The 54,655-nt window shown below is 68.7% G+C and carries 57 protein-coding genes, 1 tRNA gene and 1 pseudogene (2 of these 59 cut by a window edge); 30 read left to right on the top strand and 29 right to left on the bottom strand.

What is annotated here, in order from left to right; genetic code table 11:
* From KBY95_RS02615 to KBY95_RS02590, 6 genes are all read right to left on the bottom strand, one after another.
* Positions 1-433: the 5' portion of a hypothetical protein gene (locus KBY95_RS02615; protein ID WP_254963116.1), read on the bottom strand. The gene continues 104 nt to the left of window position 1, outside the view; the window shows 433 of its 537 coding nt (coding positions 1-433); its start codon is at positions 431-433; its stop codon lies off the left edge, out of view.
* Between the two features lie 29 nt (positions 434-462).
* The gene (locus KBY95_RS02610; protein ID WP_254963279.1) at positions 463-1,128 is read right to left on the bottom strand and encodes a PHP domain-containing protein; all 666 of its coding nucleotides are present in this window, start codon (positions 1,126-1,128) and stop codon (positions 463-465) included.
* Positions 1,115-1,732, bottom strand: a complete 618-nt coding sequence (gene hemJ / locus KBY95_RS02605) for a protoporphyrinogen oxidase HemJ (RefSeq protein WP_254963115.1) — start codon at positions 1,730-1,732, stop codon at positions 1,115-1,117. The genes KBY95_RS02610 and hemJ overlap by 14 nt, the downstream gene beginning before the upstream one ends.
* A 1-nt stretch (position 1,733) precedes the next feature.
* Entirely contained in the window at positions 1,734-2,015 is a 282-nt protein-coding gene (locus KBY95_RS02600; RefSeq protein ID WP_254963114.1) for a hypothetical protein, read from the bottom strand.
* A gap of 74 nt (positions 2,016-2,089) precedes the next feature.
* Positions 2,090-4,090, bottom strand: coding sequence for an excinuclease ABC subunit UvrC (uvrC, locus tag KBY95_RS02595; protein ID WP_254963113.1), 2,001 nt, complete (start codon positions 4,088-4,090; stop codon positions 2,090-2,092).
* Positions 4,091-4,099: 9 nt separating this feature from the next.
* On the bottom strand, positions 4,100-4,591 hold the full coding sequence (locus tag KBY95_RS02590; protein ID WP_254963112.1) for a flavin reductase family protein: 492 nt from the start codon (positions 4,589-4,591) through the stop codon (positions 4,100-4,102).
* 67 nt (positions 4,592-4,658) lie between these two features.
* Here KBY95_RS02590 and coaD point away from each other — a divergent pair, with 67 nt between their 5' ends.
* Complete coding sequence (gene coaD / locus KBY95_RS02585) at positions 4,659-5,162, top strand: pantetheine-phosphate adenylyltransferase (RefSeq protein WP_254963111.1); 504 nt, start codon at positions 4,659-4,661, stop codon at positions 5,160-5,162.
* A complete protein-coding gene (locus KBY95_RS02580) occupies positions 5,155-6,102 on the top strand; it encodes a hypothetical protein (RefSeq protein ID WP_254963110.1) in 948 nt (315 codons plus the stop codon). Before coaD ends, KBY95_RS02580 begins: the two co-directional genes overlap by 8 nt.
* Before the next feature lie 37 nt (positions 6,103-6,139).
* Here the strand turns inward: KBY95_RS02580 and KBY95_RS02575 are convergent, their stop codons facing one another.
* The 5 genes from KBY95_RS02575 to dapF form a co-directional block, all read right to left on the bottom strand.
* Positions 6,140-7,393, bottom strand: a complete 1,254-nt coding sequence (locus KBY95_RS02575; RefSeq protein WP_254963109.1) for a D-alanyl-D-alanine carboxypeptidase/D-alanyl-D-alanine-endopeptidase — start codon at positions 7,391-7,393, stop codon at positions 6,140-6,142.
* 76 nt (positions 7,394-7,469) lie between these two features.
* Positions 7,470-7,994, bottom strand: coding sequence for a DUF4330 domain-containing protein (locus tag KBY95_RS02570; protein WP_254963108.1), 525 nt, complete (start codon positions 7,992-7,994; stop codon positions 7,470-7,472).
* Positions 7,995-8,057: 63 nt separating this feature from the next.
* Positions 8,058-8,747: a DUF1995 family protein gene (locus tag KBY95_RS02565; protein ID WP_254963107.1), complete on the bottom strand. Its 690-nt coding sequence runs from the start codon at positions 8,745-8,747 to the stop codon at positions 8,058-8,060.
* A gap of 26 nt (positions 8,748-8,773) precedes the next feature.
* The gene (locus KBY95_RS02560; protein WP_254963106.1) at positions 8,774-9,988 is read right to left on the bottom strand and encodes a cysteine desulfurase family protein; all 1,215 of its coding nucleotides are present in this window, start codon (positions 9,986-9,988) and stop codon (positions 8,774-8,776) included.
* Positions 9,969-11,042, bottom strand: coding sequence for a diaminopimelate epimerase (dapF, locus tag KBY95_RS02555; protein ID WP_254963277.1), 1,074 nt, complete (start codon positions 11,040-11,042; stop codon positions 9,969-9,971). Before dapF ends, KBY95_RS02560 begins: the two co-directional genes overlap by 20 nt.
* Positions 11,043-11,085: 43 nt before the next feature.
* On the opposite strand from dapF, the gene KBY95_RS02550 reads away from it, so the two are divergent.
* Complete coding sequence (locus tag KBY95_RS02550) at positions 11,086-11,325, top strand: Hfq-related RNA-binding protein (RefSeq protein ID WP_254963105.1); 240 nt, start codon at positions 11,086-11,088, stop codon at positions 11,323-11,325.
* A 45-nt stretch (positions 11,326-11,370) separates the two neighbouring features.
* On the top strand, positions 11,371-13,995 hold the full coding sequence (leuS, locus tag KBY95_RS02545) for a leucine--tRNA ligase (RefSeq protein WP_254963104.1): 2,625 nt from the start codon (positions 11,371-11,373) through the stop codon (positions 13,993-13,995).
* On the opposite strand, the pseudogene fghA reads toward leuS, so the two are convergent.
* The 3 genes and pseudogenes from fghA to KBY95_RS02530 form a co-directional block, all read right to left on the bottom strand.
* Positions 13,979-14,826: pseudogene (fghA, locus tag KBY95_RS02540) on the bottom strand (S-formylglutathione hydrolase). The gene leuS and the pseudogene fghA sit on opposite strands and share 17 nt — an antisense overlap.
* A gap of 24 nt (positions 14,827-14,850) precedes the next feature.
* Entirely contained in the window at positions 14,851-15,963 is a 1,113-nt protein-coding gene (locus KBY95_RS02535; RefSeq protein ID WP_254963103.1) for an S-(hydroxymethyl)glutathione dehydrogenase/class III alcohol dehydrogenase, read from the bottom strand.
* A 19-nt stretch (positions 15,964-15,982) separates the two neighbouring features.
* A complete protein-coding gene (locus KBY95_RS02530) occupies positions 15,983-17,584 on the bottom strand; it encodes a glucose-6-phosphate isomerase (RefSeq protein ID WP_254963102.1) in 1,602 nt (533 codons plus the stop codon).
* Between the two features lie 352 nt (positions 17,585-17,936).
* Between KBY95_RS02530 and KBY95_RS02525 the strand changes: the two genes are divergently transcribed.
* Positions 17,937-18,629: a helicase DnaB gene (locus KBY95_RS02525; protein WP_254963275.1), complete on the top strand. Its 693-nt coding sequence runs from the start codon at positions 17,937-17,939 to the stop codon at positions 18,627-18,629.
* 6 nt (positions 18,630-18,635) lie between these two features.
* Here KBY95_RS02525 and KBY95_RS02520 read toward each other — a convergent pair whose 3' ends face one another.
* The 3 genes from KBY95_RS02520 to KBY95_RS02510 are packed head-to-tail and all read right to left on the bottom strand — an operon-like array spanning position 18,636 to position 21,596.
* Positions 18,636-19,514, bottom strand: coding sequence for an N-acetylmuramoyl-L-alanine amidase (locus KBY95_RS02520; RefSeq protein WP_254963101.1), 879 nt, complete (start codon positions 19,512-19,514; stop codon positions 18,636-18,638).
* Entirely contained in the window at positions 19,511-21,259 is a 1,749-nt protein-coding gene (locus KBY95_RS02515; protein ID WP_254963100.1) for a M61 family metallopeptidase, read from the bottom strand. Before KBY95_RS02515 ends, KBY95_RS02520 begins: the two co-directional genes overlap by 4 nt.
* A complete protein-coding gene (locus tag KBY95_RS02510; protein ID WP_254963099.1) occupies positions 21,252-21,596 on the bottom strand; it encodes a DUF1257 domain-containing protein in 345 nt (114 codons plus the stop codon). Before KBY95_RS02510 ends, KBY95_RS02515 begins: the two co-directional genes overlap by 8 nt.
* Positions 21,597-21,603: 7 nt before the next feature.
* Between KBY95_RS02510 and purN the strand changes: the two genes are divergently transcribed.
* Complete coding sequence (gene purN / locus KBY95_RS02505; RefSeq protein WP_254963098.1) at positions 21,604-22,263, top strand: phosphoribosylglycinamide formyltransferase; 660 nt, start codon at positions 21,604-21,606, stop codon at positions 22,261-22,263.
* Here purN and argC read toward each other — a convergent pair.
* Positions 22,254-23,318: an N-acetyl-gamma-glutamyl-phosphate reductase gene (gene argC / locus KBY95_RS02500; protein ID WP_254963097.1), complete on the bottom strand. Its 1,065-nt coding sequence runs from the start codon at positions 23,316-23,318 to the stop codon at positions 22,254-22,256. The genes purN and argC overlap by 10 nt on opposite strands.
* A 91-nt stretch (positions 23,319-23,409) precedes the next feature.
* On the opposite strand from argC, the gene ribBA reads away from it, so the two are divergent.
* Positions 23,410-25,107: a bifunctional 3,4-dihydroxy-2-butanone-4-phosphate synthase/GTP cyclohydrolase II gene (ribBA, locus tag KBY95_RS02495; RefSeq protein WP_254963096.1), complete on the top strand. Its 1,698-nt coding sequence runs from the start codon at positions 23,410-23,412 to the stop codon at positions 25,105-25,107.
* Here ribBA and KBY95_RS02490 read toward each other — a convergent pair.
* The gene (locus tag KBY95_RS02490) at positions 25,104-25,544 is read right to left on the bottom strand and encodes a peptidylprolyl isomerase (protein WP_254963095.1); all 441 of its coding nucleotides are present in this window, start codon (positions 25,542-25,544) and stop codon (positions 25,104-25,106) included. The genes ribBA and KBY95_RS02490 overlap by 4 nt on opposite strands.
* A 49-nt stretch (positions 25,545-25,593) precedes the next feature.
* On the opposite strand from KBY95_RS02490, the gene mtnP reads away from it, so the two are divergent.
* A complete protein-coding gene (mtnP, locus tag KBY95_RS02485; RefSeq protein WP_254963094.1) occupies positions 25,594-26,568 on the top strand; it encodes an S-methyl-5'-thioadenosine phosphorylase in 975 nt (324 codons plus the stop codon).
* On the opposite strand, the gene murQ is transcribed toward mtnP, so the two are convergent.
* The 4 genes from murQ to dnaK form a co-directional block, all read right to left on the bottom strand.
* The gene (murQ, locus tag KBY95_RS02480) at positions 26,531-27,481 is read right to left on the bottom strand and encodes an N-acetylmuramic acid 6-phosphate etherase (RefSeq protein ID WP_254963093.1); all 951 of its coding nucleotides are present in this window, start codon (positions 27,479-27,481) and stop codon (positions 26,531-26,533) included. The genes mtnP and murQ overlap by 38 nt on opposite strands.
* Positions 27,478-27,888 (bottom strand): DUF3110 domain-containing protein, encoded by a 411-nt coding sequence (locus KBY95_RS02475; RefSeq protein ID WP_254963092.1) that lies wholly within the window; start codon positions 27,886-27,888, stop codon positions 27,478-27,480. The genes murQ and KBY95_RS02475 overlap by 4 nt, the downstream gene beginning before the upstream one ends.
* An 86-nt stretch (positions 27,889-27,974) precedes the next feature.
* Entirely contained in the window at positions 27,975-28,919 is a 945-nt protein-coding gene (locus KBY95_RS02470; RefSeq protein WP_254963091.1) for a DnaJ domain-containing protein, read from the bottom strand.
* 5 nt (positions 28,920-28,924) lie between these two features.
* A complete protein-coding gene (dnaK, locus tag KBY95_RS02465) occupies positions 28,925-31,072 on the bottom strand; it encodes a molecular chaperone DnaK (protein ID WP_254963090.1) in 2,148 nt (715 codons plus the stop codon).
* 124 nt (positions 31,073-31,196) lie between these two features.
* On the opposite strand from dnaK, the gene pstC reads away from it, so the two are divergent.
* The 3 genes from pstC to pstB are packed head-to-tail and all read left to right on the top strand — an operon-like array spanning position 31,197 to position 33,976.
* Positions 31,197-32,150, top strand: coding sequence for a phosphate ABC transporter permease subunit PstC (gene pstC, locus KBY95_RS02460; RefSeq protein ID WP_254963089.1), 954 nt, complete (start codon positions 31,197-31,199; stop codon positions 32,148-32,150).
* 52 nt (positions 32,151-32,202) lie between these two features.
* The gene (pstA, locus tag KBY95_RS02455) at positions 32,203-33,111 is read left to right on the top strand and encodes a phosphate ABC transporter permease PstA (protein ID WP_254963088.1); all 909 of its coding nucleotides are present in this window, start codon (positions 32,203-32,205) and stop codon (positions 33,109-33,111) included.
* A gap of 49 nt (positions 33,112-33,160) precedes the next feature.
* Positions 33,161-33,976 carry a phosphate ABC transporter ATP-binding protein PstB gene (gene pstB / locus KBY95_RS02450; RefSeq protein WP_254963087.1) on the top strand — a complete coding sequence of 272 codons (816 nt, stop codon included), beginning with the start codon at positions 33,161-33,163 and terminating at the stop codon, positions 33,974-33,976.
* Positions 33,977-34,099: 123 nt separating this feature from the next.
* On the opposite strand, the gene KBY95_RS02445 is transcribed toward pstB, so the two are convergent.
* Positions 34,100-34,186, bottom strand: a tRNA-Ser gene (locus tag KBY95_RS02445).
* An 88-nt stretch (positions 34,187-34,274) separates the two neighbouring features.
* Here KBY95_RS02445 and KBY95_RS02440 point away from each other — a divergent pair.
* The 12 genes from KBY95_RS02440 to KBY95_RS02385 all read left to right on the top strand — a co-directional run bounded on the left by KBY95_RS02440 (position 34,275) and on the right by KBY95_RS02385 (position 44,870).
* Positions 34,275-34,643, top strand: coding sequence for a 2Fe-2S iron-sulfur cluster-binding protein (locus tag KBY95_RS02440; protein ID WP_254963086.1), 369 nt, complete (start codon positions 34,275-34,277; stop codon positions 34,641-34,643).
* On the top strand, positions 34,640-35,542 hold the full coding sequence (locus tag KBY95_RS02435; RefSeq protein WP_254963085.1) for an inositol monophosphatase family protein: 903 nt from the start codon (positions 34,640-34,642) through the stop codon (positions 35,540-35,542). The genes KBY95_RS02440 and KBY95_RS02435 overlap by 4 nt, the downstream gene beginning before the upstream one ends.
* Before the next feature lie 41 nt (positions 35,543-35,583).
* Entirely contained in the window at positions 35,584-36,774 is a 1,191-nt protein-coding gene (locus KBY95_RS02430; RefSeq protein ID WP_254963084.1) for an ATP phosphoribosyltransferase regulatory subunit, read from the top strand.
* A gap of 26 nt (positions 36,775-36,800) precedes the next feature.
* Entirely contained in the window at positions 36,801-37,028 is a 228-nt protein-coding gene (locus KBY95_RS02425) for a ferredoxin family protein (protein WP_254963083.1), read from the top strand.
* Between the two features lie 88 nt (positions 37,029-37,116).
* Positions 37,117-39,039, top strand: coding sequence for a molecular chaperone HtpG (gene htpG, locus KBY95_RS02420; protein WP_254963082.1), 1,923 nt, complete (start codon positions 37,117-37,119; stop codon positions 39,037-39,039).
* Positions 39,040-39,061: 22 nt separating this feature from the next.
* Positions 39,062-40,387 carry an extracellular solute-binding protein gene (locus tag KBY95_RS02415; protein WP_254963081.1) on the top strand — a complete coding sequence of 442 codons (1,326 nt, stop codon included), beginning with the start codon at positions 39,062-39,064 and terminating at the stop codon, positions 40,385-40,387.
* A complete protein-coding gene (locus tag KBY95_RS02410; protein ID WP_254963080.1) occupies positions 40,384-41,271 on the top strand; it encodes a carbohydrate ABC transporter permease in 888 nt (295 codons plus the stop codon). Before KBY95_RS02415 ends, KBY95_RS02410 begins: the two co-directional genes overlap by 4 nt.
* Positions 41,268-42,062 (top strand): carbohydrate ABC transporter permease, encoded by a 795-nt coding sequence (locus KBY95_RS02405; RefSeq protein ID WP_254963079.1) that lies wholly within the window; start codon positions 41,268-41,270, stop codon positions 42,060-42,062. The genes KBY95_RS02410 and KBY95_RS02405 overlap by 4 nt, the downstream gene beginning before the upstream one ends.
* A complete protein-coding gene (locus KBY95_RS02400) occupies positions 42,059-43,054 on the top strand; it encodes an ABC transporter ATP-binding protein (RefSeq protein ID WP_254963078.1) in 996 nt (331 codons plus the stop codon). Before KBY95_RS02405 ends, KBY95_RS02400 begins: the two co-directional genes overlap by 4 nt.
* A gap of 83 nt (positions 43,055-43,137) precedes the next feature.
* Positions 43,138-43,374 carry a 50S ribosomal protein L28 gene (rpmB, locus tag KBY95_RS02395; protein ID WP_254963077.1) on the top strand — a complete coding sequence of 79 codons (237 nt, stop codon included), beginning with the start codon at positions 43,138-43,140 and terminating at the stop codon, positions 43,372-43,374.
* A gap of 72 nt (positions 43,375-43,446) precedes the next feature.
* Positions 43,447-44,016: a peroxiredoxin gene (locus tag KBY95_RS02390; protein ID WP_254963076.1), complete on the top strand. Its 570-nt coding sequence runs from the start codon at positions 43,447-43,449 to the stop codon at positions 44,014-44,016.
* Positions 44,013-44,870 (top strand): metallophosphoesterase, encoded by an 858-nt coding sequence (locus tag KBY95_RS02385; RefSeq protein WP_254963075.1) that lies wholly within the window; start codon positions 44,013-44,015, stop codon positions 44,868-44,870. Before KBY95_RS02390 ends, KBY95_RS02385 begins: the two co-directional genes overlap by 4 nt.
* A gap of 17 nt (positions 44,871-44,887) precedes the next feature.
* Here the strand turns inward: KBY95_RS02385 and csaB are convergent, their stop codons facing one another.
* Positions 44,888-45,919: a polysaccharide pyruvyl transferase CsaB gene (gene csaB / locus KBY95_RS02380; protein WP_254963074.1), complete on the bottom strand. Its 1,032-nt coding sequence runs from the start codon at positions 45,917-45,919 to the stop codon at positions 44,888-44,890.
* 55 nt (positions 45,920-45,974) lie between these two features.
* On the opposite strand from csaB, the gene KBY95_RS02375 reads away from it, so the two are divergent.
* The 3 genes from KBY95_RS02375 to psaK all read left to right on the top strand — a co-directional run bounded on the left by KBY95_RS02375 (position 45,975) and on the right by psaK (position 46,957).
* The gene (locus tag KBY95_RS02375) at positions 45,975-46,292 is read left to right on the top strand and encodes a DUF2499 domain-containing protein (protein ID WP_254963073.1); all 318 of its coding nucleotides are present in this window, start codon (positions 45,975-45,977) and stop codon (positions 46,290-46,292) included.
* The gene (locus KBY95_RS02370; protein ID WP_254963072.1) at positions 46,289-46,633 is read left to right on the top strand and encodes a DUF3593 domain-containing protein; all 345 of its coding nucleotides are present in this window, start codon (positions 46,289-46,291) and stop codon (positions 46,631-46,633) included. The genes KBY95_RS02375 and KBY95_RS02370 overlap by 4 nt, the downstream gene beginning before the upstream one ends.
* Positions 46,634-46,699: 66 nt before the next feature.
* Positions 46,700-46,957, top strand: coding sequence for a photosystem I reaction center subunit PsaK (gene psaK / locus KBY95_RS02365; protein WP_216908757.1), 258 nt, complete (start codon positions 46,700-46,702; stop codon positions 46,955-46,957).
* Positions 46,958-46,961: 4 nt separating this feature from the next.
* Here the strand turns inward: psaK and KBY95_RS02360 are convergent, their stop codons facing one another.
* On the bottom strand, positions 46,962-48,203 hold the full coding sequence (locus tag KBY95_RS02360; protein WP_254963071.1) for an NAD(P)/FAD-dependent oxidoreductase: 1,242 nt from the start codon (positions 48,201-48,203) through the stop codon (positions 46,962-46,964).
* Complete coding sequence (dxs, locus tag KBY95_RS02355) at positions 48,193-50,112, bottom strand: 1-deoxy-D-xylulose-5-phosphate synthase (protein WP_254963070.1); 1,920 nt, start codon at positions 50,110-50,112, stop codon at positions 48,193-48,195. The genes KBY95_RS02360 and dxs overlap by 11 nt, the downstream gene beginning before the upstream one ends.
* 96 nt (positions 50,113-50,208) lie before the next feature.
* Here dxs and ilvA point away from each other — a divergent pair, with 96 nt between their 5' ends.
* Genes ilvA through KBY95_RS02340 form a run of 3 tightly spaced genes read left to right on the top strand, consistent with a single transcriptional unit; the run spans position 50,209 to position 52,716 of the window.
* Positions 50,209-51,822, top strand: coding sequence for a threonine ammonia-lyase, biosynthetic (gene ilvA / locus KBY95_RS02350; RefSeq protein WP_254963069.1), 1,614 nt, complete (start codon positions 50,209-50,211; stop codon positions 51,820-51,822).
* On the top strand, positions 51,815-52,381 hold the full coding sequence (scpB, locus tag KBY95_RS02345) for an SMC-Scp complex subunit ScpB (protein WP_254963068.1): 567 nt from the start codon (positions 51,815-51,817) through the stop codon (positions 52,379-52,381). Before ilvA ends, scpB begins: the two co-directional genes overlap by 8 nt.
* Before the next feature lie 41 nt (positions 52,382-52,422).
* Complete coding sequence (locus KBY95_RS02340; RefSeq protein ID WP_254963067.1) at positions 52,423-52,716, top strand: YggT family protein; 294 nt, start codon at positions 52,423-52,425, stop codon at positions 52,714-52,716.
* 5 nt (positions 52,717-52,721) lie between these two features.
* Here the strand turns inward: KBY95_RS02340 and KBY95_RS02335 are convergent, their stop codons facing one another.
* Together KBY95_RS02335 and KBY95_RS02330 are read right to left on the bottom strand one after the other, a co-directional pair.
* The gene (locus KBY95_RS02335) at positions 52,722-53,162 is read right to left on the bottom strand and encodes a hypothetical protein (protein ID WP_254963066.1); all 441 of its coding nucleotides are present in this window, start codon (positions 53,160-53,162) and stop codon (positions 52,722-52,724) included.
* A 62-nt stretch (positions 53,163-53,224) separates the two neighbouring features.
* Positions 53,225-53,554: a nucleoside triphosphate pyrophosphohydrolase family protein gene (locus tag KBY95_RS02330; protein WP_254952518.1), complete on the bottom strand. Its 330-nt coding sequence runs from the start codon at positions 53,552-53,554 to the stop codon at positions 53,225-53,227.
* 59 nt (positions 53,555-53,613) lie between these two features.
* On the opposite strand from KBY95_RS02330, the gene pyk reads away from it, so the two are divergent.
* On the top strand, positions 53,614-54,655 hold the 5' portion of the coding sequence (gene pyk, locus KBY95_RS02325; RefSeq protein WP_254963065.1) for a pyruvate kinase. The gene runs 743 nt beyond the window's last position; 1,042 of the gene's 1,785 nt are visible here — the first part of the coding sequence; it begins with the start codon at positions 53,614-53,616; its stop codon lies beyond the right edge, outside the window.

Genomic DNA, 54,655 nt, shown 5'->3' with positions numbered 1-54,655 from the left:
GTTGCTTGGCTGCCGCCGCTGCGCCAGGCACGTTGGTAGGGGTCACGGCAGACCCTTTCATGCGCTGACCGAGCTCAGCGGCGCTCATCGTCTGGGCGAAGGTCTTCTTGACGGGTTTGGGGATGCCACCGGTGAGGTTCACGGATCCCTTTTCGGCGGGCTGAATACCAGCCAGGCCAGGGGTCATCTTCTCGACCCGGGCCTGCATCGAGGCCACTTCCGCCACCATCTCCTTGTCCCCGGGGCTGTCGGCGTTGCCGGGAAAGGTGCGGCGGATCGTGTTCGACCGCTTCATGAACTGGACATCGCCCAGGCTGGTGGAAGCCTCGGGATCGAGGAAGAAAGTCTCGGCCTTGGGTTTGGCCTTGGCCGCAACCTCAGGCTTGGTCACCGAGGCGGCACGGGAACCGAACAGACGATCGAACAGGCCCATCGACGCATGCAGAAACGTGTCAGCAAACCCTAGCGGCCACGGAGCACCAGCCCATGGGTATCTGTACCACAACTCATCAGAAGGCCCCGCCGTTCCAGATCCGCCGCGATCGCCTCGCAAACCAGTTCGGTGGGTTGCCAGCGGGGCTGCATGGCGTAGTCGTACCAGACTTCGGCCCCGTCGAAGCCCAGATCCGCCGCCGCCGCAATCAGGCGCTGGTGGGGCAGGCGGTAGCGGGCGGGATGGGCCAGCAGGGCCAGGCCTCCGGCGGCCCGGATCGCCCCCACCACCGCTTCGGCCAACAGGGCCGGCCCCACCACGGAGGTGCCCTGCAGGTAGGGATGGAGGGAGGGATGCTCAGCGGCGAAACCCAGCCCCAGTACGTGCACCAGGCACCCCTCGAGCAGGCAGCTGATTTCCACCCCGCGCCAGAGGGTGGGCGTCGCCGCGCCCCGCTGGCGGTGGTCGACAAGGGACGCGGCAATGGCCCCATGGGCCGCGAGGGCGTGGTGATCGGTCACCGCCAGGTGCTCCAGGCCAATGGCCACGGCTTCCGCCGCCAGCGCTTCCGGGTGGAGACTGCCGTCGCTGCAGATGGTGTGGCAATGGAAGTTGAGCCGGTCCGGGCAGCTGTCGGCCTGCACCTGCCGCAGCACCGGCGTCAGGGGATGGGCGAGAGCTTCAGGCCGCAGCACCACCACTCTCCTGCTGGGCCAGCCGTTCGCTGCGCAAGCGCCGCCAGCGGGCATAGAACTGAATGGAGGCGGCCATGGCCACCACCAGGGCAACAAGGAACCAGGTGGCAGCGCCGGTGGGGAACTGGTTCTTGAACACCACCAGCATCACCACCAGCACCAGGAGCAGGGTGGGCAGTTCGTTGAGGGCCCGCAGCTGGCGGCCGCTCCAGTGGCACGCACCGCGCTGCAGCTGGCCCATCAGCCGGTAACAGAACCAGTGATAGGCGAGCAGGGCCGCCACGAAGGCCAGCTTGGCGTGCATCCAGGCCTGTTTCAGCCAGAGCGGTTCCACCACCAGCAGACCCACGGCCATGGCCACGGCCACCACCATGCCCGGGGTGGTGATGATGTTGGCCAGGCGTCGCTCCATCAGGCCGTACTGGGCCTCGAAGGCCTGTCGCAGGGGGGGATCCAACTCAGCCGCCTCCCGGTGGTAGATGAACAGCCGCACCAGGTAGAACAGCCCGGCGAACCACACCACCACCCCGACGATGTGGAGCGTCTTGAACCAGAGGTAGGCCTCGGGGGGCCAGCTCAAGGCCAGGGGCAGCGGGAGCGTCATGTCAGGGCCTGGGGGAACCGGAACTCGCATTGGATTGCCAAGTTAGTCGGCAGTAGCGACGGGCTACGGCGGCGGCGTAGGCCCGGTCCACGGGCCCCAACTGCGGACTGATGCCTCCATTGCGGCAATCCACCACGATCCGCTCCCGGTGGCGATCCTGGTCGCTGACCCGCAGCTTCAGCTGCCAGGGGTGTGTGGCACTGCGGCTGATCTCGTCGCCACAGACCGGCCCGACGCAGAGGCCTGGTGCGGCCAGCACGCCCCGGGGGAACCAAGGCAGCAACAGCAGGGCCAGCAGCCATCCAGCCCAAAACCCAACCGAACTCCGACGCACCGAAGGCAGCCTCAAGCCTGACGTCATCCCGCCAGCTCCATCGGGGCGTCCTCCCCTTCGCCGAGGCCTTCGGGTCCGTCCATCGGGGGATGGAAGTGCTCCCACACCTGACGCGCCATCGCCGGTCCGATCCCGGAGACGGCGGCGATCTGCTCGGAAGTGGCCAGCTGGATGGCGTCGATGGAGCGGAAGTGGGCCAGCAGGTCCTTCACCCGCTTCGGACCCAGCCCGGCGATGTCGCTGAGACGGGAACGCTTCATCCGCTCGCCCCGCTGCTGGCGGTGGTAGCTCACGGCGAAGCGGTGGGCCTCGTCCCGCAGCCGCCGCAGCAGCACCACGCCCAGCTGGTCGACCTCGGTGTCGAGGGGCTGGCTGGCGCCGGGCAGGAACACCTCCTCCCGTTGCTTGGCCAGGGAACAGACGGTCAGTTCCTCGTGCAGATCCAGCTCCCGCAGCGCCTCCATCACCGCCGACAGCTGGCCCTTGCCACCATCGATCATCACCACATCCGGCCAATCACTGAGGCCATCGGTGTGGAGGGCCGAGGCACCGGCCCGGCGCAGGGCGGCCAGGTCGGCCCCTTCCGCCTTGGCCTGGGACCAGCGGCGGAAACGCCGCCGCATGATCTCGGCCATGGCCATGAAGTCGTCGGAATGGCCGGCGCGGATGCTGCTGCTGCGGATCCGGTATTTGCGGTAGTGCTGCTTGGCCGGCAGGCCGTCGATGAAGACCACCTGGGAGGCCACCGCGTCGCTGCCCTGGATGTGGCTGATGTCGTAGCCCTCGATCCGCCGGGGCGGCACCGGCAGCTCCAGCAGCTGGGCCAGGTCTTCGGTGGCCAGTTGCTGGTGCTCCGCCCCGCGTTGGGCCCGGGCCAGTTCGAAGCCGGCATTGCGCTCCACCAGTTCAATCAGGTCGGCCTTCTGGCGCCGTTGGGGCACGGCCAGTCGCACCTTGCGGCCCCGCCGCTCCGCCAGCCACTCGCCGATCAACTCCTGGGCCGGCAGCGCATGCTGCAACACCAGTTCCGGAGGAATCTCCACGGGCTCTACCTGGCTGTAGTGCTCCTCGACCACCCGCTGCAGCACCTCGGCCGGTGTGGCGATGGCCGCATCGGCGGTGTAGCCCAGCCTGCCCACCAGCTTTCCGGCACGCATCTGGAAGATCTGCACCGCCGCCACCCGATCATCCGCCGCCAGGGCGATCACATCGCGGCTGACGGAGCTGTCACCCAGGCTCATCTTCTGATCGGCGGTGAGCAGATCAAGGCCCTGCAGCTGGTCGCGCACCCGGGCAGCGGCCTCAAAATCCAGCCGCTCGGCATAGCGGTCCATCTGCTGCCGCAGGAGGGTGAGCAGTTCGTCATTGCGACCCTGGAACACCATCGCCACCTTGCGCAGAATGCGGTGGTAGTCGTCCGAACCGATCTTCTCCTGGCAGACCCCCGGACAGCGGCCGATGTCGAAGTTGAGGCAGGTGCGGTCGCGGTAGAGGGGCTGGGGACGCTGGCGCAGGGGAAAGACCCGCTTGACCACCGCCAGGGTGCGGCGCAACAGCCCCACATCCACATAGGGCCCATAGAAGCGATCCAACGGGCTGCGATGGCGGCGGCGGCGCGTGATGAAGATGCGCGGGTAGGCCTCGCTCCAGGTGATGCAGAGGTAGGGGTATTTCTTGTCGTCCTTCAACAGGACATTGAAATGGGGCTGGTGGTTCTTGATCAGGTTCGATTCCAGCGCCAGCGCCTCCGCCTCGCTGTCGGTGACGATGAACTCGATCTCACAGACCTGCCGCACCATCAGGGCGATGCGGGGGCTGATGTCGTGGGAGTTGCGGAAGTAGCTGCGCACCCGCGCCCGCAGGCTTTTCGACTTGCCGATGTAGAGGATGCGGTCGCTCGCATCCCGCATCAGATAGCAGCCCGGCTCCGCCGGCAGCTCCCGCAATCGGGCCGACAGCCGCTCACGCTGCAGCAGCAGCGGCCCGACGACGTCCCCGCCCGGAGTCCCGACCGGCTCAGCCATGGCGGCGCCTCAACCGCCGTACTGCCAGCCCGTGGCGGACAGTTCCAGGGCGGGGGCATCGCGGTGCAGGGTCGCCGTCTTCACCTCCCCCACGAACACGGTGTGGTCTCCATGGGACACCTGGCCCACCACGGTGCACTCCACGGCGCCAAGGGCGTCGTCCAGAACCGGCAAACCCAGGGGCCCCAGACTGAACGGAGCGGCGTCGAAACGTCCGCCCACCCCCTTCTGGGGCTTGAAGAACACGGCCGCCAGGTCCTTCTGATCGGCGGCCAACACATTGAGGCAGAAGCGCCCGCTGCGCTGGATCATGCCGTTGCTGGTGGAGTCAGCACGCACCGCCATCACCACCAAGGGCGGCTCAAAGGAGCCCTGGGTGACCCAGCTGGCGGTGAAGCCGTTCACCTCCACGCCTTCGGCCACGCCGCAGATGAACACACCATGGGGAATCTTGCGCAGCAACGACTTCTTGGCGGCCGCGTCCAGAACAACGTCAGTCATGGGGGTGGCCGGCAGGGATGGGACGACTCTAGGAACCCGCCTGGGCCCGTCTCCATAGGCTGGGGGCATGCGAGCCCTCTACCCCGGCAGTTTCGATCCCCTCACCCTCGGCCACCTCGACCTGATCGAGAGGGCGGCGCACCTTTTCGATGGTGTTGTGGTGGCGGTGCTGATGAACCCCTCCAAGCAACCCAGTTTCCCCCTCGAGCGCCGGCTGGAGCAGATCCGCACGGCCACGGAAGGGATGGGGGGCATCGAGGTGGGTCATTTCGACGGTCTCACCGTGACCTACGCCCAGACCTGCGGCGCCCAGGTGATCCTGCGGGGGCTGCGGGCCATGAGCGACTTCGAATTTGAGTTGCAGATCGCACACACCAACCGGACCCTGGCCCCCCGCGTCGAGACCCTGTTCATGGCCACCTCAGCGCACCACAGCTTTCTGAGCAGCTCGGTGGTGAAGGAGGTGGCCCGCTTCGGTGGAGATGTCGCCCACATGGTCCCGCCGGGAGTGGCGATCGACCTGGAGAAGCTCTTTAATCGACAGGCAGCGCCGGAAACCCCATATGGCTGAAGTCCGTTTCTCCGTTCTCGACCAGCTGGATCAGCTGGAGGACATCGTCCTCGAAGGCAGCAGGATCCCGTTCAGCGGCGGACGGCTGGTCAACGAGCAGGACGCCATTGAGATGATGGATGCCTTGCGGGAGGCCCTGCCGGGGCAGATCTCCCAGGCCGACGACCTGATCCGCCAGCGGGAAGGCTTCATCGAGAAGGCCAGGCTGCAGGCCGAGGAAATCGTCACCCAGGCGCGGCGGGAGCGGGAGCAGCTGATCAATGCCGCCGCGATCCGCCAGGAGGCCGAGCGCCAGGTGACGGAACAGCGTGAACTGGCCCGCCAGCAATGTGAGCAGATGGTGCTGCAGGCCCGCCAGCAGGTGGCCCAGACCGAACAGGAGCATCAGGCCCGGATGGCCCAGTTCGAGCAGCAGTTCGCTGGCCGCCGTCAGCAGCTGGAGCAGGAAGCCCAGCAGCGTCGCCAGCAGCTGGAGCAGGAGGCAGCAGAACGTAACCGCCAACTGCTGGAGCAGCACGAACGCGGCCGGGCCCAGGCCCTGCAGGATCTTGAAGGTATCCGCCAGGAGGGTCTGCGCCTTCAGCGTGAAAGCCAGACCGAAGCCGAGCGCCTGCATGCCGACGCCCTGCAGTTCCGCCAGCAGACCCAGCAGCAGTGCGATGCCCTGATCGCCCGCAGCCGCCAGGAGGCTGCAGCGATCCAGGAGGGCTCCAACCGCTACGCGGAGCAGGTCTTAGGGGAACTCGAGGTGCGCCTCAAGGAACTCAGCCAGGTGGTCCTGGGTGGTCGGCGCGAACTGGTGCGGCTCCAGGGCCAGGAGACAGCCGCCGCCAGCCGCAGCCCCGAAGCTCCGATCCCGCTGGAGAACGCCACGGTCGACAGGGCCCGACGTGCCGCCGGCCGTCTCAAGCGCGCCGCCAGCCGGGGCCTGGCCAGCTGAGGCTGGAGCGCCCGGAGTCCTGGGGCGCTCCGAAAGCTCAGAACGCGGGTTGACAGGCCCCCGCGGACTGGATCTGGCGCAGCACACGGCCGATGGTGGTGTTAGGAGCCCCCGCCCCGGCGGACACGGCGCTCACGTAGCGGGGGCCATCCGTGGTCTGGAGAACGCCGCTGATCGAGCGCACGCCCGTCAGAGTGCCGGTCTTGGCGAAGAACTGGCCGTCCAGGCTGGTGCCCTTGTAGAGATTGCGCAGCGTGCCCCGCCGACCGGCGATGGCCATGGAACTGAGGTAATCCCTGGAGTAGGGATGGTGATCCATGCGCAGCAGCAGGGCCACCAGGAAACGGCTGGTGAGTCGATTGGCGCGATCCAAGCCGCTGCCGTCGGCGATCCGGACACCCTCCATCGGCAAGCCCTGGTCGTTCAGCCAGAGAAACGTACGGCGACTGGCTTCGGCCAGGTCCCAGGTGCCGGCGGCCTGTCGCAGCAACACTTCGGAGGTGAAGTTGTGGCTTTCGGTGTTGGCCAGGCTGAGCAGGCCGTGCATTGAAGTGGAGGGCTCCTCATGCAGCAGGACGGCGTCGCTGGGGAGCGGCTGCCGCGCCGAGACGAGGGCCAGCTGCACCTGCTGGCCGCCGCTCTGGGTCATGGAGCGGCGCAAAAGGGTCTGCAACCGCGAGGCGGGATTGCTCACCGCCTCATCGATGGCGTTGCTGGTGATGGCCAGCCGGGTGATCGGGGCGCCGTAGGCGTAGACGCGATCCCCTGGATGCCAGCCACTCGGCCACCAGTTCTGGGGAGCTTCCTCCGCCAGCTCCAGCCGCACGGGGCTGCCGGTCGCCAGGGCCAGCTGGGCAAAACGCTTCAACTGGGGCAGGGCCAGATCGGGATCCCCTTGGCCGACCATGCGCAGGGTGCCGTCCTGGAGACGCCACAACTGGGTGGTGAGCCGGTAGTCGGGGCCGAGCCGGTCGAGGGCGAAGGCGGTGCTGATCAGTTTCTGGTTGGAAGCCGGCACCCTGGGCAGGCGCCCGTTGACATCGGCCAGCAGACGTCCACGGCCGTCGGCGACGCTGACGCTCCAGCGGGACTGTTCCGACCCCAGGGCCTGGGCCACCTGACGTTGCAGCAACGGACAGCTGACCTCCCCGGCCAACCGCGGCATCCCCACCGGGGGCGGCGCCTCCGGCAAGGCGGCCATCGGCAGGGGGCGCAGGGCCCTGGGTGAGGGCAGCGCCGGGGCGTTCTGGGCCCAGGCCGCCGTGCCCAGGGGACTGGTGCTCCCGGCCATCAGCAGGATGGCTGCCGCCCTCAGCGGGCGGTGGGGGCGACGGAACCCAGGGGATCGGCGGACAGGCGCAGTCATCTCAGGAGGCTCCGAGTTTCAGATCCGTGACGGTGCCGTTGAAGCGGAAGTTGGTCCCCTCCAGCTCCACCGGGGCACCGATCTTGATCGTTTGGTTGCCGAAGACAACCCCGCCGCCGGTGCGACGGCCCTGGCCTTCAAGGACGAAACGCCCATCAAAGGTGCTGAAGGTCTTCTGGTTGGGATCGGGAGCACTCACCACTTTCCCGTCTGGGGTGAGGGTGGAGATGATCCGGTCAAAGGGAATGATCTGCTTCACAGCCACGCTGCCGTGGGGCTGGTTGCGAATCACGATCGCCACCTTGGCCTCCTGGCGGATCTGTTGCAGGAGCTCAAGGGGGGAGGCGGCTGGGGCACCACGCACATCCACCATCACAGTGACGGGCTCAAGCGCCCCGGTCGCCTGGGCCACGGCCCCGCTCAGACGGGGACTCCAGATCACGCCCCCGATCGCCAGCAGCGCCGCGACGGCAGCACCGAGGTCGATGAGACTCCAGGAACGGGAGCGGGGCGAATCGCTGGGCATGGGCACCTGAAAGCCAGCGAAGTGTACGCAGCCTTTCCGGGATGCACCAGCCGGGCCGGCGGGTCAGTTCTGCAGGTCTTCGATCATCTGGCCAAGGGCCCGCAGGTTGCTCCCCAGGCCAGGCTCCTGCCCGCCGCTGAGGGCCAGCTCCTGCTGCTCGGCATCGGGTTTCTGCTCGAAGCGCCCGGCCAGCCGATAACCGTCGGGGTCAAGCCGGTAGAGCTCCCACTCGGCCGGGTAGGCGCAGCGCAGGGCGCGGTCGGACTGGGGCAGCAGGGCATAGGCGGCCCGCCAGCCGGCCAGGAAACCCTTGCGGCGCTGGCGCGCCACGCTGCCGATGCCGATGGCGGCATCTTCCAGTGATGGATTGATCAGCACCACGCTGTCACCGTGGCCGCCGCACACCGCTTCCACCAAGTCGTATTCCGCCTGGCTGGCCCCCACCAGCAGCAGCACCCCCCGGGAGGGTTCCTGCTGCTGGAGCCGGCGCTGGTCGGAGAAACTGCCGATGCGATCGGCGAGGGCAGCAGCATCACGGCGGGCCAGGGCCGTGGCACCGGCATCCGGGAACAACAGCCGCAACGCGGGCCGCTCCGTCAGCAGCCCTTCCAGCAGGCGCAGCACCACGGGCAGCAGTCGTAAGCCTTCGAAGCTGAACTCCACGGTCCACCGGCCTCCGGATCCGGACGCCAGGGCCGCCTGCAGGGCCTCGCGGGCTTCGGCTTCGGCGGTGCGCAGATCAGCAGGCAGCATCGGCGTGCGACAAAGCTGAGCGGACCCTACCCAGGCGCTGCGGCGACACTGCGGCGTGCTTCCTCCAGGGCCGCCGGGAGGTCGGCCAGATCTGCCGGGGTAAGCCAGGGGCCCAGGCTGAGTCGCAGGCCGCTGGCGGCCTCCTCGGGGTTGTAGCCCATGGCGAGCAGCACGGCACTGGCCGCCGCCGTCCCGCCACTGGTGCAGGCGGATCCACTGCTGACGGCGTAACCCCGCCGGGCCAGCTCCCGCACCAGCCGGCGTCCGCTCAGTGATCGTCCCGCCGGGCCAGCCACCAGCAGGCTGATGTGATGGGGCAGGCGCCCGCAGGGGTCGTCCGGTGTTGGCCCGCTGAGGCCCACCCCCTCGAGTGGCAACAGTGCCTCCAGAAGCCGATCACGCAGGGGCCTTATCGGGTCTTGCCCGCCGTGGGCCGCCAGACGCTGCTCGGCCAGCGCCAGGGCCGCCGCAAACCCCGCCACCAGGGCCACGGGCTCGGTACCGCCGCGGCGGCCCGCTTCCTGAGCTCCGCCGATCAGGGGGTCCAGCCGGAGCCCGCGCCGCACCAGCAGGGCGCCAACACCGCGGGGGCCCTGCAGCTTGTGGGCCGCGCAGCTGAGCAGGTCCACCGGCAGCTGGCTGAAATCGAGGCTTTGGTGACCCACCACCTGAACGCCGTCCACATGCAGCAACACGCCAGCCCGGCGGCAGAGCTCGCCGATGCGGGTGATCGGCTGGAGCGTGCCCACCTCGCTCTGGCCCCAGAGGATCGACACCAGACGGGTCGGCGGCAGCAGAAGCGCCTCGAGGGCCTCCAGGTCCACCACCCCACGGCGATCCACCGGCAGGAGCTGCCGCTGCCAACCTCGTCGCACCATGGCGTCGGCAGCGGCATAGCTGGCGGGATGTTCCACCGCCGAGAGCAGCACCCGGCCGGGCTCCAGGCAGCCGGCGCAACCGATCAGGGCGGCATGGATCGCTTCACTGCCACCCGATACAAGCACCAGCTCGTCGCTGCCGCAGCCCAGGCGTGACGCCAGGGCCTGGCGGTCGCGCTCCAGCCGGTCCGCCGCCGCCAGGCCGAAGCCGTGCAGGCTGGAGGGATTGGCCCAGGCCTCCCGGTGGGCACGGTCCATGGCGTCGAGCACTTCCGGCGCCGGGGGGCTGGTGGCGCAGGCGTCCAGGTACACCGCCCGGGTGGGGCCTGCCGTCCCAGGGATATCAGGGCGCGGCGGGTTCATCACGGCAGAGGCGGCCCCGGGTGCGGGATTCCAGGGACTCGCCAGCCAGGGTCACCAGATCATCGAGGGAGCGGCCCTCCAGCAGGGCCGTGACGCGGGCGCGGGCTTCGGCGCTGGCGCAGGCCTCGGGACGGAGGCAGCCGTTGACGCACACCGTCGCGCAATCAATGGTGGGACGTGCCTCCAGGGCAACCCCGAACATTGAGGGGGCCACCACGCCGTCGAACACCGCCTCGGCCGGGCCGGTCATGAAGACGTGGCCGCTGGCCTCCTCCCAGTCGATCTCCAGGGGCCCCCCGGGCAGATCGAGCCGGGCCTGGCGGTCGGCCAGGCCCAGCAGGTGGCAGGCCACCAGGGTGGCGCAGGCACCGGTGCCACAGGCCAGGGTGGGCCCGGCTCCCCGCTCCCACACCCGCATCACCAGATGGTTGGGGGCGATCACCTCAACGAAATGGACGTTGGTCCGGGCCGGGAAGGCCTCGTGCACCTCCAGGGCGGCGCCCAGGGTCTCCAGATCGATGGCTGCCACGTCATCCACCGGCACCACGGCGTGGGGATTGCCCATGCCGGCAGCCGCCACGGCCATGGGCTCCCCCAGCACTTCCAGCATCCCAACCGGCAGCCCCTCCACCCCCATGGCCAGTCCGGTGGGAATCGTCTCCGGCGTCAGGAACGGGGCGCCCATGTCAACGCGGATGCGCCCGTCCTCGGCCAGGGCCGGCACGATGCGACCGGCCAGGGTCTCGACCTCCCAGCGGCGAGGGGCGACGTCACCGTCGCTGTCGGCCAGGAAGCGGGCCAGACAGCGGATGCCGTTGCCGCACATCTCGGGCTCGGTGCCATCGGCGTTGAAGATCCGCATCCGCAGTTCGCCGCCCTCCCGGGGCGGCAAGGCCAGGATCACGCCATCGCCACCGACCCCGAAGCGCCGGTCACAGAGCCGTTGCACCAGCTCAGGGGTCAAGCCGAACAGGTCCTCAGGATCCTCTAAGCTGCGCCCGTCAAGCAGTAAGAAGTCATTCCCAAGACCCTGATATTTGCTGAATTGGAGCACCTGGAGCACCGTTCCGTAAGTCCTGGAGGTTGGGGTCGATCCTATGCAGAGTTTCTTTGAACGCCGGGGGCCCAGGCTCGATACGACCCTGCCCAGTGTGCGCCATGTTCAGGAGCTGATCCGCATCCGCACTCCCGTGAACGTGGTGCTGCTGACCGGCCAGGAGTGTGATGGCATCATCCGCTGGCAGGACAGCCATTTCCTGGCCATGAGCACCGAACCTGGCACCCCGTTGCTGCTGATCAGCCTGACGGCGATTGCCTCGTTGCGCGCCCTCAGCTGAGCGATCCATGGGCTGTGACACGATCACTCCCACCCCATACGGCCCGTGACAGACCCCTCCCGCTACGAGCCCGAGTTGATCGAGCAGCGCTGGCAGCTGCAGTGGGAGCAGTTGGGACTTCACGCCACACCTGACCTCGCCGACGACGCTGGCGACACCTACTACGCCCTGTCGATGTTCCCCTATCCATCGGGGAGCCTGCACATGGGCCATGTGCGCAATTACGTGATCACCGATGTGATCGCCCGGGCGGCCCGGCTTCGGGGGCGCCAGGTGCTGCACCCCATGGGCTGGGATGCGTTCGGACTGCCGGCGGAGAACGCCGCCATCGAACGGGGCGTCGACCCGGGTGCCTGGACCGACCACAACATCGCCCAGATGCGCGAGCAGCTCAAGCGCCTGGGCCTTTCCATCGACTGGGACCGAGAGGTGGCCACCTGCCACAGCGATTACTACCGCTGGACCCAGTGGCTGTTCCTCCAGTTTCTCGATGCCGGCCTGGCCTACCGCAAGGAGGCGACTGTCAACTGGGACCCGATCGACCAGACGGTGCTGGCCAATGAACAGGTGGATGCCGAGGGGCGTTCCTGGCGCTCCGGCGCCCAGGTGGAGAAGCGCCGGCTGCGGCAGTGGTTTCTGAAGATCACCGCCTACGCCGATGCCCTGCTCGACGATCTCCCCTGCCTGCAGGGCTGGCCGGAGCGGGTGCGCACGATGCAAGCCAACTGGATCGGCCGCTCCCTCGGGGCCGAGCTGACCTTCATGGCCGAATCCGGAGCCGGCATCACCGTCTTCACCACCAGGCCCGACACCATTTTCGGAGCCACCTATGTCGTGCTGGCTCCAGACCATCCCCTGGTGGCTGAGCTGACCACCGACGACTGCCGCCTCTCCGTGGCCGCCTTCTGCGATCTGGTCAGCCGCCAGAGCGAGCAGGAGCGCACGGCCGAGGACCGGCCCAAGCGCGGTGTGCCGATCGGTGCCTGGGTGCGCAACCCCGCCAGCGGCGAGCGGATTCCCGTCTGGATCGCCGACTACGTGCTGGCCGACTACGGCACCGGTGCCGTGATGGGGGTACCGGCCCACGACCAGCGCGACTTCAGCTTTGCGCGCCAATACGCATTGCCGGTGCGGCGCGTGGTGATCCCCGAGGGGTCCGACCCCCACGCCTACGAGGGCCAGGCCTGGACCGAAGCCGGTGTGCTGATCGCCTCCGGTCCCTTCGACGGTCTGACCACAGCCGAAGCCAAAACGAGCATCGTCGCCAGTGCCGAAGCCCTGGGCTGGGGACAGGGACGGGTGCAGTACCGCCTGCGCGACTGGCTGATCTCGCGTCAGCGGTACTGGGGTTGCCCCATCCCCGTGATCCACTGCGACAGCTGCGGCGTTGTGCCGGTCCCCGAGGAGCAGCTGCCGGTGGAACTGCCCCGGGACATCCCCCTGAGCGGCAAAGGGGGTACCCCCCTGGCCAAGCTGGACTCCTGGGTGAACGTGCCCTGCCCCCGCTGCGGCGCCCCCGCCCAGCGGGAGACCGACACCATGGACACCTTCATGTGTTCGTCCTGGTACTACCTGCGCTACAGCGACCCCCACAACGACCAGCGGCCGTTCGGGCGCGGCGCCGTCGACCGCTGGCTGCCCGTGGACCAGTACGTGGGCGGGATAGAGCACGCCATCCTGCACCTGCTCTATTCCCGCTTCTTCACCAAGGTGCTGCGGGACCGGGGCCTGCTGGGCTTCTCCGAACCCTTCGCCCGCCTGCTCACCCAGGGCATGGTGCAGGGCATCACCTATCGCAATCCCCACACCGGCCAGTACGTGGCGCCGGCCCAGGTCACCGACGCCAGCGACCCCCGCGATCCGATCAACGGCGAGGTGCTGGAGGTGTTCTACGAAAAGATGTCCAAGTCGAAGCACAACGGCGTCGATCCAGCGGTGGTGATCGACCGCTACGGCGCCGACACGGCCCGCATGTTCATCCTGTTCAAGGCGCCCCCGGAGAAGGATCTGGAGTGGGACGACGCCGATGTGGAAGGCCAGTACCGCTTCCTGCAGCGCCTCTGGCGCCTGGTGGACGCGGCCCATGGCCGAGGCCTGCGCCTTTCAGGACCAGGAGCGCAGCCCATGCAGGAGCCCGGTCCCCCCTGCTTCAGCGATGGCGACAGAGAGCTGCGGCGGGCCGTGCACACGGCCATCGCCGCCATCAGTGAAGACCTGGAGGGCGAGCTCCAGCTCAACACCGCCGTCTCGGAGCTGATGAAGCTCAGCAATGCCCTGACCGCCCATCTGGAGGGGGCCAGCCCAGCGGCTGGCCGCGAGGCGCTGTCCACCCTGCTGATCCTGCTGGCCCCCTTCGCGCCCCACCTGGCCGAGGAGCTCTGGCAGAAGCTCAGCGGCGTCGGGAATGGGGCGACCGTCGCGGCGGAGGCCAGTGTCCATCGCCAGCACTGGCCTGTTGTGGATCCAACCGCCCTGGTGCGCGACACCATCCCCCTGGTGATCCAGGTGAAGGGCAAGATGCGCGGCAGCCTGGAGGTGCCCGCCGACGCCGATGCGGCCACCCTGGAGCGCCTGGCGCTCGAGAGCGAGGTGGCCCAGCGCTGGCTGGAGGGTCAGCCGCCCCGACGGGTGATTGTGGTTCCGGGCAAGTTGGTCAATCTGGTGCCCTGAGGGCGGCCGCATGGTGACGCAGATGGTCGTCGATGAAGCTGGCGATGAAGAAGTAGCTGTGGTCGTAGCCCTCCTGGTAGCGCAGCTCCAAAGGATGGTTGGCCGCTGCCGCCGCCGCCGCCAGGTCGGCGGGCCGCAGTTGGCTCTCGAGGAACGGATCGGCGAGGCCCTGGTCCACCAGCAAGGGCAGCCGCTGCGCCGCTGAAGCCAGCAGCAGCGAGGCATCCCAGTCGGCCCACGCCCGCTGATCCGGACCCAGGTAGGCGCCAAAGGCCTTCTGCCCCCACGGACAAGCCGTGGGGTGGCAGATCGGGGCGAAGGCGGACACCGACCGGTAACGGCCCGGGTGCCGCAGGGCCGCGACCAGGGCACCATGGCCCCCCATCGAATGGCCGCTGATGCTGCGGGCCTGGCCCAGGGGCAGCTGGGCTTCCAACAGGGCGGGCAGTTCCTCCACCACGTAGCTGTGCATCCGGTAGTGCCGGTCCCAGGGTGGGGCGGTGGCATCCACGTAGAAGCCCGCCCCAGGGCCCAGATCCCAGCCACCCTGCGGATCCGTGGGCACCTCGGGGCCCCTGGGGCTCGTGTCCGGTGCCACCAGGGCCAGGCCGAGGTCGGCGGCGAGGCGATGGGCCCCGCCCTTCTGCATCACGTTCTCATCGGTGCAGGTGAGGCCCGACAGCCAGTAGAGGGCCGGCACCCGGACCCCCTCGAGGGCCTGGGGGGGCAGGAACACTGCCAGGGTGGCCGCCCGTTCAGTTGGGTGGAACGGTGCCGGTAACGGCGGTGCAGACCGCCGAAGCTGCGGTTTTCGCTGAGCAGCTCAAGCATGGGTGGGGGAGCCGCCTGAGGCACTCAGAAGTGGATCACGGAGCGGATGCTCTCGCCGGCGTGCATCAGGTCGAAGGCCCGGTTGATGTCCTCCAGCCCCATCGTGTGGGTAATGAAGCGATCGAGGGGGATCTCCCCCTGCTGGAAGCGCTCAACGTAGACGGGCAGCTCCGTGCGGCCCCGCACCCCACCAAAGGCGGAGCCGCGCCACACCCGCCCGGTCACGAGCTGGAACGGCCGGGTGGCGATCTCCTGGCCCGCTCCGGCCACGCCGATGATCGTGGATTCGCCCCAGCCCTTGTGGCAGCACTCGAGGGCAGCGCGCATCACCTGAACATTGCCAATGCATTCGAACGAGTAATCGACCCCACCATCGGTGCAATCGATCACCACTTCCTGGATCGGGGCGTCGAAGGCCTTCGGATCGAGGCACTCGGTGGCGCCGAGCAGGCCGGCAATGGCGAACTTATCGGGGTTGGTGTCGATGCCGATGATCCGCTCCGCCCCGGCCATCACCGCTCCGATGATCACCGCCAGGCCGATGCCGCCGAGGCCGAACACGGCCACGCTGCTGCCGGGTTCCACCTTGGCGGTGTTGAGCACGGCGCCGATGCCGGTGGTGACGCCGCAGCCCAGCAGGCACACCTTCTCGAGCGGCGCCTCAGGGGCAATCCTGGCCACGGCGATTTCAGGCACCACCGTGTATTCGGAGAAGGTGGAGGTGCCCATGTAGTGGAAGATCCGCTCGCCGTTCCGGGAGAAGCGGCTGCTGCCGTCGGGCATCAGGCCCCGGCCCTGGGTGCCGCGGATCGCCTGACAGAGGTTGGTCTTGCCGGAGAGGCAGAAGCGGCAGACGCGGCATTCGGGCGTGTAGAGCGGGATCACGTGGTCCCCCACCGCCACCGAGGTCACGCCCGGGCCGATCTCCTCCACCACAGCACCACCTTCATGGCCGAGCACCGCCGGGAAGATCCCCTCAGGGTCGGCACCGGAAAGGGTGAAGGCATCGGTGTGACACACCCCCGTGGCCACCACCCGCAGCAGCACCTCGCCAGCTCGGGGCCCTTCCACGTCGATCTCGGTGACCTCCAGCGGCTGGCCGGCGGCCCAGGCGACCGCGGCACGGGATCGAACCATGGGAAAGATCCGAAACCTATCAGGTGTGGTGGAATGTCAGGCTGTCGGGCCTACCCCAGTCGCCAACGGCTCCATAGCCGCGGGCATTGGCACAAAGGTGGCGCAGCATCCAGAACACCGGCTCCACCGCTTCGAGCTCCAGTTCCGTCTGGATCACGGCCAGGCTTCGGGGCCGGCCATCGGCCAACAGACCCTCCACCTGGCTCTGCAACGCCAGGATCCCCGCGGCCGCCAGCTTGCCGGCTTCCACCCCGGGCTGGTGATAAGCGTTGACGTTGACCAGCTCTCCGTAGAGCCCGACGGCGCGCTCGAACAGGCCGATCAGGGCGCCGAGGCCCCGGGCATCGAAGCGGCGCAGGGTGATGGTGATGCTCTGGCGATCCTGTTCGGCGAGGGCCGCCCGGGTGCCCTGCAGGAAGCCCTCGAGAAAGTCGGCCGGGCACTCGCCATCGATCGTGGGGATCTCCTGGGGATCCTCCAGCACTTCGATGAAGGTCACGAAGAAGTTGTCGAGCCCATCGCGCAGCTGCTGCACGTAGGCGTGCTGATCGGTGGAGCCCTTGTTGCCATACACCGCCAGGCCCTGGTGCACCACCTCGCCCTCCCGGTCGAGCCGCTTGCCCAGGGACTCCATCACCAGCTGCTGCAGATAGCGGCTGAACACCTCCAGTCGGTCGCGGTAGGGCAAGACCACCATGTCGCGGCGACCCCGGCCACCACCGGCCACGTGCCAGGAGGCGGCCAGAAGGGCGGCCGGATTGGCGCGCAGGCTGGGCACCCGGGTGAGGCGATCCATGGCGGCGGCCCCCTCCAGGAAGCCGCGCAGGTCGGCGCCGATCAGGGCGGCGGGCAACAGGCCAACGGCACTGGTGATGCTGGTGCGGCCGCCCACCCAGTCGAACATGTCGAAACGCCGCAGCCATCCCGCCGCCTTCGCCTCCTGATCCAGGTGGCTGCCCTTCATGGTGATGGCCACGGCCTGGGCAGGCCAATCGCCCCCGGCTGCCACCACCCGGGCCCGGGCCTGCACCATGCCGAGATGCGGTTCGGGGGTACCGCCCGACTTGCTCACCACGATCACCAGCGTGGTGGTGAGGCGCTCGTCCAGGCCGGCCAGGGTGCGGGCCATGCCGTCGGGGTCGACGTTGTCGAAGAAGTGGAACGGCAGCCCCTTGCCTTGGCGTTGCAGGGCCCGGAGCATCAGCAGAGGCCCCAGGCCCGAGCCGCCGATGCCGATCCAGAGAACGTCGGTGAAAGGTCCGCCGCCGGGCGCCATGATCGTGCCCGCCAGCACCTCCCGCCCGAAGGCTTCGAGTCGATCCACTTCGTCAGCGATGGCCACCGCCACAGCCGGATCGGGAGCCAGCTCCGGGGCCCGCAACCAGTAGTGACCCACCTGACGCCCTTCGTCGGCGTTGGCGATGGCCCCGGCCTCCAGGGCCTCCAGGGCCGCGAAGGCACGGGCGAAGGTGGCCTGGAAGGAGGCCAGATCCTCCTCCCCAAGAGCCATCCGGCTCACATCCAGCCAGAGGGAGAGATCGGGATCGTGCCAGAGCAGCTGGCGGAAACGCTCCCAGAGGGCAGCGGAATCGTGGCCGTTCAACGGCGGCAGCGGGGACATGGCTCCTGGGACGCCGTGACGGGCCCCCGAACCGTATCCATCCGCCTCCATATTCGGCAAGCGGATCGGCGGATGCGGGGCTTCCCCCACAGGGTCCAGCGGCGAGAGCGCCCTACCAGGAGGGCAAATCCGGAAGTGTTCGTTACGATTGATCTAAAGAGCACGTTTTTGCTTGCTGTCCCGCTTCGCAAGAACTAAGCCTCCGAGCTTTTCTCGCCTTCGAGGGGGGGGGGCAGCCGTTTTTCGCGCCACGCTGCTGCTTGGGGCGATCGGACTGTGTGTCGTTCCCTTCAGCCGCGAACCCCAGCGCCAAGGCCGCACCCCCTTCCTGCTCACCGAAGCGGAGCGGGGCATCGAGGCCTTTCCCCTGATCAGTCCCTCCACCAGCGAAGGTCTGCGTCCTGACCCGGTCGATTTCAGTCCCGAAGAGCTACGCGAGCTGAACCGCCGCTTCGGCGTCCACGGCCCCCAGCCTCGCCTCGCCCAGCTGTTCACCGAGGGCATCGACCAGCTCCAACCCCTGCGCACCCATACCCTCGGTCGGCTTGAGGAGCTCAGGCCGGTGATTCTCAGCGAGAGCCGCCGTCACGGCATCAACCCGATGCTGGTGACCGCTGTGCTGTTCGATGAACTGCAACATGCCAAGCCCGGTGAGGATCACCCTCTGGCCGCCCGCAGCGGCTTGTTCAGCACCCTTGGGCCCGCCCAGCTCAGCCTCGGTGAGCTCGTCAAGCAGGGCCTGCTGCCGGCCGATGCCACCCAGGAGCAGATTGATGAGGCCCGCATGCAGCTGCTCGACCCTGATCGCAACGTGCGGCTGCTGGTCGGCAAGTTCGTGCGCCTCAAGCAGGCCTTGGGCCTCTCCGGCCAGACCCTGATGAACGCCAGCACCAACCCGGCCGACGCCAAGGCCATGGCCACCCTGGCCTATCTGCACAACGGCAAGCTCGATTACCCGGCGCGGGTGCTCCGCTACATGCAGGATCCGGAACTTCACGCCTTCCTTTACGGCAGCCGCAAGCCGATCACCAGCCCGCTCATCTGAGCCCGATCAGCAGAGGACGCCGATGGAGGCGAGCCGAAGCTGCAGCTCGCGCCAGTCAAAACTGCGGGGATCCATCCGTTCTCCACCCAGATCCACGTGCTGGTGGGTGGTGATGTTGCTGGCCGGAATGCCGTAGCGGCGCATCCAGCGGCCCAGGACGATCGCCAGCGCGTCGTACTGGGCCGCGGTGTACCCGCTGTGGGCGCTGTCCTGGTCCTCCCCATCAAGTGGGGTTTCCAGGCTCAGGTGCAGTGAGAAGTTGTTGATCGAGCCTCCCACCTCCGGGTTGGTCACCACCCAGCGGCCGTTGAAGGCGGAATTGCCGGACCCGAAGGCCCGTTTGGATGGATCGAGCACCTCCACCACCCGGCCGTCGAGGCCGATCAGGGTGTGGTAACTCACCTGGTCCTCGTCCCTGGGGTGGGGCGTCATGAAGGTGTTGATCGCCGAGTTGATGCCGTAGACGGTCTCATGCAGCACGACGACCTGGGGCGTGGGGTCCAGCGGCTGGCCGAAGACATCCTGGCGAAAGCGCTCGCCGTAGTTGCTCGGATCAATGCGCAGCCGGATGGTCTCATAACGGAGGCGTTCCGCCAGGGCGAGCAGGCGGTTGCGCAGCAGCGGGTCGGCCTGGCAGGCGCCACCCAGCGGAGCTCGCCAGGCCGCATGGGGCGGTGGCAGGGTCTGGGCTGGTGGAGGTGGCTGCAGCTGCCCGCCAGCACCTGGGGACTGGCGCACCTCGTCAAGCAGGTCGAGCAGGGAGGCACGGCCGCCGGCATTGCCCGGGGCGCCGAACAGGTCGCGTCCCAGCCAGGTGAGACCACCGAGGCTCAGCACACCCGCGCCGGCCACCGCCAGTACCAGGGGACGCAGGGACGAACTCATGGCTGGAGAGACAGCCAACGCTGCCGGTTCAGGCCCGTCTGGTCATTGTTCAGCAGGGGGTCGATCACCAACTGCCAACTGGCCACCGCAGGGGGGTCGGGCCACAGCCCGGTGCTGCGCACCAGGCCATCACGGCAGTAGAGCAACACTCGTTCCGCCGGCACCGTGGTGGGGCCGATGGCCAGGGAAAGGTCCTCTGGACGCCGCAGGCGCCGTCCGTCAAGGGCCAGCAGCTCATCCCCTGGCTGCAGGCGGGACCGTTCAGCCGGGCCGTCCCTGTGCACCCGCTTCAGCTGCATCGGCCTGTCTGCAGCGTCCTCGAGCTGCCAGCCGAAGAACGGCTCTGTCGCAGGCTTCGGCACCAGGGCCAGGCCCACGTCAGCCAGGTAGCTGGCCAGGTCGGGGTCGTCGGTGCTCTCGAGCCAGTGGGGCAGAAGCTCGGCCAGGTCGGCGGCCTGCTCGGCAAAAGCAGCGATCAGGTCGTCGTTCCGGTAGCCCCGGCCCCAGGCCCCATGACTGCGCCAGAGGGCCCGCAGCACCATGGCCAGGCAGGAACCCTGCCGCCGCAGGTGCAGGTCGAGCACCAGGGCGACCACAGCCCCCTTCAGGTAGTAGCTGATCTGGCTGTCGGCAGAAGAGGCGTCCTGCCGGTAGAGCTTCACCCAGGCCTCTTCGGCGCTTTGCCGCAACCCCTGGACCCGGCGACCTGGGGTGAGCAGGTAACGGCTGAAGTCGGCCCCCAGGTCCTCCAGCAGTTCGGCCTCCGTGCCCAGGCCGGCCGCCAGGGGCAGCAGGAGGTCGAGGTAGGAGGTGACGCCTTCGGCAAACCAGAGACCGGGAACGATCGCGACCCGGTCGTAGTCGATGGGGGTGAGCTCAGCGGGCCTCAGGCGGCGCACATTCCATTGGTGGAGATACTCATGGGCCACCAGTTGCAGCAGCTTGCGACGACCGCCTGGCGCCGCCAGGGCCCGGCGCCCGAACTGCAGCACGCTGGCGTGGTCGTGTTCGAGGCCGCCGTAGGCCTCGGCCAGCAGATGCAGCACGAACAGATAGTTGGGGCTGGCGGGGATCGGTTCCCCCATCAGACGGCAGCAGGCCAGGGCAACCCGTTCCACGTCGGCGAGCCAGAGGGGATCGTCGGCGGGCAGGTCGGCGCCCCAGGTGACCCAACGATGGGGCACGTCAGCGACGCTGAACCGGTGGCAGGGATGGGGGCCAACCTCAACCGGGCTGTCGATGAGCTGGTCGAAGTCTGCAGCGATCCAGGCGTTGGTGCCGTCGCAGGGAAGGGGAACAAACCCCTGCCAGCCCTCGGGCAGTTGCAACTCGAGTCGATGGGGGTGCCAGCGTTCCCCGCTGACCTGCAGGACTACACCGGCCAGGGCCAGGAAGCCATGGTCAGCACTGAGATGGCAGGTGCGCACGCTCAGCTCGGTGGCCTGGAGGCGATAGTGAATCACAAGCGGCGCCAGGCTCCTGAGATCCAGACGCCAGCAGGCCTGCGACGCACGGGAGGTGGCGACGGGCGTCCCGCCCTGGGACACCTCCAGGGCCTCCAGATGGCGAACGTAGTCGCGGATCAGGTAGGACCCAGGGGTCCAGGCCGGTAATCGCAGCTCCGGCTGCAGGCAACGGGGCGTGAGCTGGAGCGTGACCCTGACCAGGTGGCGGTGGGGTTCACGCAGATCGAGCTGGACGATCGGCCCGGCGGCCCCATCACCACGGGGTTGGTCGTCAGACACGGAGCTCGATCGACGCCGTGGGAAGAGCCAGGCTGGCCTCCTGGAGGGCCGCTCTTGCGGCATAGGCCCGGGTGATTTGGCCCAGCAGCCGTTGCAGGGGGGTGCTGCGGCTGAGGCGCTGGAGGTCGCCCACCAAGGCCAGGGACCCATCTGCCTGGCGGGCCCAACCCAGGGACTGACCGTCCTTCAGCTGCACCTGGAGTGTCACCGGTAGACGCTCGTCACCGAAACCAGCGAGTTCACCGCCCAGGCGCCAGGGAAGCTTGAGCGTGGAAAGTGTGGCTCCCAGGAGATCAGCATCCCGCAGCACGGTGGGCAGGATGGAGAGATGGGACATGGACGCAATGCCCGATTCCGCCGACCATAGCGATCCCAGCGGGTCTCTCCAGTGGCCATTGCCACAGCCGCTTCCGGCCGGCGGGACCCCGCTGCGACTGGCGGTGATGGCCTCCGGCGAGGGCAGCAACTTCGAAGCCCTGGTGGAGGCCTGCGCGCAGGGGCTTCTGCAGGGGCAGGTGGTCGTGCTGGCCGTGAACCGGCAGGGCTGCGGGGCCCAACGCCGGGCCGAACGACTCGGCATCCCCTGCCAGGTGATCGACCACCGCAGCCAGCCGTCGCGGCAGGCCCTCGACGGCGCCCTGATCGCCCTGTTCCGCACGCACCGGGTCGATCTGGTGGTGATGGCGGGCTGGATGCGCATCGTCACCGACGTGCTGATTGAGGCCTTCCCGGATCGTCTGGTGAACATCCACCCCTCCTTATTGCCCAGCTTCCGCGGCGCCGATGGGGTGGGGGAAGCCCTGGCCGCCGGGGTCACCCTGGCGGGATGCACCGCCCACCTGGTGACGGCCGACGTGGATGCGGGACCGATCCTTGCGCAGGCGGCCGTCCCGGTGCTGGCGGGGGATGACCGGCAGCGGCTCCATGCCCGCATCCAACGTCAGGAGCATCGGATCCTGCCGCTGGCTGTGACCCTGGCCGCCCAGCGGCTGGCTCAGGGGTAGAAGGGCAGCAGCGGCAGGCCGGTTCCCGCCTCCAGGCCACTGAGCAGGTTGAGGCACTGCACTCCCTGACCGGCTTGCCCCTTGACCAGGTTGTCGATGGCGCTCATCACAATGAGTTGGCCGGTGCGCGGGTCGACCTGCACCGAGAGCAGGCAGCGGTTGGTGTTGCGCACCCACTTGGTGGAGGGGTATACCCCCACCGGCAGCACCTGCACGGTGGAGCTGTGGCGGTAGGAGGCTTTCAACAGGGTTGTGCAGTCCTCGGCGGTGAGTCCGGGATCCCGCAGCCGGCCGTAGACCGTGGCCAGCAGGCCGCGCACCATCGGCATCAGGTGGGGGGTGAACTGCAGCTGGATCGGCTGGCCCGCCGCCTGGGCCGCCAGTTGCTCGATCTCACTGGTATGGCGATGGCCCACCACCCCATAGGGAGCGACCGCCTCGGCGGCTTCAGCCAGCAGCAGGTTTTCCTTGGCGGCCCGACCGCCGCCTGAGGTGCCCGTCTTGGCATCGATGACGATGCCGCCCGTCTCGATCAGTCCCTGCTCGAGAAACGGCAGCAGGGCCAGCAGGCTGGCCGTGGGGAAACAACCGGGAGCCGCCACCAGCCGTGCTTCCCGGATGCGTGCTTCGGCCACCTCCACCAGGCCATACACCGCCTCCTGACAGAGCTCGTCGTCCTGGCGGGAAACCTGGCGGGCTTCGGCGGCGTACACCTCCTCCCAATGGGACAGGGAGCGGTAGCGGTAGTCGGCCGAGAGATCCACCACCTTGACGCCGCGTTGCAGCAGATCGGGAACCAGACCGGCCGCGAGGCCGTTCGGCAGGCTCAGCACGGCCAGATCGGCGGCCGCAGCAATGGCGTCCGGATCTGGCGAGCGCACCACCAGGTCGTCCTCCAGCGGGAGGAAAGGCACCAACTCACTCCAGCGCTTGCCCGTGCTGCGCTCCCCACCCAGAAAACTGACCGAGAGATGGGGGTGGCCCTGCAACAGCCTGAGGGTCTGCAGTCCCCCGTAGCCGCTGGCACCGATCACCGCAACGCGCTGTCCAGCCATGCGGAACGCCAAAGAACGCTGGATCGTACCGGCACCCTATAAATAAGGTTCGGTCCTTTCAGGGATCGGCCACGTCCATCACCCCGCTCCCTTGACCGTCCTGTCCGGCCCACGCCAGTCCACGGGAATTCACTTCGATGCCATCGCCGATGCCCTGGCGGCGATCCGCAACGGCGAGTCGATCGTGGTGGTCGATGACGAGAACCGCGAGAACGAAGGTGATCTGATCTGTGCGGCCCAGTTCGCCACGCCCCAGCAGATCAACTTCATGGCCACCGATGCCAGGGGGCTGATCTGCCTGGCCATGGAAGGGGAACGGCTCGATGCCCTCGATCTGCCACTGATGGTGGATCGCAACACCGACAGCAACCAGACCGCCTTCACGGTGAGCGTGGATGCGGGACCGGAGCGGGGGGTGAGCACAGGCATCTCGGCGGAGGACCGGGCCCGGACGATTCAGGTGGCGATCCATCCGGGCTCCCGCCCCGCCGACCTGCGCCGGCCCGGCCACGTCTTCCCCCTGCGGGCCCGCCAGGGCGGCGTGCTTCAACGGGCCGGCCACACGGAGGCGGCCGTCGACCTGGCCCGTCTGGCCGGGCTCTATCCCGCCGGCGTGATCTGCGAGATCCAGAACGCCGACGGCTCCATGGCCCGTCTGGCCCAGCTCGCCGACTACGCCCGTCAGCATGGGCTGCGGCTGATCAGCATCGCCGACCTGATCCGCTATCGCCTCGACACCGAGCGTTTCGTGGCCCGCCAGGCGGAGGCCTCCCTGCCCAGCAGCTTCGGGCAGTTCCGGGCCATCGGCTACCGCAACGAGCTCGATGGCAGTGAGCATGTGGCGATCGTCAAGGGATACCCCGAGCGCAGCTCCGGGCCGGTGCTGGTGCGGGTGCATTCCGAGTGCCTCACCGGGGATGCCTTCGGTTCACTCCGCTGCGATTGCCGCCCCCAGCTGGAAGCGGCCCTGCGCATGATCGAGTCCGCCGGCGAAGGTGTGGTGGTCTACCTGCGCCAGGAGGGCCGCGGCATCGGCCTGGTCAACAAGCTCAAGGCCTACAGCCTCCAGGATGGCGGCCTGGACACGGTGGAAGCGAACGAGCGGCTGGGTTTCGCCGCCGATCTGCGCAACTATGGCGTCGGGGCCCAGATCCTCAGCGACCTGGGTGTGCATCGGCTGCGGCTGATCACCAACAACCCCCGCAAGATCGCCGGGCTCGGCGGCTATGGCCTGCAGGTGGTCGACCGGGTCCCCCTGGTGATGGACCCCGGCATCCACAACGCCGCCTACCTGCGGGTGAAGCGCACCAAGCTGGGGCACCTGATGGATGTCGAGTCCCATGGACTCACGGCCGTGCTCGGCTGGCACGGCCCTGTGGATCCGCTGCTGGGGGCCAGCCGCCTTGAGAGCCTGCGGGACTGGGCTCGGCGCAAGGGCCTGGTGCTGGAGCGTGAGGAGGACCCACGCCTGCTCGCCCTGCTCCATCGCCCTGGTCTGGCCCTGCTGCTGGCCGCCCAGCAGGGCCGCCAGCTGACGGCCGCCGACCTGGCCGGCCCGCTGATGGAGGTGGCCCGCTGGCAGGGCACCTCCGGTGTGACGCTGCTGCTGGCACCCGACTCCCGCCGCAAAGGCCATCCGAGCATCGACTTGGAACCGGAGCGTCGCCAACTGGCCGACCTCGTGCCAGCCGCTGCCACGGGTGCGGAAGCCGGGGATGGTCAGCCGGCCGGCACCCTCGCCTGCCCCCTGCTCAACCTCACCCCCGGGGCCTTCATCGTCTGGGGCTAGTCCTCGATCGTCACCGTGCGGATGCGGCTGCCGTTTTTGAGCGCCAGCACCACATCGATGTTTTCGGTGTGACCGAACACGGTGTGCTGACCATCCAGGTGGGGCTGGGGGCCGTGGCAGAGGAAGAACTGACTTCCGCCGGTGTTGCGGCCCGCATGGGCCATCGACAGGCTGCCGGCCTTGTGCTTCTGGGCGTTGATCTCGCAGGGAATCGTGTAGCCGGGGCCGCCGGTGCCGGCCGTTCCGCGGGCACCCTCACGGCTGTTGGGACAGCCCCCCTGGGCCATGAAGCCATTGATCACCCGGTGAAAGGCGAGGCCGTCGTAGAAGCCATCCTTGGAGAGCTTGACGAAATTCGCGACGGTGCCGGGAGCATCGGTGTCGAACAGATCGATGGTGATCAGGCCGGCGTCGGTGTCCATCAGGGCCTTGGTCACGGTCGGGGAGGCAAACTTCGACTGTATCTGTCCAGGGCACCCTGCTTCCATGGCTACCTCCGAGCCCCGCTCCCCATCCCCCCAGGCCGGCGGTCTGGCCAGCCCCGATCTTGCCCATGCCCGCCTTGGGGTGCTGGGTGGCAGCGGCCTCTACGCCATCGAGGGCCTGGAGGATGTTCGCGAACTGACCGTTGAGACCCCCTACGGGCCCCCGTCCGACAGCCTGCGGATGGGGCGCATCGGTGATCTGGAGGTGGTGTTCCTCGCCCGGCACGGCCGCCACCACACCTTTACCCCCAGTGAGGTTCCCTACCGGGCCAACCTCTGGGCCCTGCGCTCCCTGGGCGTGCGCTGGATCCTGTCGGTGTCGGCCGTTGGCTCGCTGCAGGAGAGCGTGCGCCCCCTCGACATGCTGGTGCCGGATCAGTTCATCGATCGCACCATGCAGCGACCCCTCACCTTTTTTGGTGAGGGGTTGGTGGCCCACGTGGGCAACGCCGATCCCTACTGCGCCGTGCTCTCCAGGGTGCTGGGCGACGTGAGCGACAGCCTGATGCCGGAAGGTCGCCAGCTGCACCGCGGCGGCACCTATCTCTGCATGGAGGGGCCGGCCTTTTCCACCCGGGCCGAATCCGAGCTCTACCGCTCCTGGGGCTGCGCCGTGATCGGCATGACGAACCACACCGAAGCCCGCCTGGCCCGTGAGGCGGAGATGGCCTACGCCACCCTGGCGATGGTCACCGACTACGACTGCTGGCACGCGATGCATGATGCCGTCACTGTCGAACTGGTGATTGACAACCTGCGCGCCAATGCGCTGCTGGCCCAACAGATCGTGCGCCTGGCGGCCGAGCGGATCCAGGCCCTGCGCCCCCCCAGCCCGGCCCACCAGGCGCTGCGTGATGCGCTGATGACCCCGGCCGCCCAGGTGCCGCCAGCCACCCGGCGCCGCACCGAGCTGTTCACAGCCCCCTACTGGGGACCGTTCACGCCAGAGGAGGCGTCGACGACGGCGGCAAGCTGAGGCCGAGGGCTTCGAGGCACTGGCGCAGGCCGGGGCCGTGGTGTTCCAGCGCCGCCCGTGCCGCCTCGACCCCAAGGCCGGAGGCCGCCATCAGCAGCGCCAGTCGCACTGATCCACCGGATCGCTGCAGCAGGCCCAGGCCCTCCTCCCTGGGTACTCCGGCCAGGTCCCTCAGGATGCGCAGGGCCCGGTCCTCCAGCTTGGTGTTCGTGACGGCCACATCCACCATTCGGTTGCCGAAGACCTTGCCCAGGCGGACCATGACGCCGGTGGACAAGATGTTCAGCGCCATCTTGGTGGCCGTGCCTGCCTTGAGCCGGGTGGAGCCGGTGAGCAGCTCCGGGCCGGTGAGAAGGCGGATATCGATGTCGCAGGGCATCGGTACCTGCTCAGCGGGCACACAGGCCATGGCCACGGTGAGGGCCCCGATGGCGCGGCCATGGGCCAGCCCCCCCAGCACATAGGGGGTGGTGCCGCCGGCGGCGATGCCGACCAGGGCATCACCTGGGCCGAAGCCCCGCTGGTTGAGGTCGTCCCGGCCCGCCTCCCGCAGGTCCTCCAGCCCTTCAGAGCTGCGCAGCAGGGCCGCAGCCCCGCCCGCCAGCACACCCTGCACCAGCTCAGGGGGACTGCAGAAGGTGGGCGGGCACTCCGCCGCATCCAGCACACCCAGCCGGCCGGAGGTACCGGCCCCCAGATAAAACAGGCGCCCGCCGCCCGACAGGCGAGCCGCGATCGCATCGATGGCGGCCGCCAGGGCCGGCGCGGCAGCGGCCACCGCCTGCTGGGGCAGCAGGTCGTTGGCGCAGAACAGCTCCACCAGGCTGGCCGTCGGCAGGCGGTCGAGATCGTCGCTAGCCGGGTTGGGCCGCTCGGTGAGCAGATGGCCCCTGTCGCTGCCGGGATCGCTCAAAGCAGTCCTTCGAGGCGGCGACGAAAGGCCTCCAGCTCGGGATCGCTGCCGGAGCCGTCGGGGCCCTCGGAGCCAGCCTGCGCCGCCGCCGCCTGCTCCTCCTTCCAGGTGGTCACGTCCATGTTGCGTTCGGGCGGCGCAATCAGCAGCCGCTCCTCCTCGCTGTTGGGCAGAAAGCCGGCTGGAACGAAGCGGGCTTCGTAGCCAGCCTCAGCACAGAACGTCTCGAGCTCCTCCCGGTCCAGGGCCTCAACACAGGGCACCGGAAAATCCTGGGCCTCGAGCAGGCCGGCGTAGCGCTCGGCGTCATCCGGGTCCTCAAACAACAGCACCACCGTGCGCCCCCCGAGCTCGAGCGAATGGATGCCCTCCTGGTCGCTGCCCGGATCGAACAGCAGGACATGCACCGGTTTGGGTGGGGGACCGCTGGCAGTCACATCGTTCGGGATGGGGCGTTGGCCAGTGTCTCATCCGTTGGCTGCCCCTGTGACGGTCAGTCGTTGATGGGAACGCTGCCCTGCTCCCGGTGCAGCTCCTGCAGGCGCCGGAACAGGGCCTCCTCCGCCTCTGTCGGGGTGGCCGGCACAACGATCCTGACTTCCACCAGCTGGTCACCCCGGTGCTCCCCCTGGCTCTGGCCCCGGTGCCGCAGGCGCAGCAACCGGCCGCTGGAGGAACCCGGGGGCACCCGCAGCCGCACGGGACCCTCCAGGGTGGGCACCACCGCCTGACAGCCGAGGGCGGCATCCGCAGGGTGCAGATCGAGTTGGTAGAGCACCCGCAGTCCATCGATGCGCAAGCCCTCTTCGGTGCGAACCCGCAACTGCAGGAAATGATCAGCGCCGCCTGCCGCCACCCCGGCCAGCCGCAGCCGCCAGCCATCCCCCGCCAGGGGCGGCGACCAGACCTCCACCACGGTGCCGTCGCGCAACTCCAGCTCCAGTCGTTGGCCGGAAAGCGCCTGCTCCGGGGTGAGGCTCACCAGGGTTTCCTCGTCGCTGGCGGCCATCACCGGGGGCGGTGAGGCCGGTGCCGCAGTGACGCTGCCGGCATCGGGGGGCTCCTCCTGTTCGGGCTCCTCAGCCCAGGCCCGGGCGCTGCGGCGCTCCTGGCCGAAGAGCTGGGCCAGGTAGTCCTCGAAACGGGGGAAGCCAGTGGCGAAGGGATCGGCTTCGAAGCCGGCACTGTCCTGCCCCTCGCCGGCCTCCCAGGCGCGGCGCCGGATCGGATCCGAGAGCACCGCATAGGCCTCGTTGACCCGCTTGAAGCGGGCCTCGGCCACCGGATCGTTGCCGTTGAGGTCGGGATGCCAGCGGCGGGCCTGCTGGCGGAAGGCCCGCTTGATGCTTGCCGCGTCGGCACCCGCCGCCAGACCGAGCACCTCCCAGTGGTCGCGGGCGGCCGTCGCCACCGAATCCGAGCGGGTGGATTGGCTCACGACCCTCAGCCGTCGGCCCAGGGATCATCCTGATCGGCCCTGCCGCCACGGCGGGGGCGGTGCCGCTCGGACGCCAGGTCGCGATCCAGGGGCTCCTGCCGATCCCAGGAACGGCCGTTTTCCCAGCGGCGGGAAGGAAGGTCGTCGTCGTAGCCCCCCTCCCGCTCGGCGTAGCGGCCGAGAGGGTAGGCATCCCGCTGGGGCAACCGCGGCGGGCTGGCCCAGGGATCGGAGCGGCCCGATCCGCCCCAGTCGTCCCAGTCGTCGTCGGCGAAGAGTTCGTCCTTGAGGGAGCCCAGGGTGTTCTTGAGTCCCCTGAGCGGGCCGCTCTCCGAACGCCGTTCCCCCAGCAGGCGCCTGTTGAGCCCGAACAGGGCCTCCTGAAGCTGGCTGACGGTCAGGTCGAGGTCGGCAGGGTCGTCCTGGGCCAGCACATCCTGCACATCCCGCAGGGCCAGCTCCACGGCGCGCTGCTGGCGTTCGGCTCCGGCGGGCCCCAGCTCGAGGGCGGCATCCCGCAGGCGCCGTTCGGCCTGGGCCACCAGGGTCAGGGCGCGGTTGCGGCGGTCGATGACGGCCCGCTTGCGGCGATCCTCGACCGACTTGCGCTCCGCCTCCTCCAGCAAGCGGTTGATCTCCTCCTCGCTGAGGTTCGACCCCCCCTGGATCGAGACGCTCTGCTGACGTCCGGTGGTGCGGTCGGTGGCGGACACCTGCAGCAGGCCGTTGGCATCGATGTCGAAGGACACCTGCACCTGGGGCACCCCGCGGGGGGCCGGTGGAATGCCGGAGAGGCGGAAGCGACCGAGGGACTTGTTGTCGGCGGCCATCTGGCGCTCGCCCTGCAGCACGTGGATCTCGACCGACGACTGGTTGGCCTCCGAGGTGCTGAACAGATCCGACTTGCGCACGGGAATGGAGGTGTTGCGCGGGATCAGTACCTTCATCACCCCACCGATCGTCTCCAGGCCGAGGGAGAGGGGGGTGACGTCGTTGAGCATCAGATCGCGCAGCTCACCAGTGAGGATGCCGGCCTGCACGGCCGCGCCGATCGCCACCACCTCGTCGGGGTTGACCGACTGGCAGGGCTCGCGGGGAATGAGGGTGCGCACCATCTCCTGCACCATGGGCATGCGGGTGGAGCCCCCCACCAGCACCAGGTCATCGATGGCGTCGGCCGTCAGGCCCGAATCCCGCAGGGCCCTCTGGACCGGCCGCAGCAGCCGGTCGAGCAGATCGGGGCAGAGGCCTTCGAAGGTGCTCCGCTCCAGGGTCGTCTCGATGTGGAGGGGGCCATCGGGTCCCGTGGCGATGAAGGGCAGCGACAACGGGGTGCTCTGGACCCCCGACAGCTCCTCCTTGGCCTTCTCGGCGGCCTCGGTGAGTCGCTGCAGGGCCTGGCGGTCGCGACGCAGGTCGAGGCCATTCTGCTGCAGGAAGGCTTCGGCCACCCAGTCGACGATGCGCCGGTCCCAGTCGTTGCCGCCCAGCTGGGTGTCGCCGCTGGTGGCCATCACGTCGAAGACGCCGTTGGCGATGCGCAGCACCGATACATCGAAGGTGCCACCGCCGAGGTCGAACACCAGCACCCGCTTGACCGTGCTGCGATCGAAGCCGTAGGCCAGGGCCGCTGCGGTGGGCTCGTTGAGGATCCGCTCCACAGCGATTCCCGCCAACCGGCCCGCATCGCGGGTGGCCTGGCGCTGGGCGTCGTTGAAATAGGCCGGCACCGTGATCACGGCCGCCTCGACCTCCTCGCCGAGGTAGGTGGTGGCGTCATCCACCAGCTTGCGCAGGATGGAGGCCACCAGTTCCTCAGGGGCGTACTCCCGCTCGGTGGCCGGCGCGATCACGCGCACATTGCCCTGGTCGTTGGCGCGCACGCTGTAGGGCACCCCCAGACTGCCCTCGTCCAGCTCGTCCCAGCTGCGTCCGACGAAACGCTTCAGGTTGGCGAAGGTGTTGCGGGGGTTGAGCACCAGCTGGCGTCGGGCCAGCTGGCCCACCAGCAGCTCCTGATCACGGCTGAATCCCACCACCGAAGGGGTGGTGCGCCCCCCCTCGGCATTGGCGATGACCTGGGGCCTGCCGCCTTCGAGCACGGCCACCACCGAGTTGGTGGTGCCCAGATCGATGCCGACGATGCGCCCCATGGATGTCCTGATGGCGCCCCAACGCTACCGGAGCCTGACGGCCGTTAAACCGAGCTTAAACGCGGGGGCTGAAACTCGTGCTCAGATCAGGTGGAACGTCCATGCCGACCGGCACCATCCCTGCATGAGGAGCGCTCCACCCATCGACGCGTTCACCCTTCGACGACGTCCCCCCCAGGAAAAGCTGACCGACATCGGCTTCCGCCAGCTCACCCTGGTGCTGGCCGCCTCGGTGGGGATCATCCTGCTGGCCATCTTCGTCACGGTGTTCACCGGCGCCAGGGAAGCCATGGCCACCTTTGGCCTGCGCTTCCTGACCACGTCCGCCTGGGATCCGGTCAACGAGCAGTACGGCGCCCTGATCGCCATCTACGGCACCCTCGTCACCGCGGTTCTTTCCCTGCTGATCGCGGTGCCCATCGGCCTGGGAACGGCGATTTTCATCACCGAGGATCTGCTCCCCCGCAGCCTCAGGGACGTGATCGGCCTGCTGGTGGAGCTCCTCGCCGCCATCCCCTCCGTGGTCCTCGGCCTGTGGGCGATCTTCGTGATGGAACCGGCCATCCGGCCGTTCCTCTCCCTGCTGCACACCACCCTGGGCTGGACGCCGTTCTTTTCCACCGAGCCCCAGGGCCCCGGCACGGCTCCAGCGATCCTGATCCTGGTGGTGATGGTGCTGCCGATCATCACCGCCATCTCCCGTGATGCCCTCAACCAGGTGCCGATTGAATTGCGCCAGGGGGCCTACGGGGTCGGCACGACCCGCTGGGGGGCGATTTTCAACGTGATCCTGCCCGCGGCCGTCTCGTCGATCATGGGCGGGGTGATGCTCTCCCTCGGAAGGGCCATGGGTGAAACCATGGCTGTCACCATGATCATCGGCAACTCCCTCAATTTCAGCCTGTCCCTCCTGGCTCCGGGCAACACCATCGCCTCGATGCTCGCCAACCAGTTCGGTGAAGCGGATGGGATTCAGGTTTCGGCCCTGATGTACGCGGCCGTCGTGCTGATGATCCTCACCTTCGTCGTCAACGTCTTGGCCCAGTGGATCGTGCGGCGTCTCAGCCTGCGTTACTGACGCCCGTTCTTCCTTTCCAGTCCCTCCACCTCGCCAACGACGTCCCCAGGCCATGTCCGTCACGTCCCCACCAACGACCAGCCAGTTCACCGAGCGGCTCACCCTCCATTACGACCCTGGTCTGAAGCGCAATCGCTTGAACCAGATCGCCAATGCCGTTGCGGGCACGTTCGCCGCCCTCGCGGTGATTCCCCTTTTCCTGGTGCTGATCTATGTGCTGATCCAGGGGGGGCGTCTGCTCAGCCTGCAGCTGCTCACCGAACTGCCACCGGCACCTGGACTGGAGGGCGGGGGCATCGGTAACGCCATCCTCGGCACGATCGTGGTGACCCTGATCGCCTCCCTGATCGCCATCCCCGTGGGTGTGGGCGGTGGCGTCTACCTCTCGGAATACGCCCAGGACGGCTGGTTTTCCAAGTTCGTCCGCTTCGGCAACGACGTGCTCGCCGGGGTTCCATCGATCATCTGCGGCGTCTTCATCTATTCCCTGATCGTCGCCACGCGGATCTTTTTCGACCAGAGCTTCAGCGCCATGGCCGGCGGCATCGCCCTTTCCGTGCTGATGCTGCCCACCGTCATCAAGACCACCTACGAGGGCCTGCTGCTCGTTCCCCAGGAGATGCGCATGGGTGCCTACGGGGTCGGTGCCTCCCGGTTCGTCACCATCACCCAGATCACCCTGCCCGCCGCCTTCACGCCCATCGCCACTGGCGTGGTGCTGGGGATTGCCAGGGCCGCCGGTGAAACGGCGCCCCTGATCTTCACGGCCCTGTTCTCCCCCTTCTGGCCGGAAGGACTGTTCAATCCGATCGCCACCATGTCGGTGCTGATCTTCAACTTCGCGATCATGCCCTACGAAGCACAGAACCAACTGGCCTGGGCCGCTTCGTTCGTGCTGGTGCTCATGATTCTTGGAGCCAACCTGCTGGCCCGCTGGATCAGCCACGCCACTCGCGCCTGATCGCTCTCCCTGCCCATTTCCTCCGGCTCCGTTTCCTTTCGTTCCTGACATGACTTCCTCCTCCTCTTCCTCCTCCACCGTGGCCAGCGACGTCTGCATGTCCCTGCAGGATGTCACCATCTCCTACGGCAGCTTTGAAGCGGTCAAGAACGTCTACATGGATCTGCCGAAGGGCAAGGTGACCGCGTTCATCGGCCCCTCGGGCTGCGGCAAGAGCACGGTGCTGCGGGCGCTCAACCGCATGAACGACCTGATCCCCGGTTGCTCCCTCAAGGGCCGGGTGATCTTTGATCAGCACGATCTCTACGACAAGCGCGTCGATCCCGTGGAGGTGCGGCGTCGCATCGGGATGGTGTTCCAGAAGCCCAATCCCTTCCCCAAGTCCATCTACGAGAACATCGCCTTCGGTGCCCGGATCAACGGCTACAAAGGCGACATGGACGAGTTGGTGGAACGCTCCCTGCGCAAGGCGGCCGTCTGGGATGAGTGCAAGGACAAGCTCAAGGAAAGCGGCTTCTCCCTCTCGGGCGGCCAGCAGCAACGCCTCTGCATTGCCCGTGCCATCGCCACGGAACCCGAGGTGATCCTGATGGACGAACCCTGCTCGGCGCTCGATCCGATCTCAACCCTCAAGATCGAGGAGACGATGCACGAACTGAAGCGCAGCTACACGATCATGATCGTGACCCACAACATGCAGCAGGCTGTGCGCGTGGCCGACATGACAGCCTTCTTCAACGCCGAGGCCGTCGAAGGAGGTTCAGGGAAAGTGGGCTATCTGGTGGAATTCAACGAGACCGAAAACATCTTCAACTCCCCCAGTCAGCAGTCAACGCTCGACTACGTCAGCGGACGCTTCGGCTGACTCCTGGCTTCGGGGTCGTCAAACGAAATGCGGCTACCAGAACCCTTTCAGTGCCTGCACTGGGAGGGTTTTCAGTCGCCTGTAAGCCAAAAAAAAGCCGGCCCGGAGGACCGACTTCAAAAGCGGAGAGGGAGGGATTCGAACCCTCGATAGAGTTGCCCCTATACAGCATTTCCAGTGCTGCGCCTTCGACCACTCGGCCACCTCTCCAGCGGCGAAATGGGGCAGATGGCAATGTAGCAGGGGCTGCTCCTGGCCTCCGCGCCCCAACGGCACCATCCCCTCCGCCCACGTCCCCATGACCCGCACCCACCCGATCACGGTCCACTGGCGACAGGCCAACCGCGTCATCCGACTTGATGTGCCGGAGGGGGAGTACATCCTGCGCAGCTTCGAAGCCCAGGGCGAGCCGCTCCCCTTCAGCTGCCGAAACGGCTGTTGCACCGCCTGCGCGGTGCGGGTGCTGGCTGGAAGCATCGATCAACGGGAGGCCCTCGGCCTGTCGAAAGTGCTCCGCCAGGAGGGCTACGGCCTGCTCTGCGTCGCCAGGGCCACCGGCCCGCTGGAGGTGGAAACCCAGGACGAGGACGAGGTCTACGACCGCCAGTTCGGCCGCTTCTTCGGCCGCGGTCTGGTACGTCCCGGCCTGCCCCTGGACGACGAATGACCTCCCTCAGTCAACAGGCCCTGGCGGGCTCCGGCCTTGATGCCTCTGAACTGGAGCGTCTGCTGCAGGTGGCCCGCGAGGCGGCCGAGGCCGGGGGCCTTGAGCTTCGGCGCCATTTCGGCCGCCTGGAGCAGGTGAAGGAGAAGGGCATGGCGGGCAATCTGGTCACCGAGGCCGACCTGGCAGCCGAAGCCGCCGTGCTGGCAGTGCTGGCGGCCGGCACCCCCGGCGTCGCCATTCTGGCCGAGGAAAGTGGTCAGCTCGCCGGCCAGGGCGACCTGCTCTGGTGCGTCGACCCCCTCGATGGCACCACCAACTACGCCCATGGCTATCCGTTCTTCGGCACCTCCGTGGGCCTCAGCTGGCAGGGGCTGCCGCTGCTCGGTGCCCTGGAGGTGCCGGTGCTGGAGGAGCGTTACTGGGCCGCTCCGGGCCGGGGCGCCTGGTGCAACGACCGCCGCCTGCAGGTGAGCGACTGCGCCGCCCTGGCGGATTCCCTGCTCGTCACGGGCTTCTCCTACGACCGGGTGCGCCGCCTCGACAACAACTACGCCGAGTTCGCCTGGTTCACCCACCGCAGCCACGGCGTGCGCCGTGCCGGGGCTGCCGCCGTGGATCTGGCCTTCGTCGCCGCCGGCCGGGTTGACGGCTACTGGGAGCGCGGCCTGTCGCCCTGGGACCTGGTGGCCGGCGTTGTGCTGGTGGAAGAGGCCGGCGGGCAGGTCTGCGCCTACGACGGCGGCCGCCTCGACCTGGGCGACGGCCGGGTGATCGCCTGCACCCCCGCCCTGCGCCAGCCCCTGATCGAGGGGCTGGCCCAGTGCCGCCCCCTCAGCGGGGCCAGCTTCGGCGCCCCGGAGCTGGATGGCCTCGCCGGCGGCGTAGCCGACGTTCCATAGGATCCGCCCCTCACCACCCCACCGCCCGAACACTCCCCTCCATGGCCCTCCAACCTGCCGCCGGTGCGCGGGACCTGAACCCGGGTCAGGTGGACAGTAACCGGCGTCTGTGCGATCTGCTGGCCAACGTGTACCGCCTCTGGGGCTACCAGGAGGTGGCCCCCCCCACCATCGAGCGGCTCGACACCCTCGAGGCCGGCGGCGCCATCGCCGAACGGGAGCTGGTGCGGCTGGTGGCCGATGAGCCCCTCGGGCTGCGGCCGGAACTCACCGCTCCGATCGCCCGGGCCGCCAGCACCCGGATGCTGGGTCGACCCCGGCCCCTGCGGCTCTGGTCCAGCGGCACCACCTTCCGCAGCTTCAGCGGCGATGGTGGCGGCCAGCGCATCAGCGAGCAACTGCAAAGCGGCGTCGAACTGCTTGGTGAACCCTCCCCCGCCGCGGACACCGAGCTGCTGCATCTGCTGCTGGCGGCCGTGGCCAGCCTGGGGCTGCCGCCCCGGCACCAACCCACCCTGCTGGTGGGCCACCACGGCCTGCTCGGCGCCCTGCTGAGCCAGGTCCCGGAGGAGCAGCGCTCAGCGGCGCGTCATGCCCTCACCGATTTCGACCCCCTGGCCCTCGCGGCCCTGGCCCTGCCCGACAGCCAGCGCCAGCGTCTGATGGCCCTGATCGGGCTGCGGGGGGAGCCGGTGCAGGTGCTCTATCAACTGGAGCAATGGCTCGGACCGGTGCCGTTGCTGGAGTCCTTCGCCGCCACCCTGGCCAGCGTTCAGGAGCCGGCCAGCGCCCTGGGGGTGCGGGTGCAGCTGGATCCCACCTTCCAGCCCCACTTTGATCTCTACGACGGCCTGGTGTTCAAGCTCGTCTGCCAGGCGGCCGAGGCTCCGGTGGCCATCGCCAGCGGCGGCCGCTACGACGCCCTGGTGGGTCGCTTCTGCGCCGACAGCTCCGTGGCGGCCGGCACCGGCTTCGGTTTCGACGTGGAAGCGATCCGCGACCTGCTCGAATCGGAGGGAGCCGCTGGTGCGGCCAAGGTCCAGGCCCCGGGGCCCTGGCTGGTGGCCAGCGCCACCGCCGCTGGCCTGGCTCAGGCCCTCAGCCGCATGGCCGACCTGCATCGCGGGGGGGAGGCCGCCGAGCTGTGCACCCACCCCTGCGCCGACCAGGCGTCCGCCGAGCAGCTGGCGGCGGAGCGGGGCTGCCGTGGTGCGGTCTGGCTGGCTGCCTAGGATCCCGCCGCTGCGTCTCCCCATCGATGGCCCACTCGATCGTCACCAACGTCTGCGAGGGCGTGGCCGACTGCGTCGACGCCTGTCCGGTGGCCTGCATCCACCCCGGAGCGGGGGCGAACAGCAAGGGAACCACCTTCTACTGGATCGATTTCGACACCTGCATCGACTGCGGCATCTGCCTGCAGGTGTGTCCGGTGGCGGGGGCGATCCTGCCGGAGGAGCGGCCCGACCTGCAGAAGCCCGGGGGCTGAGGTCCGCTGGTTCGGGGACCCCACCCTCGCTGGTCTTGAGCCGCCGCCGGCGCCCCACCTAGGTTCGGAGCGATTCATCTCTTTCGCCATGACGGTGCTGGAACAGGGCCAGATTCAGATCCACACCGAGAACATCTTCCCGATCATCAAGAAGGCCGTCTATTCCGGCCATGAGGTGTTTCTGCGGGAGCTGGTGAGCAATGGGGTGGATGCCATCAGCAAGCGGCGCATGGCCGCCATGGCCGGCGACTGCAGCGAAGGGGAGGAAGGGACGATCGCCATCCGCATCGACCGGGAAGCCAAGACCCTCACCATCAGCGACAACGGCATCGGCATGACCGCCGATGAGGTGAAGCGCTACATCAACCAGGTGGCCTTCTCCAGCGCCGAGGACTTCCTCGAGAAGTACAAAAGCGAGAGCGACGCCATCATCGGCCATTTCGGCCTGGGGTTCTATTCCAGTTTCATGGTCGCCTCCCGGGTGGAGCTGGTCAGCCTGAGTGCCAGACCCGGCGCCGAAGCGGTGCGCTGGAGCTGCGATGGCTCCCCCAACTTCAGCCTTGAGGGAGCGGAACGGTCCGAACCCGGCACCGATGTGATCCTGCACCTGATGGAGGAGGAACTGGAGTACATCGAGCCCTCCAGGATCCGCACCCTGATCACCACCTACTGCGACTTCCTGCCGGTGGCGGTGCAGCTGGATGGAGAGACGGTCAACAAGCGGGAGGCCCCCTGGCGCAAGAGCCCCCGCGACCTCAGCGACGACGACTACATCAACCTTTACCGCTATCTCTACCCTTTCCAGGGGGATCCCCTGCTCTGGGTGCACCTCAACACCGACTACCCCTACAACCTGCAGGGCATTCTCTATTTCCCCAGGATCACCGGCCGCGCCGACTGGGAGAAGGGGGAGATCCGCCTGTACTGCAATCAGGTGTTCGTCAGTGACTCGATCAAGGAGGTGGTACCCCGCTACCTGCTGCCCCTGCGGGGCGTGATCGATTCGCCCGATATCCCCCTCAACGTCAGCCGCAGCGCCCTGCAGACCGACCGCCGGGTGCGTTCGATCGGCGGCTTCGTGGCCAAGAAGGTGGGCGACCGCCTCAAGGAGCTGCACCGCGACGAACCGGCCCGGTATGCGGCGATCTGGGATTCGCTGGCCCCCTTCATCAAGATCGGCGCCATGGAGGACGAGAAGTTCGCCGAGCAGGTGGCGGACCTGATCCTCTACGGCACCACCGCGGCGGCCGCCCAGCCGGCCGAGGACGGCGGGGAGGGCAGCGGCCTCGACCCGGTCGCCACCGATGGCCGCACCTACACCACCCTGGCCGGTTACCGGGGCCGCCTGGCCGGCGACAACGCCGACCGGATCCTTTATTGCACCGATGAAGCCGGGCAGGCCGGCGCCCTGGCCCTGTGGAAGGGACAAGGCGCTGAGGTGTTGCTGGCCGACACCCTGATCGATTCCCAGTTCATCCCCTGGCTGGAGGCCCGCCACGGCGACCTGCGCTTCCAGCGGGTCGATGCCGAGCTGGACGCCAGCCTGCATGAGCCCGAGAGCGAGCTGGCCGACGCCGAAGGCAAGGACAGCGGCGAGAAACTGCGCGACCTGTTCAGGGCCGCCCTCGATGACAACAAGATCACCATCCAGGTGCAGTCGCTGAAGGGGGAGGGCTCACCGGCGGCCCTGATCCTGCTGCCGGAGCAGATGCGCCGTCTCAACGACATGGGGGCCTTGATGGAGCAACGGCTGCCGGGCCTGCCCGACCACCACGTGCTGCTGGTGAACCGCCGCCATCCCCTGGTGGAGGGTCTGCTCAAGCTCTCGGCCGGCGCCGTCATCACCGGCTCCGACACCACTTCCCCCAGCCGCCAGCTGGCGGAGGACCTCAGCCGCCACATCTATGAGGTGGCCCGCCTGGCCGTGGGGGGTCTGGAGCCCAACCAGCTGGCCGGCTTCCAGCAGCGCAGCTCCGACCTGATGGGCCAGCTGATGCAGCGGGGGCTCTGAACGGGCCGCGTAACGTTGGCCGATGGCGGCCCGCCCCCTTCTCTCCAGCCTGCGGCAGCAGCCCGCTGTCCTCGGGCTGCTCGCGGTTCTGCTGCTGGTGCTGCTCACCGGCAACGGCCTGAGGGCCGTGCAGGCGGTCGCGGCGGAGCCGGTGCCGATCCGGGTGCTGATGCCCGCCCCCCTCGCCGACGCGGTGGCAGGTCCGGTGGCGCGCTTCAACGCCAGCAACTCCGGCGTGGCGGTGGAGGTGATCCGCGGCCCCCTGGACACCGAGACCATCTCCGATCTGGCGATCAGCAGCCTGTTGCTGGGGGAGGCCCCCTTCGATCTGTTGTTGGTGGATGTCAGCTGGCTGGCCAAGTACGTGGCCGCCGGCTGGTTCGTGCCGTTGGAGCGCTGGTTCGGCCCCCAGGTGCTGGCGGCCATGGAACCCGGCGCCCGCCTCGGCAATGGCCTGGGTCAACACCTCTGGCGCATGCCCCTCACCGGCGACACCGGTCTGCTCTACTGGCGCACCGATCTGATGCCGCGCCCGCCCAGAGACACGGCGGAGCTGGTGGCCATCTCCCGCGATCTGCAGCGCCGCGGCAAGGTGCGTTGGGGCTACCTCTGGCAGGGGCGCCAGTACGAGGGGCTGAGCTGCGTGATGGTGGAAATGCTGCAGGCCTTCGGCGCCCGCTGGTGGGAGGCCTCCACGGCCAGCACGGTGCTCGACAGCCCCGGAGCGGTCGCGGCGGCCTCCTGGCTCGATGCCCTGCTGCGCGACGGGGTCAGCCCCAGGGCGGTGGCCAATTACGCCGAGAACGATGCCCTGCAGTCCTTTGCCGCCGGTGAGGCCGCCTTCCTGCGCAACTGGCCCTATGCCTGGCGGGAGATCGAGAAAGGCGAAGGCCCGGTGAAGGGCAAGGTGGGCGTGACGCCGATGGTGGGGGCCCCTGGGGAACAGGGAGGCGGCACCCTGGGCACCTGGGGCCTCTCCTTGATCAAGGGCAGCCCCCATCCCGAGGAGGCGGTGGCGGTGATCCGCTGGCTCACTGGCCCCGTCGTGCAGCGCCAGCTCGCCATTGAGCAGGGCTACGCCCCCACCTGGAGCCAGCTCTACGACGACCCCGACCTGCAACGGCAAGCCCCGCTGCTGGCGGTGCAGCGGCAGGCCCTGCAGCACCCCCAGCTACGGCCACTCACGCCCGCCTATGCCCAGCTCAGCGACCTGCTGGCCCGGCAGGTGAACGGCATGCTCACCGGCCAGGCGGGGCCCGAACAGACCATGGCCACCGCCCAGCGCCAGAGCCTGCAGGTGCTGCGCTCCGTGGCGGGCACCCCAGGCAGGCCTCAGCAAAACCGATGAGCACCCGCACCAGTTCCCTGCTGCTGATGCTGCCGGCCCTGCTGCTGCTGGCGGCGGTGTTCCTCTACCCCCTGCTGCGCTACAGCTGGCTGAGCCTCCATGCCAGCTCGGTGCTCACCGGGCTGGTGCCCGTCCCGAATGGAGGCGCCAACTGGGGGCGGCTGCTGGATGACGCCCGTTTCTGGACGGAGGCGGGCCAGACCCTGCGCTTCGCCCTCTGCTCGGTGGCCCTGGAACTGGTGGGGGGCCTGGCCCTGGCCCTGCTGCTGAACCGCCCCCTGCGCGGCCGGGGACCCCTGCGGGCCCTGACCCTGCTGCCCTGGGCCCTGCCCACCACGGTGATGGCCCTCGGCTGGCGCTGGATCCTCAACGATCCCCACGGTCCGCTCAACGCCGCCCTCCGCTCCCTGGGCGGCAGCAGCTACGGCTTCCTCTCCACCCCGGCCACCACCTGGTTCTTCGTGGTGCTGGCGGATGTCTGGAAGACGATGCCGTTCGTGGCCCTGCTGTTGCTGGCGGGGTTGCAGACGATTCCAGCGGACCTGGAGGAGGCCCTGCGCCTGGAGGGGGCCAACCGCCTCCAGATCCTGCGCCGCCTCACCCTGCCCCTGCTGGTGCCCTACATCAGCCTGGCCGTGCTGTTCCGGCTCGCCCAGGCCCTGGGGGTGTTCGACCTGATCCAGGTGCTCACGGGCGGTGGGCCGGCCGGCAGCACCGAGAGTCTGGCCCTGTATGCCTATCTCAATGCCATGCGTTTCCTCGACTTCGGCTACGCCAGCACCGTGATGCTCGCCACCTTCCTGCTGTTGCTGGTGTCGCTCGGCGGCGGCTGGCTGCTGCTGCGGCGCGCTGGCCTGGAGCGCACCTCGGAGCGGCCGGCATGAGATTGCTAGTGCTGCTCTGGAGCCTGGGGCCCCTGCTCTGGCAGCTGCGCACCTCCATGCTGCGGCCTGAGGCCCTGGTGGCGCCGCTGCTCGAGGGCAACCCCTGGACGCTGGCCAACTACCAGCTGGTGCTCTCCGGAGATCCCCCCTTCTGGCGCTACCTGGGCAACAGCACCCTGGTGGGTCTGGCCACCACCGTGCTCACCCTGCTGCTGGCGGTGCCCTGCGCCTACGGCTTGCACAAAGAACGGGGTCCCGTGCGCTGGGGGGTGGGGCTGGCTCTGGTGGCGGCCGCCATGTTCCCCACCGTGTTGCTGTTTTTGGCGCTACTGGAGATTGCCCGCAGCTTCGGCCTGGCCAATAACCTGCTCAGCCTCAGCCTGCCGTACACGGCCTTGTCCCTGCCCCTGGCCGTGCTGCTGCTGCGGGCCGCCTTCGCCGATCTCCCTGGGGAGCTGGAGGATGCGGCGCGGTTGGAAGGCCTGAAGCTCGGCCAGCGCCTGAAACACGTGCTTCTGCCGCTGCTCGGGCCTGGCCTGGCCAGCACGGCGATCCTGGTCTTCCTGGCCAGCTGGAACGAGTACGCCATCGCCCTCACCTGGATCAGCCGCAACGATCTGCTCACCCTGCCGATCGCCATTGCCCGGCTCGGTGGCGGCTCGGTGTTCACCATCCCCTACGGAGCCTTCGCCGCTGCCACCGTGCTGGGCAGCCTGCCCCTGCTGCTGCTGGTGTTGCTGGCCCAAAGGTCGATCGTCTCGGGCCTCACCCGCGGGGCGGTGAAGGGATGAGCCCCAGCGCCGGCGCCGGTCTGGAACTGCGGCAGCTCTGCCGGGAAGTGGGGGATCGGCGCCTGCTGGATCAGCTCGATCTGCACGTCGCCCCCGGCGAATGCGTCGCCCTTCTCGGACCCAGCGGCTGCGGCAAATCCACCACCCTGCGGCTGGTGGCAGGACTGGATCCAGCAAGTGGCGGACAGGTGCTGCTGGACGGGGTGGATCTCAGCGACCAGGACCCCGGCGAACGGCAGGTGGCGATGGTGTTCCAGAGCTATGCCCTCTACCCCCACCTCAGCGTGGCCGGCAACCTGGAGCTGGGACTGAAGGTGCGCGGCATGGCCCCCCGTGAACGCCAGCGGCGCATCGAGGCCACCCTTGAGCTGCTGCAGCTCGGAGAGTTGCGCCAGCGCCGGCCCGCCCAGCTCTCCGGCGGCCAGCGCCAGCGGGTGGCCCTGGCCCGGGCCCTGCTGCGCCAACCGCGGATCGTGCTGCTCGATGAGCCGATGAGCAACCTCGACGCCCAACTGCGGGAGGAGCTACGGCCGGAACTGCGGCGGCTGCTGTGCGGCCACGAGCAGCCGGTGATCTACGTGACCCACGACCAGCAGGAGGCCGTGGGGATGGCCGATCGCATCGCCCTGCTCGACGCCGGTCGGCTGCAGCAGGTGGGCAGCCCGCGGGAGCTCTCCACCAACCCCGCCAACCGATTCGTGGCCTCCTTTCTGGGCCGGCCGGCGATCAACCTGCTGGCGATGGAGCCCGGGCGTCAACTCGGCCTGCGGCCCGAGCACCTGGATCTCGGCGACGACGGGGCCGTGGCGGCCCGGTTGCTGCGCCGCGAATGGTGGGGCCACCAGCAACTCCTCTGGCTCGACACCCCGTGGGGCACCTTGCGGGTGCTCACCGCCCCGGAGGTGCCGACACCCCGCGAACCGCGCCTCAGCTGGCAGCGACAGCACGAGCTCTGGTTTGATCCCCAGAGCGGCGCCAGACTGCGTCCCTGATGGACCACGACCTGCCGCTGGGCCCTATTTGTTAAGCTCTCAGGCTGGCTCAGGCCTGCATCGTCCACCGTCGTCACAACGTCATGTCCCGGGTCTGTCAGCTCACCGGCAAGCGCGCCAACAACGGCATGGCCGTCAGCCACTCCCACGTGCGCACCAAGAAGCTGCAGCAGGTGAATCTGCAGGAGCGTCGGCTGTGGTGGGCCGAGGGGAATCGCTTCATCAAGCTGCGTGTGTCCACCAAGGCTCTCAAGACCATCCTGAAGAAAGGTCTCGGCGCCTATGCCAAGGAGCTGGGCGTCAACCTGGCCAAGATCTGATCGCCCGCTGATCGCCCCGCACGGTTTCGGTCGGCAGCATCGCTAGGGTCCGCGCCTGATGCAGTCGAGCGCGTGGAGCGTCGAGCGTTTCTGGCTGGAACCCTTCTGGCCACCATCCCCCTTCTGTTGCGTCCGGCCCGGGCGGCGGCCCTGGGGGGCACGTTGCCGGAGATCGGTCAACCAGCCCCCCTGTTTGATCTCGATGGTGTGGCCCCGGGGGCCGATGCCACGGTGCGGGAAACCCACCTGGCCACAGAAGACTTCCGCGGCCGCTGGGTCGCCCTTTACTTTTATCCCAAGGATTTCACCAGCGGCTGCACCCTGGAGGCCCGCGGCTTCCAGAGGGATCTGGCCAGCTTCCACGCCCAGAAGGCCGAGGTGGTCGGCGTCAGTGCCGATGACACCGACGCCCACCTCTCCTTCTGCGGCAGCGAGGGGCTGGCCTACCCCTTGCTCTCCGATCCCGGCGGGCTCGTCAGCCGGCGCTACGGCTCCTGGCTGGCCCCGTTCTCGGCTCGCCATACCTTCCTGATCGACCCGGACGGGGTGCTGCAGGCGAGCTGGGTGGCGGTCAGGCCCTCCGGCCACAGCCAGGAGGTGCTGGCGGAGCTGTCCCGACTGCAGGGGGACACGGCGCTGTGATCCGGCCCAGGCAGCTCCTGGGCCTGGTTGGAGCCGCTGCCCTGGGGCTGCCGCTGCTGGCCTCACCAGCCCAGGTCAACCCCTCCCCGGAGCGGCTGCGCTTCCTGGCCACCGGCGACAGCGGCAGCGGCAATGCCCACCAGCGGGCCGTGGGCCAGCGCATGGGCGAGGCCCATCGGCGCGCGCCGGTGGATCTGGTGCTCATGGCCGGCGACAACATCTACCCCGACGGCGACCTGGCCCTGGTTGAAAGCGCTTTTCAGCGTCCCTACAGCGCCCTGCTGCAGGACGGGGTGCCCTTCCATGCCGTGCTCGGCAACCACGACATCCGCATCGCCAACGGCGCCCGGCAGATCGCCTACGCCCCCTTCGGCATGAAGGGCCGCTGGTACACCCTGCGGCGCGGACCGGTGCAGTTCTTCCTGCTGGACACCAACGGCAACGCCCCCTGGCAGCATCAGCGGCCCTGGCTGCAGAAGGCCCTGGCTGCGAGCACGGCCCCCTGGAAGGTGGTGGTGGGGCACCATCCGATGCGGTCGGGCGGCTTGTATGGCGACGACCCGGCCGCCATCGCCCGGCTCACGCCCCTGTTCCACCGCTACGGCGTGCAGCTTTACATCAATGGCCATGACCACCACTACGAGCGCACCCACCCGATCGATGGCACCACATACCTCACGGTGGGCAACGGCGGCGCCCAGCTGCGAACCGTGCTTCCCAACGCCAACACCGCCCGGGCCCTGAGTTCCTATGGCTTCGCTGAAGTCAGCGTCACCCCCGAGCGGCTGCGCATCGAGGCCTGGGACAGCCAGGGGCGTCGCCTCGACCGGGTCGAGCTGCTGCGGCCCGACTGAAACTCCCCGGGCGGAGATCAAACGTCCAGAGCGGCCAGCACCCCGCGGTGCACCTGGCTGTCCCGCTGCAGGGCGGCGATGCCGCTGGAATCCGGCGGCGTGTCGAGCGCGGTGGCCCAGGTGGCCTGGAGGGATTCGGGCGGCGGGGCTTCAAGCTCCTGGCAGGGGCAGCCGATCCCTGCGGCGGCGGCGGCCACCTTGGGGTCGTAACTGAGGGCGGCGCAGGGACTGCCGGCCAACGCCGCCAGGATCAGCCCATGCAGGCGCATGGCCAGCACCAGACCCGCCTGGCGGAAGGCCTCCATGGCCTGCGCGGGGGTCTGCACCAGCAGTTCCCGGCTGCGGCGGGCGAGGGCCTCACCCACCAGACCCTGCCGGAGGAGGCTCGCCAGCAGACCCCGGTCCTGGTCCTGGTGGAAGGGCAGCCAGAGCACCTCCCGGTCGGCCGCCAGCGCCAGATGTTCGAGGGCCTGCAGGTAAGGGGACCAGGCCGCGCCGCTGAGCTGGTGCACCGGCCGGAAGCAGAGCACGATCGGTCCGCCATGGCCGCTCCAGCGCTGGGCGCTCAGGGCCCACACCGGATCACTGCCGACGGGGGCCTCCACCCCCCAGGCCCTCGCCTGGCCGGCGGAAGCGGCGTCCCGCCAGCTGATCGCCGTGGCCAGGGGCAGCAAGCCCCGCACCAGGGCCCGGCTGCGGCGGCGGCGCAGGGGACCCAGCCCCTGGCCCCAGAGAATCACAGGCTGACCCCGGACCCTGGCCGCCAGCATCAGGGCGCCGTAATAGAGCAGGCTCTGGAAGCTGGTGCTGTCCTGCAGCAGGCTGCCGCCGCCGAGCACCAGGGCCTGGCAACGGCCGAGGGCCGCCAGCACCGCCCCGAGCCGGCGGCGGTCGGTGGTCTCGACCCCGAACTGCTTGCGGACAAGAGCCTGGTCATGGGCCGTGACCACAGGCAGGCAGTTGGCGGGAAGCTGGTCCAGCAGCACCGCCAGCAGGGCGTCATCGCCGAGGTTGTGCTCGCCGTAGTACCCGCAGATCAGTGCACGCATCCGACGCAGCGGTGGTTCCGGCTCCGTACATTACGGATCGCACCAGGCCTTCTCCATGCACGCGCTCTCGCTGCCCACCTGGTGGATCCACATCACCTCGGTGCTCGAGTGGATGCTGGCGATCCTCGCCGTACAGGCCTACGGGCGGCTGCGGCGGGAAGGGGGCTGGCGCTGGCTGGCCCTGGCCATGCTGCCGGCCCTGGTGAGCGCCATGGCCGCCTGCACCTGGCATCTGTTCGACAACAGCGAGGCCCTCAAGGGGCTGGTGGTCCTGCAGGCCGGCCTCACCGCCCTGGGCAACGGGGCCCTGGCCCTGGCCGCCTGGAATCTGTTGCGCCTGCAGCGGCTGGAGCCGGAGGACGGGACCCCGTGAGCCTGCCCCTGGCCGACTGGTTTGAGCGCCTCGGCGGCATCGATCCGGGACCGTTCTTTGTGCTCTCGCTGCTGCCCTACCTGGCGTTTCTGTGGTGGGCCCAGAAGGTGCGGGCCTTTCCGCGGCTGGCGTTTCGGGGATTCCAGCTGACGTTGCTGTTCGTGGCCGTGACCATTGCCGCCGCCGTTGTGGCCCAGCTGGGGTATGGCCGGCAGCTGGCGGATGTGGATCCCCTCCACGGTGGTGCCGAAGCGTTCCTGACCCTGAGCAACCTGGTGGTGCTGCTCGGATTTCGGCCAAAGCAGGCCGAGGAACAGGAGCCACCCGACAGCCCCAGGTGAACAAGTCTTAAGGGGGCGGGGCACAGCTCGCCCTGACCCGGAAGATGGGGCGTCAGCAAGTGCATCATGATCGCTCCCCTCCTGGCCATGGCTCCCGCTTCGATCAGCTGGTCTCCCAAGGTGGCCCTGGTCATGATCGTCTGCAACGTCATCGCCATCGCCATCGGCAAGGCCACCATCCAGCAGCAGAACGTCGGACTGCAGCTGCCCAACAACTCCTTCTTCGGTGGCTTCAGCCACGGCGCCATGCTCGGCACCACCAGCCTGGGTCACATCCTCGGCATGGGCGCGATCCTGGGTCTGGCCTCCCGCGGCGTCCTCTGAGAACTCAGCGCCAGCCGAGCAGGTACGGCATGGCCCTGAGGCCGTAGCGCTCGAAGCGATAGCCGAAGAGCAGGGCCGAGAGATCCTCCGCCCTGCGACGTTCCAGCCCCCGGAGCACCTGGTCCAGCCGGCCATCGGCCTGCGGCCCGTGCAGGCCGAGCCAGGTGCGGCGCGCCAGCCGGCCGCTGAGGGACCAGCGCCAGCCCAGGGCGCGCCTCAGCTGGGGTGCGTAATCCTCCAGCGCCCGTTTCGCTGATGTCTGGCCCTGGCTGGCTGCCAGGGCCTGTTGCAGCAGGGGAGCCAGCACGGCGCTGCTGGTCAGGGCGTGGCGGATGCCTTCGCCGCCCAGCAGGTTGGCCGTGCTGACCACGTCGCCCAGTCCCACCAGACGGCCCCGTTGATGGGGTTCGCGTCGGCGGATCGTGCTGCGCACGAGCCCGCCATGGCGGTCGAGGACCTCGAAGGCCGCTCCACCCGTTCCGGGCTCCAGCAGGCGTCGGCCCAGCTCCATGATCAGGCCCCCCAGGGGAGGCTGTCGGCGCTGGGGATCCACCAGCCGGCACACCCCGAGCTTCAGCACCCCCGGCTGCATCGGAAAGATCCAGCCATAGCCCTGGGGCACCCAGTCGCTGCCCAGGCAGAAGCTGAGCCGATCGGCCCAGCGCTCCCAGCAGGCCGGGGACACCCGCAGCAGCCACTCCAGGCCGGCGGCCCCCACCAGCCCATCCCGCGGCCGTTGCGCTGGGGGCGGATCCCCCAGCAGGGCCCGCGCCTGGCCGCTGGCGTCCACGGTCCAGTCGCTGCTGACGGACAGGGTGGTGCCATCAGAGCGGCGCAACACCGTGACCATCCGCTCGCCCTCCTGGTGGCTGGAGCAGGCGTGGAGCCCCAGCTGCACCCGCCCGCCCCAGCGACGGCACTGCTCAGCCTGCCAATGGCGCAGGGCGGCGAAATCCAGCACCACCCCAAGGGGTTGGGGCGAGGCCCAGGAGCGGCTGGCGTTGCCGGGCCCGATCAGCTGCCATTGCCGCCAGCGGCTGCCCACCACCTCCGCCGGCAGGCCGAAGGCTTCCATGGTTTCGATCGGCAGGGCGGCGCTGCTGAAGGCGGAGCGGCTCAGGTCGGAAAGGCGGTCCACCAGGACGACGTCCACCCCCTGAAGGGCCAGACGCCGCGCCAGGTCGCCGCCGGCCGGCCCGGCCCCCACCACCAGAACCTGGCAGCGGAGAGAGCTCTCAGACGGCAAGGGCGGTGGGGACGGTGGCGCGAAAGACAGGGCCGAAGCGTTGGTAGATGCGATCGGCCATCTGGCCGGGGGTGAGCCCCAGGCGTTCCTTGCTCTGGTCGGGACTGGCGTGATCGACCAGCACGTCCGGGATGCCGATGCGCAGGACGGGGACGGCCAGCTCGTGGTCGTTGAGCGTTTCCACCACGGCGGCCCCGAAGCCACCGGCGAGGGCGCCTTCCTCCATGGTCACAACCCGGCCGATGCGCCGCGCCAGGGGCAGGATCAGGGCCTCATCAAGGGGCCGCAGGAACCGGGCATTCACCACGGCAGCCCGGAGTCCCCTCTCCTGGAGCAGGCCGGCGGTGGCCATCGCGGGCGCCACCATGGCGCCGTAGGCCACGATCAGCACGTCATCGCCGTCGGTGAGCAGTTCGCCACGGCCGATCTCCAGGGGCTGCCAGCCCTCGTCCATCAGGGGCACCCCTTCCCCTTCTCCCCGGGGGATGCGGATGGCGCAGGGGCCGTCGTGGGCGATCGAGGTGACGAGCATGCGCTGCAGTTCGGCTTCGTCCTTCGGGGCCATCACCGTGAAATTCGGCACGGCCCGCAGGTAGCTGATGTCGTACTGGCCCTGGTGGGTGGGACCATCGGCGCCCACAAGGCCTGCCCGGTCGAGCACGAAGGTGACCGGCAGCTTCTGGATGCCAACGTCATGGATGAGCTGGTCGTAGGCGCGCTGCAGGAAGGTGCTGTAGATGGCGACCACCGGCCGCAGGCCCTCGCAGGCCATGCCCGCCGCCATCGTGACGGCGTGCTGCTCGGCGATGCCGACGTCGAAGTACTGGTGGGGCAGCGCCTTCTCGAGCAAATCCAGGCCCGTGCCGGTGGCCATGGCGGCGGTGATGCCCACCACCCTGGAATCCTGCTCACAGATCTTGACGAGGGTCTGGCCGAACACCTTGCTCCAGCTGGGCGGCTTGGGCTTGCTGGAGGGATAGGCCTTGCCGGTGGCCAGGTCGAAGGCCGACTGGGCGTGGTAGCCCACCTGGTCGGCTTCGGCGTAGGGATAGCCCTTGCCCTTGGTGGTCGCCACGTGCACCAGAACCGGGCCTTCACAGCGGTGGGCCGCCTGGAAGGTGCGCACCATCTCGGGAATGTCGTGGCCGTCGATCGGGCCCACATAAGTGAAGCCCAGTTCCTCGAACACGGCGCCCACCTTGGGCACCGCCAGCCGCTTCATGCTCTCTTTGAGGGTCTTGAGCTCGGTGGGCAGCTCTCCATGCAGGAAGGGGAGGTGCTTCACCGCCTCCTCGGCGCTGCCGGAGAGAAATTGCACCGGCTTGCTGAGCCGCATGCGGTTGAGGTGGGTGGAGAGGGCCCCCACCGGCGCTGAGATCGACATGTCGTTGTCGTTCAGGACCACCAGCAACTTGGTGCGCGGCAGGTGGCCGGCATGGTTGATCGCCTCCAGGGCCATGCCACCGGTGAGCGCTCCATCGCCGATCACGGCGACGCATTTGAAGTCTTCGCCGCGGCGGTCGCGGGCCAGGGCCATGCCCAGGGCCGCCGAGATGCTGGTGGAGGCGTGGCCGGCGCCGAAGTGGTCGAAGCGGCTCTCGCTGCGCTTCAGATAGCCAGCCACCCCGCCCTGCTGGCGCAAGGTATGGAAATCCTTGTAGCGACCGGTGACCAACTTGTGGGGGTAAGCCTGGTGGCCCACATCCCACACCACCCGGTCATGGTCGAGGTCGAGGGTTTGGTAGAGGGCCAGGGTGAGTTCGACGACCCCCAGCCCCGGACCCAGGTGACCACCACTGGTGGCCACCACCTCCAGGTGCTTCTCGCGGATCTGGCGAGCCATGGCCTCGAGTTCAGCGATGCTCAGGCCGTGCAGCTGATTCGGATGGCTCAGCTCGCTCAGATGCATGCCCTTCCTTGCTTCCAGATGGCCAATCTACGGCGTTCGCCCCGACCCACGGCGGCGAACGCCACTGTTCCAGGGTCGGGTTGCGACACTGGGGCCATGACCTTGGCCGACCACGACGACGCCTTCCCTGAGGCGACCGCCTACCTGCAGCGGATCCTGCGGGCCCGGGTGTACGACGTGGCCATCGAATCCCCCCTCGATCCCGCCCCCAACCTCTCCCGCCGGCTGCTCAACCAGGTGCTGCTCAAGCGGGAGGATCTCCAGCCCGTGTTCAGCTTCAAATTGCGCGGCGCCTACAACAAAATGGTGGGCCTGGAGCGTGCGGAGCTCGATCGTGGCGTGATCGCCGCCAGCGCCGGCAACCATGCCCAGGGGGTGGCCCTGGCCGCCCAGCGGCTCGGCTGCACCGCCGTGATCGTGATGCCGGTCACCACACCGGAGATGAAGGTGCGCTCGGTGGCGGCCCGGGGGGCCGAAGTTGTGCTGCACGGCGACACCTACGATGAGGCCTGCGAGGAAGCCCACCGGTTGCAGCGGCAGCGGGGACTCACCTTCATCCATCCCTTCGACGACCCGGACGTGATCGCCGGGCAGGGCACGATCGGCCTGGAGATCCTGCGCCAGTGCTCCGATCCCCCCGATGCGATCTACGTGGCGGTGGGCGGTGGCGGGCTGATCGCGGGCATCGGCGCCTACGTCAAGAGCCTCTGGCCCCAGGTGGAGGTGGTGGGTGTCGAGCCCAGCGATGCCGATGCCATGACCCGTTCCCTGGCCGCAGGCCAGCGGGTGCGGCTCGACCAGGTGGGCCTGTTCGCCGATGGCGTGGCCGTGCGCCAGGTGGGTGAGCACACCTTCGCCCTGGCCCAGCGCTGCGTTGATCGCATGGTCACGGTGGACACCGATGAGATCTGCGCCGCCATCAAGGATGTCTTCGAAGACACCCGATCGATCCTGGAGCCGGCGGGCGCCCTCTCGGTGGCGGGGATGAAGAAGGACGTGGCCCAGCGTCAGCTGCGGGACCGGACGCTGGTGGCGGTGGCCTGTGGCGCCAACATGAACTTCGACCGACTGGCCTTCGTGGCGGAACGGGCCGAGCTGGGCGAGGAGCGCGAAGCCCTCCTGGCGGTGGAGATCCCGGAGCGACCCGGCAGCCTGGCGCGGTTCTGCGCCGTCCTCGGCCAGCGCAGCCTCACCGAGTTCAGCTATCGCCTGGCCGACCCCCAGCTGGCCCACATCTTCGTGGGCGTGCAGATCAGCGGCCACCAGGACACCCGCCGGTTGATGGAGGCCCTGGAGGCCCACGGCTTCCCCTGCCTCGACCTCAGCGGCGACGAGCTGGCCAAGCTGCATCTCTGCCACATGGTGGGAGGACGGCTGCCGGCCAGTGCCGGTTCGGCCCTGAACCAGGGGGAAGAGCGCCTCTATCGCTTCGTGTTCCCGGAGCGGCCCGGGGCCCTGATGGCCTTCGTGAGCGCCCTGCATCCCAGCTGGAACATCAGCATCTTTCACTACCGCAACCACGGTGCCGACGTGGGGCGCATCGTGGTGGGGGTGCAGGTGCCGCCGGCGGAGCTGGAGGCCTGGCAGGCCTTCCTCGCCGATCTCCCCTACCAGAATTGGGAGGAGACCAACAACCCCGCCTACCGGCTGTTCCTGGGGGAGGTGGGACAAACCCTTCTGCCACAGGGCGCCGCCCATGCCCATGGCTGAACCCGATCCCTTCTGCGGACTGTCCCTGCCGGCGCGGCTGGAAGCGATCCTGTACCTCAAGGGGCGGCCGCTGGAGCTGGGGGAACTGGCCGCCATCGCCGGCATCGAACGGGACGCCACCGAGCTGGCCCTGATCACCCTGATGGCCGACTACGCCCACCGGGACACCGCCCTGGAGATCCACCAGGACGGCCAGCGCTATGCGTTGCAGCTGCGCGCTGGCCTGGGGGATCTGGTGCAGAACCTGCTGCCGGTGGACCTGTCGATCGCCTCCCTGCGCACCCTGGCCACGATCGCCCTCAAGAAGCGGCTGCTGCAGTCGGAACTGGTGGAGCTGCGCGGCTCGGGGGCCTACGAGCACATCAAGGAGCTGCTGGCCCAGGACTTCATCGAACGACGCCGCCAGAGTGACGGGCGTTCCTACTGGCTCAGCCTGAGCGAAAAGTTCCACCGCACCTTCTCGCTGAAGGCGGACGACCTGGCGGCCCTGGGCTCGCGCCTGGAGGCGGCCGAGACAGACGCGCGTCCGCTGACGCCCGAGGATGAAACGGATCCATAGAGTTGGCTGGCGGTTGCAGCCCCACCCCCTCGACCTCTTCCATGAATATCCTCGTTTTCCTGCTCCAGGTGCTGGCCCAGACCCTCAGCATCTACCTCCTGGTGCTGCTGGTCCGGGTGCTGCTGAGCTGGTTCCCCAATCTTGACTGGAGCAACCCCCTGCTCTCCAGCGTCAGTGCCATCACCGACCCGTATCTCAACGCCTTCCGGGGCCTGATTCCGCCCCTGGGTGGGCTGGATCTCTCGGCCCTGGTGGCCTTCATTGCCCTGCAGCTGGCCCAGAGCCTGCTGGGGGCCTCGATCGCCACCCTCTCCTCCGGCGGCCTGCCCTACTGAGGGAACTAGGCGTCGGGGGCGCCCAGGGCCTCTTCCAGGGGCAGGAGTTCATCGTCCACCCCGGCCCGGGTGCGCACCGGGGAACTGAATCCCCTTGCCTTGACGCTGCGAGTGCCGAGCGGGCCGGGGGTGCCGGCCGGCACCGCCAGCCTCAGGGCAAAGTCGGAGCGGCCAGGCGGCACGTCGCCGATCGATCCCACCCTGGTGCGGTTGGGAAGCACCGGCTCACCGCTGGCATCGAGGATCAGCCCGAAGACATCGGTGTCCATGACGGCCTTTGTTCCGGGGTTCACCACCACCCCCCGCAGGGCCCAGCAGCTGGCACCGCTAGGGCGGGCCAGCTCCGGCTGCGTGCCCTGATCACCGGCGGGGCAGGGCTCGAGCACCACCTCCGACACCTTCAGGTCGGTGGCGGCCGCTGAGGCGGGGCCAGTGAGCAGAAGCAAAAGCCCCAGAAGCAGACCGGAGGCCAGCCGGGCGAAATGCGTCGCGAGGGATCTTCGCTGCTTCACCGCCGATCGCCACTGCCTCCGATCACGTTACGGTCCGCGCGGCTGGCCAGTTTGGCGAGATTGGCCCCGGCCACATCGTCGAGGTCGAGACCCAGCTCCGTGGCCAGCTGGGCCACGTACCAGAGCACGTCCCCCAGCTCCAGCCGCAGGTCGTCGCGGACATCGGGGCCGAAGTCGCCGCCCCGATCACGCAGCACCTTCTTCACCTTGTCGGCCACCTCGCCGGCTTCACCGCACAACCCCAGCGTGGGGTAGAGGATGTTGGCCCCGATATCCGGGTAGCGCGCCGTCTCACGGGAGCGGGTCTGATAGTCCTGAAAGTCCATTTCAAGCGCGCTCCGGGCAAGTCCGGATGGTAGTTTCCGCCCCTGTACAAGGTCGACCCATGGCCCCTCACGATCTCATGCGTCGCACAAAGATCGTGGCCACGATCGGACCTGCCACCGAGTCACCAGAGGTGCTGCGGCAGCTGATCAACGCCGGAGCCACCACCTTCCGTCTCAACTTTTCCCACGGCGATCACAGCGATCACGCCGATCGGATCGCCACCATCCGCCAGGTGGCCCACGAACTTGGCGTGCACATCGGCATTCTTCAGGATCTTCAGGGCCCCAAGATCCGCCTGGGGCGTTTCCAGGCCGGTCCGATCACCCTGGCCAAGGGAGACCTGTTCTCGCTCACCTCCCGCGCCGTCAACTGCGACAACAGCATCGCCACGGTCACCTACGAACGCCTGGCGGATGAGGTGGCCTGCGGCAGCCGCATCCTGCTCGACGACGGCCGGGTGGAGATGGTGGTGGTGGAGGTCGACGGCCCCGGACAGACCCTCAAGTGCAGGGTCACCGTGGGTGGGGTGCTCTCGAACAACAAGGGGGTCAACTTCCCCGACGTCCAGCTCTCCATCCGGGCCCTGACCCCCAAGGACCGCCGCGACCTGAGCTTCGGTCTGCAGCAGGGGGTCGACTGGGTGGCCCTCAGCTTCGTGCGAAATCCCTCCGACATGCTCGAGATCCGCGAGCTGATCCGCAGCCAGGGCCACAACACCCCGGTAGTGGCCAAGATCGAGAAGTTCGAGGCGATTGACGCCATCGACGCCATCCTTCCCCTCTGCGACGGGGTGATGGTGGCCCGGGGCGACCTCGGGGTGGAGATGCCCGCCGAGGAGGTGCCCCTGTTGCAGAAGGAGCTGATCCGCAAAGCCAACAGCCTCGGCATCCCGATCATCACGGCCACCCAGATGCTGGATTCGATGGCCTCCTGCCCCCGGCCCACCAGGGCCGAGGTGAGCGATGTGGCCAACGCCATCCTCGACGGCACCGACGCGGTGATGCTCTCCAACGAGACCGCCGTGGGCGACTTCCCGGTCGAAGCCGTGGCCACGATGGATCAGATCGCCCGCCGCATTGAGCGCGACTACCCCCAACGGG

The sequence above is a fragment of the Cyanobium sp. Aljojuca 7A6 genome (genome assembly GCF_024346455.1).
Taxonomy (GTDB): Bacteria; Cyanobacteriota; Cyanobacteriia; order PCC-6307; family Cyanobiaceae; genus Cyanobium.
Note: the sequence above shows the minus strand (reverse complement) of the source record. Positions and strands in the feature narration are given on the sequence as shown.

What these genes read in the sequence shown, in the direction of transcription:
- coaD (WP_254963111.1), top strand. Translation starts at nt 4,659, where the DNA reads ATGCGAGCCCTCTACCCCGGCAGTTTCGATCCCCTCACCCTCGGCCAC.
- pstB (WP_254963087.1), top strand. Translation starts at nt 33,161, where the DNA reads ATGACTTCCTCCTCCTCTTCCTCCTCCACCGTGGCCAGCGACGTCTGC.
- KBY95_RS02510 (WP_254963099.1), bottom strand. Translation starts at nt 21,596, where the DNA reads ATGTCCCATCTCTCCATCCTGCCCACCGTGCTGCGGGATGCTGATCTC.
- KBY95_RS02330 (WP_254952518.1), bottom strand. Translation starts at nt 53,554, where the DNA reads ATGGACTTTCAGGACTATCAGACCCGCTCCCGTGAGACGGCGCGCTAC.
- purN (WP_254963098.1), top strand. Translation starts at nt 21,604, where the DNA reads ATGCCCGATTCCGCCGACCATAGCGATCCCAGCGGGTCTCTCCAGTGG.
- ilvA (WP_254963069.1), top strand. Translation starts at nt 50,209, where the DNA reads ATGACCTTGGCCGACCACGACGACGCCTTCCCTGAGGCGACCGCCTAC.
- KBY95_RS02405 (WP_254963079.1), top strand. Translation starts at nt 41,268, where the DNA reads ATGAGATTGCTAGTGCTGCTCTGGAGCCTGGGGCCCCTGCTCTGGCAG.
- KBY95_RS02435 (WP_254963085.1), top strand. Translation starts at nt 34,640, where the DNA reads ATGACCTCCCTCAGTCAACAGGCCCTGGCGGGCTCCGGCCTTGATGCC.
- csaB (WP_254963074.1), bottom strand. Translation starts at nt 45,919, where the DNA reads ATGCGTGCACTGATCTGCGGGTACTACGGCGAGCACAACCTCGGCGAT.
- KBY95_RS02375 (WP_254963073.1), top strand. Translation starts at nt 45,975, where the DNA reads ATGCACGCGCTCTCGCTGCCCACCTGGTGGATCCACATCACCTCGGTG.
- KBY95_RS02340 (WP_254963067.1), top strand. Translation starts at nt 52,423, where the DNA reads ATGAATATCCTCGTTTTCCTGCTCCAGGTGCTGGCCCAGACCCTCAGC.
- KBY95_RS02570 (WP_254963108.1), bottom strand. Translation starts at nt 7,994, where the DNA reads ATGCCCAGCGATTCGCCCCGCTCCCGTTCCTGGAGTCTCATCGACCTC.
- uvrC (WP_254963113.1), bottom strand. Translation starts at nt 4,090, where the DNA reads ATGGCTGAGCCGGTCGGGACTCCGGGCGGGGACGTCGTCGGGCCGCTG.
- pstC (WP_254963089.1), top strand. Translation starts at nt 31,197, where the DNA reads ATGAGGAGCGCTCCACCCATCGACGCGTTCACCCTTCGACGACGTCCC.
- KBY95_RS02560 (WP_254963106.1), bottom strand. Translation starts at nt 9,988, where the DNA reads ATGAACCCGCCGCGCCCTGATATCCCTGGGACGGCAGGCCCCACCCGG.
- KBY95_RS02535 (WP_254963103.1), bottom strand. Translation starts at nt 15,963, where the DNA reads ATGGTTCGATCCCGTGCCGCGGTCGCCTGGGCCGCCGGCCAGCCGCTG.
- KBY95_RS02530 (WP_254963102.1), bottom strand. Translation starts at nt 17,584, where the DNA reads ATGTCCCCGCTGCCGCCGTTGAACGGCCACGATTCCGCTGCCCTCTGG.
- argC (WP_254963097.1), bottom strand. Translation starts at nt 23,318, where the DNA reads ATGGCTGGACAGCGCGTTGCGGTGATCGGTGCCAGCGGCTACGGGGGA.
- KBY95_RS02590 (WP_254963112.1), bottom strand. Translation starts at nt 4,591, where the DNA reads ATGACTGACGTTGTTCTGGACGCGGCCGCCAAGAAGTCGTTGCTGCGC.
- KBY95_RS02440 (WP_254963086.1), top strand. Translation starts at nt 34,275, where the DNA reads ATGACCCGCACCCACCCGATCACGGTCCACTGGCGACAGGCCAACCGC.
- hemJ (WP_254963115.1), bottom strand. Translation starts at nt 1,732, where the DNA reads ATGACGCTCCCGCTGCCCCTGGCCTTGAGCTGGCCCCCCGAGGCCTAC.
- KBY95_RS02410 (WP_254963080.1), top strand. Translation starts at nt 40,384, where the DNA reads ATGAGCACCCGCACCAGTTCCCTGCTGCTGATGCTGCCGGCCCTGCTG.
- KBY95_RS02415 (WP_254963081.1), top strand. Translation starts at nt 39,062, where the DNA reads ATGGCGGCCCGCCCCCTTCTCTCCAGCCTGCGGCAGCAGCCCGCTGTC.
- pstA (WP_254963088.1), top strand. Translation starts at nt 32,203, where the DNA reads ATGTCCGTCACGTCCCCACCAACGACCAGCCAGTTCACCGAGCGGCTC.
- mtnP (WP_254963094.1), top strand. Translation starts at nt 25,594, where the DNA reads ATGGCTACCTCCGAGCCCCGCTCCCCATCCCCCCAGGCCGGCGGTCTG.
- KBY95_RS02575 (WP_254963109.1), bottom strand. Translation starts at nt 7,393, where the DNA reads ATGGCCGGGAGCACCAGTCCCCTGGGCACGGCGGCCTGGGCCCAGAAC.
- dxs (WP_254963070.1), bottom strand. Translation starts at nt 50,112, where the DNA reads ATGCATCTGAGCGAGCTGAGCCATCCGAATCAGCTGCACGGCCTGAGC.
- KBY95_RS02550 (WP_254963105.1), top strand. Translation starts at nt 11,086, where the DNA reads ATGCAGAGTTTCTTTGAACGCCGGGGGCCCAGGCTCGATACGACCCTG.
- KBY95_RS02565 (WP_254963107.1), bottom strand. Translation starts at nt 8,747, where the DNA reads ATGCTGCCTGCTGATCTGCGCACCGCCGAAGCCGAAGCCCGCGAGGCC.
- KBY95_RS02430 (WP_254963084.1), top strand. Translation starts at nt 35,584, where the DNA reads ATGGCCCTCCAACCTGCCGCCGGTGCGCGGGACCTGAACCCGGGTCAG.
- KBY95_RS02425 (WP_254963083.1), top strand. Translation starts at nt 36,801, where the DNA reads ATGGCCCACTCGATCGTCACCAACGTCTGCGAGGGCGTGGCCGACTGC.
- KBY95_RS02580 (WP_254963110.1), top strand. Translation starts at nt 5,155, where the DNA reads ATGGCTGAAGTCCGTTTCTCCGTTCTCGACCAGCTGGATCAGCTGGAG.
- KBY95_RS02520 (WP_254963101.1), bottom strand. Translation starts at nt 19,514, where the DNA reads ATGAGTTCGTCCCTGCGTCCCCTGGTACTGGCGGTGGCCGGCGCGGGT.
- dnaK (WP_254963090.1), bottom strand. Translation starts at nt 31,072, where the DNA reads ATGGGGCGCATCGTCGGCATCGATCTGGGCACCACCAACTCGGTGGTG.
- scpB (WP_254963068.1), top strand. Translation starts at nt 51,815, where the DNA reads ATGGCTGAACCCGATCCCTTCTGCGGACTGTCCCTGCCGGCGCGGCTG.
- psaK (WP_216908757.1), top strand. Translation starts at nt 46,700, where the DNA reads ATGATCGCTCCCCTCCTGGCCATGGCTCCCGCTTCGATCAGCTGGTCT.
- rpmB (WP_254963077.1), top strand. Translation starts at nt 43,138, where the DNA reads ATGTCCCGGGTCTGTCAGCTCACCGGCAAGCGCGCCAACAACGGCATG.
- KBY95_RS02400 (WP_254963078.1), top strand. Translation starts at nt 42,059, where the DNA reads ATGAGCCCCAGCGCCGGCGCCGGTCTGGAACTGCGGCAGCTCTGCCGG.
- htpG (WP_254963082.1), top strand. Translation starts at nt 37,117, where the DNA reads ATGACGGTGCTGGAACAGGGCCAGATTCAGATCCACACCGAGAACATC.